We start from the raw sequence: 57,671 nt of genomic DNA on the forward strand, positions 1-57,671 counted from the left end.
GTGGTGGCGTATTTGAAATCGTCCTCACCGCACTGCTCCTCATGTTCACCGGCGGCATAGGCAACGTCGCCCAAGGCGCCAGCAAAATCCGCCACGCCGGAAAACTAAAAAGCCTTGGCTCGATATTTAGAAATTTAGGGAAATTATTGAAGCGCAAAAAATTGCGCAGAAAAGTTCGTGTTAATGTTGATACGAAAAAACCGGTTAATACGGAGTTGCCGGAAAACAAACCGTTATCAGCTAAACCCAAAGAAAAGCTGACTCCGAACACTCCTCAACACAAGAAGGATAGATGGGAAAGGTATCAGAAAAGAGGTGGGAAAAAATCTTACGAGGAGTGGAGTAAGCAATATGATACAAACATGAGAAATTATCAATATGGTGCCGCACGAGAGGCAGAGTACAGGGATGCCATGGACGCATCAGAGGGAACGGTTAAAACTGCATTTACAAATCGTCAAATTGACATTTTGAAACAGGAAGATATGTACGCCGGTCAATTGAAGACAGGGCCAGTCAGCCTCACAAAAGAAAACATCCTAGCAATAAAAAAAGATGCTGATCTAGTTCAGAATGGATATCAAGTCGAACATATATTGGAAAAAGGTGCATCGAAACCATATTTGGATGCACTTGAGAAAGCAGGAATAGATTATCACATTGGCCCTAAAATTCCGTAGAGGATAAATCACATGGTTTTTGATAGAAAACAAGCCGAAGAAAATTTTGATAATTTTTTAATGATAATGGATGATCAATTAGAAAATTTGAAAGACACCGCCGAAAAAAATCAAATAGCACTTGATTATTCATTAAGGGACCTCGAAAACCTTGAGAAATTATTTGACATAGTTTCTCAAGATTTACCCAAAGATGAACTATCTAAAATGGTGGTTTTTTTTGCTAGATATTTAGGCGAGCTGATGATAAATAGAAATGGAGGGAAATGGACAATTCCTTTAGATAATGAAAAAAATATAAATTTCAATACTCCTGTTATAACAGGACACTCACCGATTGAAGGACTAGAGTTTGCCCCCATTTCTACGATGAGAGCCTATGCATTAAGACGAAAGAAGGGTACGTTGAGACGCTCCTATGATGCAAACGTGAATCCGATTGCTGTAGACATAGATCACCTGATCGAAGAATAGTGAAAATTGGGAATGAAGATCGATTTGGTAGATTTTTTATCCCTCCACTACAAAGCGAGCATTTTTAGTTGGCACGCGCCACTATCTGAATCCGTACCGTGCGCGTTGCCAAATGCACCTCACGCAAAAAATATCCAAGCCCAACAATTAAGGTTAGCGTTGATGCAGTAAATAACGCGCTAATCACCCATTTGAATTCCACCTGCAACAATACCTGCAAAAAAATAAACGCCACCACCATACACACCAGCAGCGCAGAACAAGTGCAAGCCGTGATTGCCGAGCTGGCATAGTGGCGGCGGCGTTCAAGGCGATTTAATTCTTTGTGAAGTAAATCAGTATCGTGCAGATGTACGGGCAATTCCTCTTCTGTGAGGCTGCGCCCACGATCAATAATCCGCGCAAGGCGACTGGCCATTACATTCAGTAAACCGGCAATGCCGGTGAGCAAAAACACGGGCGCCAGCGCAAGCTGAATGGCGTGGGCGACATCGCCGAAACTCATTACCAGTTCTGGGGAGGGAGTCATTAGTTGTCTCTCAGAGAATGCGTTAAACCTAAAGTATACGGCGGGCTGGTTACGACGCAGATCTGCACCTGCCCACCCGCAGGTTGGCGCATGGTAGGCGAGCCCTTGTGCTATGTAAACGGATCATGGCTGGCTTTTTCAATAACTGAAAAAACACCTTGAAGGCATCAGTGCCTACATAAAAAACATGGGACAAAATACGTTATTTAAACATGTGAAAAAACAGACATATCAACTGAGGACAAGTTTAATCATTGTCGTTGGTTATGTATTTTTTCAGCCTCTCGCTTCAATGCATTATTCATTCCTATAAAGGAAGCTGTCAGCGAGTGCTCCATTTTATGCCAAAATAGCAGAGGCAACAGGCCATAGAAAGTTTCCCCATGAATAAATCGTGTACTAGTGCCAGATAACTCTTCAAAAATAAAATAGTGCCTTCCAGTAAATAGAATCCCTTTTTCGCAACAAAACAAGCCGACTCACCTAAAACAACCTTGTCCACTTTTGGTTCTGCATCCCTTAGGCTTCCATCATTGAACCTAGCTTTAATTTTTATGACACTCCCCTCAATAAGACTACCTTTAACTTCTAATAAAAAGGGGTTCCAATCTCCGTATTTTTCAAAGTTCGAGAACAAGCTCCATACTTCAGTTAATGGTGCTTCAATATCAATTTTCGTCCTTATTTCTTTCATGATTGATACCCGACAATTAAATACATAATGTTAAGCGCAGGGAGCGCGATTTTTTATGGCTGTTCCAAATCCAGTTTTGGATGGCACTTAAATAAGTCTAACAATCCCCCATCTGAATAAACAAGAATCTATGTTTTTGCTCTCATTATTGATCCTCACAAAGATTGAAAAGTAACGATAGGTTTACATAGCAGATATTGATTTTTTATCGAAGCTTTTCATTAGGAATTTAAATTCAATTGCAATTTATTCAAAATTTTAGAGGCACCACTTACAGTACTTTGACCTGTAGATATCAAATTAAAGCCACATTTCTCATAAAGTCTGCATGCCGAAACATTGTCAGACGAAACCTCAAGGAAAATAGAACTCTGGTTTAATTCTTTGGCATGCTTAATAACTCTATTAACGAGTAATTGAGCGACACCAAGCCCTCTTTGGCTAGGCGAAACCCACATTGATATTAATTCATATTGCCCAGTCTTATGAAAACCACCAATAACTCCAACTGACTGCGAGTCGATTTTTGCAATAAAAAAATTGCACCCTTCGCGACCAGATGCTCTGGCCCTCCATTCTGACTCACTAAAATTTAACGCAGCTTCATACGAAGCCGAAAACGCGTCAGGCGATTCTTTTAAAGAAGCTAAACGAATAGCTTTTAGCTCTTCCCAATTAGTTTCACCAACCGATATTATTTCCATACTGCTTCTCCCTAATACCGACGTAAGGCGCGCGTGATAGGAGCGTCACCTTTAATGCATTTTTAAATTTTTCTGTTAACAAGTGGATTTCTCATTTGAACAGTGAGCTTATCTCGATGCCCGACGTAAACTCCATACATCTAAAATCCCTACTGGAGATTGAGTGGTAGCATCCCCCCCATATATCACTTTAGTACAGGGGCCTGCAGAAAACTAACCAAACACTCACAATTGGGAAATAGCAGCAGCAAGGTTTTCTCTTGCCCGATGCTCTAACAGATCATAAAAATAGGCATGATGATAGATCCTATGCCTATCCAAAAATGCTTGCAGAATTTCTTTACGTTTGCTTTTAAAAATGAATGAGGGAACCCACTGGTATTCATTTCGTACATTAACTTCAAATACTTGATAAATATTTTCAGGCGCACCCAGTATTGCCAAATCAATATCGACTACTAATCTCTCATCATTGCCAACTAGTTCGGTCGAATGACAGGTTGCCATAATCAACTTATGAACTCGTTGAATAATCTCATCAGCAATACTATTGTCGGCAAGAAATTTCGCACACCAATTGGCACTATCCAATTCATTAGTAGATGACAATGGTTTATAAATCGCATCGTGAAACCACAAAGCCAGTTCAACTTCCGCAGGATATTCAGCAAAACATTGCACGGCATCAAAGTGTTGAAGACAGGCATTGATATGAGTATCACTGTGATAATGGCGATGTTTTTCGGTGTATGCGCGGATGAGTTCAGCATAGGTTGTTTGGTTATCCGTTAATCCAAACTGACGCATTAATCTAGTCCAGCGATGCAAGTCCATTATTGCAACCTCGGGGCATCATCTTTCCGCAATCCTAAAGCTTGGACCACATTTTTCCCTGCCAGAACCAAATATAGCCAGGCTTTTTTCCATCGACTCCCAAGCAAAACAATATGCACATGCCAACCTTTTTCTCGCCGTGAACTGTAACCGCTATACAACACAGTAAATGCCTCAGCATCACCCAATACATCAAATGCTAATTTTTGTGCGTAGCTGGTGCCAATATTTAACATTTCCGTGATTTCGGTAGCAATGGGTTGCCCTTGGGTTTTGGGAAACGCCAGTACGTAGTAATTAGGAATAAGATCGTTGTTAATTGGATGCAGCGTGCATTTATTGCCGGATGCAAGCTGAAATTCGCGCTCAGTATCCATAGATATCTTTCGCACTATGACAAATGAGTACAACAGAGTAACTTGAAGGAGATTGAAGATGAATTGCACGTATGGATGGTCATAGGCTACCTTGAACTCGTCATAAGCGGAATCTCTTCGCAAAGTATGCTCAGGACAAGACAACCTCGTCAATCAGTAAAACACTAACTTCCCAAGCCCAACCAACGGTTAATGCCGTCGATGCGACGCAGCAATAGAAACTCAAGGATTAATAATAGAACGAGGGAGATCGCCAATAACGGCAGAAAAATTGCCAAACCAAGTGTGATTGCCGCTACTGTAAAACCAACACGGGCGGGCATCGGTGGTGGTGCGCCCAATGCTGATTCGGGTTTGCGTTTGCGCCATAAAATAAAACCGCTAACGCTGATGAGTATTAAGCCTGCGCAGGTGAGTAAACCTAACACTAAATTAAACCAGCCAAATAAATAACCTTCATGCGCTGCCACGCCGATACCGATGGCGCGATCCAGTAATTTTTTCTGTGCAAAATCGCTGCGCTTTTCAATGCTGCCATCGCCATTGATCCATACATCCGCACGCTGGGGGCGATTGGGGGTTTGGGATGAAGCCTTCCAACTGATGTGATGCCCATTGTGGTTATGATTAGTGGCAATACTGAGTTCAACTGGTGCAGGTAGATTTAACTGCTGGGCTGCGTGCAAAACTTCCGGCGTTAAATTAAAAACATCGCTCGCTTGTGCGCGCCAGGTTTGATGCTCTTGATGACGACCTTGGCTCCAATCCTGCTGCTGTTCCTCTTGTGCAACTTGGGAGAAATCAATTGCGCGCACTTCTTTTAATGCGCTGCCCCAGACCAAGGCCCAGGGTAAACCGGTGATTAACAAAAATAGTGCCAGTGCAGAAATCCAAATACCGGTGACGGCGTGGATATCGCGCCAAAATGTTCTGCTACCCTCGCGCAGGCGCGGATAAATAACACCTGCCATGCCGCGTGTATTGCGCGGCCACCATAAATACAAACCGGTGACGATTAGTACAATCGCCCAACAGGCCGCCAGCTCTACCAATATTGAACCGACATTACCGAGCAACAATTCGCCGTGAATGGTTTTGACGATATTCATTAACTGATCGTCAGTCCGTTCTTTTGCAAGCACAGCACCGGTGTAGGGATTTACGAATACCATCCAGTTGGTATCCGCCTGCACTTTAACTAGCACGGCTTCATCGGCGGATTGTGGCAGGCGATAACTTAATAATTTTCCGTCTTCGACGACTGCCAGCGCCGCAGTGATTTGATCGTTAGGTGCGAGTGCCTCGCCCGTTACTTGCAGGCCACGATAGTCACGCTCTTGCCAGTGTTCGTAATAGGGTTTGAATAAATAAATCGCGCCGGTGAGCGATAATAAAATCACAAACGGAATAGCAAAAATTCCGGCATAAAAATGCCAGCGCCAAATGGTGCGATAGAGGGCTTTTTGATTATTGCTTGTTTGAATTAATGCATTCATATTTTGCGGCTCTTCGAATTCGTCTTCTGTGCCGGGTGCTCATTTCAAAAACGCATGCATACCTCCCTGTAGCTCCGTTACGGCATCCATACCTTTACGGTTTTGAAATAAAATCCCGGCACAGAAAACTCACAGCGGAGGAATTTTTACCACTATTTATAAGTTATAAGTCATAAGAAAGACTTAAATAAAGTGTGCGCCCTGGCCATGGGTGTGCCACATAACTTTGCTCATCGGTGAGGTTATCCACACCGAAACCGACTTCAATTTGCTCGCTGAAATCATATGTGGTTTTTACGCCCACACGGGTGTAGCCATCTTGTGCCCCCATCACGCCTTCGGCGATGTCGTCGTTTTGCAGGCGACCAAAACTTTTATCAGCATATTGCACATTACCACTGAGATCCCACTTGTCATTCACGTGATAGGTAAGCAATAAGTTGCTGCGCCAGCGTGGCATGCGTGGGTAGTCATTGCCTTCAATGCTGGTGGTTGGGTTAGGGCCTTCGGCGGTGCTGTTATCTTCAATCACTGATTTGGTATAGGTGACATTAAATCGCGCATCCAACTCGGGTACCAACAAGCCGGAATAATTAAGGATCAATTCAACACCATCGCTTTGCACTTCATCGACGGCAGAAAAAGTGGTTACCAGCGTGGAGAAATTGCTTTGCGATTCAATTGCATCCTCTATGGTTTCGCTAAATAAATTAATACGCGCGTAGCCACCATCAAATTGTTTTTCCAACATCACATTGTGATGTACACCATTTTCCGGTTTTAAATCCGGGCGCGACACAGTAGAACCGGAATAGGATTGGCTTTGGGAAAATAGCTCTTCCACAATTGGAAAGCGATAGGCGCGCGCGGCGAAATAACGCACCAGCCATTCATCGGCAGGAACGAAGCCGAGTGAAAATTTTGGTGAGAGTTGATTGCGTTTTGCATCTTCCACATCGACTAATTTAAAAGCGGAGCTGATGGGATTGTTGCGGCTGAAATAACCGTTTTTACTTTGCCATTGTTCGTAACGGCCACCCAAGGCTAAATCCCAACGCGCGCCAATATCCCAATTTAATTGCACAAACGCAGCATCGATACTGGTCTCACCACCACTGCGGCTGGTATAACCGGCGTTGTCGCCCTGCAGCCAATTGCTGGAATTGTATTGGTCCAGATTGAGGCGATAGCCTTCATGGCGCACGCCGCCCAGCCATTGCATGCCTTCCAATCCCACATCATCCAGCACCAATTTCACATCGAGTGTCTGCCAACCGGTATCGTCATAATCCGCCGTTAAGCCGGTGTTATTAAAGAGAGGATCTTGCGGGTTGCGACTGGAGCTAATGCTATTGTCTTTGAGAATACGGAAATCGCTGAGATTGGTTTCCACACGCAATTGATCATTCAATTTTCCTTTTACGCGCAGGCCGGTCGATAAACTTTTACGTTCCAACTCACTATTACCCAAGCGCCCGGCAGCGATACTCATGCCGATGCCGTCCTGCACAAAATTTCCCGCCCAGGCTGTGCTGCCATCGACATTGCGCAAATAGCTGTTGGCGGCATCGCGCAAGGTAGTGCGATCCTCATAGGCAAGGTTGAGCAATGCTGACCAGTCGTCGCTAAAGTCGTAACCTAATTTGATTTTAAAATTATCAGTTCGCGCTTGTTCAACGCCGGTATCGCCGTAGTAGTAAGCGGGCTTACCATAGACATCGCGCTGCACAATGGCGCCGGTGACCGTTGCGGCGCCGCTAGCGGGTGTTGCGCGATAGTCATAATAAAACGACTGGGGTTGGCTTTCGTTTTCGAGATGGTTGTAAGAAAAATAAACGCTCAAGTCGCCAATTTTGTCGCCGTAGGAGAAAAACGTTTTGGTGCCGGTTAAACGATCCGAAAAACCGTAGGCGGAGAAGTCTTGCGAGAAATAATCCAGGTCCACATGCACTTTGCGTGTTTGCGGCAAGGCGGTTTCAATCAGCACTACACCGCCCATGGAGTTACCGCTGTACTCGGCAGAAAAAGGCCCGTAGAGAATTTCCACCTGTGCAATTTCATTCGCACTCACCATGGTCCAACGCGGCGCGCCACTCCAACGGGTTTGCAGCAAATAATGCAGCGGCACGCCGTCGGCAAATACCATGGAGCGCGGAGTGGCAAACATATTGGAACCGCGCAGGCCAAGGGTGCCGTTGGAATCGCCAATATAGCGTTTGCGAATCACCAGGCTGGGTTCGTATTTCACCAAGTCCTCAGTGGTGGTCGCATTGATGCTGACCATATCTTCCTGCGTCAGCACACTGGTGGGATTGATATAACCGGCGTGACTCGCATCGCGTGCATCCCCCCAGACTTTTACCTCCTCAACCGGCTGCGGATTTTTAGTGTGCTTTTTTTTCAACACCTGTTCATGTGCCTGCGCAACGCTGGTCATACCCATACTCAGCACACCAGCACCCGCCAGCACAAGCGCCAACAACCGTCTCACTAGTCTCACCCACCCTACTTTTTAATGGTTTTTTCTGAGGAGCAGAGTAGGCAGTTTGCAGCGCGACGAACAGTGACAAATTGTCGCAGGGGCGAGACCAGGGAGGCGGGTAAAATAGGATTTTCGTCATACCTGCGAACGCAGGTATCCATAAAGATCAATAGCGAAGATCAGCGGCGCTTAATGAGGGATACCAGGCCATAAACCAACAGTGAAACCAGCAGCGCCGGTAAACCCAAATATAAATCGCCACCGATACCACACCAATGCAAAACCAGTACCGTGCCGCAGCCAAGACCCATCAGCCATAGCGCCATAGTTTGCGACAAGGTTTTACCAAGACAGAGCAATAAAATAAGCGGCACAAATGCTGCCGAGAGCATCGCCCAGGACAACACTACTAACGCAAAAACCGATTGTTGATTCAGCAGCGCCCACGCGAGTGCAGCACAGGTTGCCAAGAGTGTGGCGATTTTTATACCGATGATATTGGTGCTACTGCGCGACGCAAACAGACGCGGCGCCAAGTCTTGCGAGATAAATGATGAACAACTCAGCAGCAATGAATCCGCCGTAGAAATTGTGGCCGCAAATATTCCCGCGAGCACCAAGCCGACCAGCAGTGGCGGCAATAATTCCACCGCCATTTGCGGCAGCGCCAACTCGGCATCAAAGTTTGCTGACTCAGGTAAATAAATTCGTGCGAGCATCCCCACGGCGGTCGCCATGCAATAAAACACTACAAACCAGGCGTAATACCACAGGCGGGTTTGCACAAAATTCTGCGCGGCATTGAGCGTAATAAAACGCACCATAATGTGCGGTTGGGCGATAACCGAAAAACCGGCAAGCAGCCAGCCAATAAAAAATATACCCACTCCTGCCGCGCCGGGTAATACCACCGATGCAGGCGCGAACGAAAGAAAACCGGGAATATCATTCATGGCGGCAACGCTGGCCGATACGCCACCCAGCGCTTGCACCGCGGTAAATAACATTAACCCCATGGCAACAATCATCACAATTGATTGCGCCGCATCGGTCCAGATAGATGCGCGAATACCACCAGCAATGCAATAAAGCATCACCAAACACGCGCCGATTACCGCCCCCAACCACGCGGGCCAATTAAGCAAAACCTGTAATGCTTTACTGCCCGCGACCAGTTGCGCACCGGCATAGGACAATAAAAACACCAGCGCAATCAGTGCCGCAATTACCCGAAAACCGCGCCCCGAAAAACCAGCCCAGCGCGTCAGTGCACCAATATAACTGGTTTCGCCGTTATTAAATGCCTGCGCGCGCAAGCGCTGATGAACCCAGAGCGACGCGAGAAAATCCCCAAGAATCCAACCGATCATTAATAAACTGGCCGACAAACCAACGGCGTAGGTATAACCGATCACCCCGATAAACATATAGCCGCTGTTATTCGTGGCCACCGCCGACAAACCCACCAACCAGGGCGGCACACTGTGACTGGCGAGATAATAATCCTGCGCATTATTTTTACGCACGCGCGCTGAGGCTAAACCAATAACCAGAAAAAGTACGAGGCAAACAATAAAACTGATCAGCATAACAAGGCCCGGATTTTAGACGGTGCTATGGGCATCAAGCAGCAACTGCTCAAACGCGGGCAAATGGTGGAGTGGTTCTAACGCGGGGTCTTTGGCGAAATCATCCAAACGCGCATCGCCATTGACAAGCGCTTTGGTTAAGAAATTAATTGCATCATCAAAATGGGAAAGCGCCGCATGAGCGCAGGCCAACTGATAAAACGCATGTGCATTGGACGCATCCAGCTGCAGCGCGTTTTGACACAAATTAATCGCCCACTGGGGCTCATTGGATTCCAGTGCAGCATCGGCTTTATAAGTGAGCGCTTCACAATCGCGCGGGTTAAGTGCCAGGATTTGATCATAAACCGCAATTTTATTGGCGGGCGCCGACTCTTGTGCAGCGCGCAACCAGAGCGCGTGAATTTCTTTGGTGCGCTCAATGGCCTCGCGGTTTTCATCAATGTAGGTGGATTTTTCCCGCAGCTGCTGTTCAATTTCACGCAGCCGGTCTTCATAAGCACCAATTAATTTGCGCAGTTCTTTATCGGCAAGAGTGCCCATTTTTTCTTTCATTTCGCGGATGGATGTCCAACCCACAATCACCAATACCGAACTTACCGCGGCGATAATGTAGAAAAAATTGGAGACGGTATTGGTGGCATAACTCACGCTGCGGTCAACCGCTTCAATTTGGCGATCGGTAATTTGCTGGATAAATTCCACGCGCTGCGCGGCCATGTCGGTACGCAGGGATTTTAATTCATCCAAAATATAACGCTCGGTAAACGCACTGTAGAGCGGTGCGTCCAGCTGCTCTACAGTTTGTTGTGCCTGCTCTGCCGCTGCGCTGGCCTTTTTTTCCGGTAAACTTTGCGCCTGAATACCCGCCGCAAATAACAGCGGCAGGAGCACAATTAGCAGCAGAATAAAGGCGCGCTTAAACGCGGAGTCTTGCTTCATACAATCACTTCCGCCGCTAGCGCATAGGCACCTTCGGCATTGTGCACTTCGCGCCCCATCAGCGGCGGGTTAAACACACAGGCTAATTCCATTTCTTCAAACGCACGTAGAATATGTTTGTCGTGTTTATCCAGAATATAAATAGTGCCCGGTTCTATAGTGTGAATAGCGCCGCTGGCGACATCTTTTATTTCACCAAAACCACTGATGCAATACACAGATTCAATATGGTTTTGGTAGTGCATGGGCAGCACCGCGTCTTTAAAAATACGGGTGATATGAAATGAAAAACCGGCGCCATCACTTTTTAACAGTAGGCGATTACTTTCCCAACCCTCTGCATTAATGGTGCGCCCTTGCAGTTTTGCCTCGGATAATTTTCTAACAATCATAGATACCTCTCTATTTTTTAATCAGGCCAAAAGACTTATGCCGTTTTACGCGCGACATATTCACTCATGGTGGCCGCAAAACTTAGCTCAAGAATTTTCAAGCCTTTGCGCAGATCTTCCTCACCAATCGTGAGCGGACAAAACACTTTTACTACCTGCCCCTGATTACCGGCTGTTTCAATCACCAGACCGCGTTCAAATGCATGGCGACAAATCGAATCGGCAATAGCACCGCTGGCGCATTCAATACCCTGCATCAAACCGCGCCCTTTCACGCGCAGGGTGAGCGGCTGGAATGCATCGAGCATGGCTTTTAATTGCTGCTGTACGATGAGGGATTTCTGCGCAATTTCCTGCGCAAAATGTTGGTCGCGCCAATAGGTTTCGAGCGCCGCTGTCGCGGTGATAAAGGCATGGTTATTACCGCGAAAGGTGCCGTTGTGTTCGCCCGGCAACCAGCGATCCAGCGCGGGGTTTAACAACACAATCGACAAGGGCAAACCAAAACCGCTGAGGGATTTTGACAAAGTGACAATATCTGGCTTAATGCCGCTGCTTTCAAAACTAAAGAAGCTGCCGGTGCGGCCGCAGCCTGCTTGAATGTCGTCGACAATTAATAACATGTCGTGTTTGCGACACAATTTTTGCAAACCCTGCAACCAGGAATCGGCCGCAACATTTAAACCGCCTTCACCTTGCACCACTTCAATAATCACAGCGGCGGGAATATCCACACCACTGGAAGGGTCAGACAATAATTTGTCCATCATTTTGAGGGTGTCGGCATCGCGACCGTGATAACCACAAAAGGGCATGCGCTCAATATTGTTCAGCGGCACACCCGCACCACCGCGATGATGTTGATTGCCCGTGGCAGCGACCGCGCCAAGCGAGACACCGTGGAAACCATTGGTAAACGCAATCACACCGCTGCGGCCTTTGACTTTGCGCGCAATTTTTAATGCCGCTTCAACTGCATTGGCGCCCGTCGGCCCGGTAAATTGCACGCGATATTCCAAACCGCGCGGCGCCAAAATAATATCGCGCAGACTGTGCAGAAATTTTGCTTTCGCCTGGGTGTGCATATCCAAGCCATGAGCGATACCGTCTTGCTCGATATAATCCATTAGTGCTTTTTTAAGCAGCGGATTATTGTGACCATAATTCAGCGAGCCGGCACCGGCGAGAAAATCGAGATAGGCTTTGCCCTGATCATCAAATAAATAGCTGCCGCGCGCATGGTGAAATACCACGGGAAAAGCGCGAGAGTAAGAGCGAACTTCCGATTCCATTTGTTGAAAAATTTTCATTGTCGTCATCCTCTTGGTGAATATGATTTGTGCTAATGGGAATAGCTAAATTTTGGATAGCAGTTTCCCGTGGCGATACAGAGGTATCACCATTCGGGTAGGGCTTGGCCCTGCAAGGTTTAACGGTTTATGGGTGATGTTCGCAGCGCGGGCAACGAGTTGCACCGCGCGCGTTGCCCATCATCAATCCAGCCAGCGCCGGTTGGAGCAGCGCAAACCTGCACGCAAATCGTCCAGGTGATAGGCCATGGATTTGTCGGGGCGGTTGGGCAACGGGGCAATTTGCAGCAAGTATTCGTCGTCGTGCTCGCCACCAAAATGGCGATCGCGATCAAACATCATACTTTTCACGGGGATGGCGCCGCAGTCGCGGGCAAAACTTTCAAACAGCGCCCAGGAGGCGTGATTATCGGGGGTGATACTGGTCGTAAGGCGCTGAGCTTTTTCGGTGCCCGGCTGATCCACCAACCACGTGAGCATGCGCTTGGCCAAGCCGGAACCACGCATTGCCTCGCTCACCACAACCTGCCACACAAAGAGTGTCTCGCTGTCATTCGGCGGGCAATAAGCCGAGATAAAACCGACCAACTGCCCGTTGAGCAGGGCGGCAACCGAGGTATCGGCAAAGTGCTGGCATTGCAGCAAATTACAGTAGACGGAGTTGGTATCTAGCGGTGGGCTGGCAGCAACCAGTTGGTTGAGAGCATAACCATCGGTTGGTAGAGGGTGGCGCAGCTCCAGGGTGTCCCATAAAAGATCGTTTCTGGCGTTCATAAAAACCTCCATAGTGCGTCTTTGATAGCGGCAATATTATTACAACACTAATCAATTGGAAGCCTTTTTAATAGATTAAAAGGCTTTAAGAAAGGATTAAAATTTAGTAAACATCGAATTAACAGCAAAAAATCGTTTTTATTGGCACTTAATCAAACTTTTTGCCTTAAAATATACTTAGTACACAAAGTATATTTTTGATAGTACAAAATTTATCAGCACAGGTCTAGTGATAATTTTGTGACATAACCTGGCCTTTGCACTGAGGATGACAAGAAGCACTCTCACAGGCATGCTGCTATCTCCGCCCCCTAACCCTTACTGACGACACCCTAAATGAACCAGATCGACCAGGTACTCACTTCGCTGCGCCGTGTAATTCGCGCCATCGACCTCCACTCGCGCCAACTGGTGAAAACCGCCAGTGTCACCGGCCCGCAACTGCGCCTGTTGCAGCTGATCCGCAGCCAGCAGGGCGGCACAGTAAAAGAGCTGGCGGACGCCATGAGCCTGAGCCAAGCCACAGTCACCAGCATTATGGATCGCCTGGAAAGCCGTGGCCTGATTGCGCGGGTGCGCTCGCTGACCGATAAACGCAAAATTCATCCGCAGCTTACCGACAGCGGCAATGCCCTGCTGGATACCGCCCCCACCCCGCTGCAAGACAGCTTTGTGCGCAAGTTTGACCAGCTGCACAGCTGGGAGCAGCACATGATTATCGCTTCGCTGCAGCGCGTGGCAGAAATGATGGATGCCGAAGCAATTGATGCCTCGCCCTTTTTGGACATAGGCTCGCTGGACAGGGTGGAAGTAGAGGAAGCGACAATCGCCCAACAGGGCCCACAAAATTGACGCCCCCAGGGGATAGTCACAAAAACATCACCAAATAGTCCAAATCCCGCCACAGCTCCGTAACAAAGCCCACCTAAGCTGCGCCCCTGACACAGTTAATTGCCCATATCGGGCATTTGCCAAGGGAGCGCACACCATGAGTTCAGTAAAAGCGATTCACCTGTCGCTGGCCTGCTTGATTGCAAGCGCCAGCTTCCCCGCCGCCGCCACGCTGTATTTTTCTGAATACATAGAAGGCAGCAGCAACAATAAAGCATTGGAAATCTACAACAGCAGCCCCAATGACATCGCCCTGAGCGGCCATAAAGTAGAGATGTATTTCAACGGCAGCAATAGCGCTGGCCTGACCATCAACCTCACCGGCAACATCCCCGCAAACGGCGTCTTTGTACTCGCCCATGGCAGCGCCAATGCAAGCATTCTTGCCCTTGCCAACCAAACCAACAGTTCCGGCTGGTTTAATGGTGACGATGCGATTGTGCTGAAAAATGGCAACACAATTTTGGATAGCATCGGACAAGTCGGCGTTGACCCCGGCAGCGAATGGGGCACTGGTTTTACCAGCACCGCCGACAACACTCTGCGCCGCAAAACCTCCATCACCGCTGGCGATGCAATCATCAATAACAGTTTTGACCCCGCGCTGGAGTGGGAAGGTTTCGCACAAGATACTTTTGATCACCTCGGCACCTATCAAGGCAGCAGCAATGGCGGTGGCAATAATGGCGGCGACAACGGCGGAACAACCGGCAGTTGCGGCGACGCTGCCACCTTGATCAGCACTGTTCAGGGCGCCGGCGCGAGCAGCCCGCTACTGGGTAACAGTGTCAGTATTGAAGCCATCGTGGTTGCGGATTTCCAAAATACCAATCAGCTCGGTGGATTTTTTGTGCAGGAAGAAGATGCCGACAGCGATGGCAATGCAGACACATCCGAAGGCATTTATATCGCCAGTACTACACCTGTTGCAGTGGGTGATCGGGTACGCGTATATGGGAAAGTCGCAGAGACTTTTCAATTAACCCAACTCAGCGAAACAACGGTAGCCGTGTGCGCGAGCAATCAAGCCCTGCCGACGCCAGTCACTCTTTCACTGCCGGTTACCTCACTGGATACCTTTGAAAAAATTGAAGGTATGTCCGTGGCTATTGCACAAACACTCACCGTAAACGAAACCTATCAATTAGGTCGCTTCGGTCAAGTGCTGCTCGCCAATGGCCGTTTGCAACAGCCCACCAATGTGGTTGAACCCGGCGCAGCGGCTAATGCATTACAAGCGCAAAATAATTTAAATAAGTTGATGATGGATGACGCCAGCAATCTACAAAATCCTGATCCGGTTATTTTCCCCGCACCCGGTTTGTCTGCACAGAACACACTGCGCAGCGGCGATACAGTGGCGAATCTGCAAGGTGTGATCACTTACGATTTTGGTGTGTATCGCATACTACCCACCGCCACACCCAATTTTTTACACACTAATGCCCGCCCACTCGCACCGGTAACAGATTCAGCGGCGAATTTAAAAATCGCCAGTTTTAACGTCTTAAACTTTTTCAACGGCAACGGCACTGGTGGCGGTTTCCCCACTGCACGCGGCGCCAACAACGCCACGGAATTTGCACGGCAGAAAGCCAAAATTGTCAGCGCACTGGTGGGTTTGAACGCAGATGTGATTGGCCTGATTGAAATTGAAAACGATGGTTACAGCAGCACCAGCGCAATTGCCGAATTAGCGTCAGCACTGAATACCGCCAACGGAATCAACACTTGGAAATATATCAATCCAGGCGTAAATAAAATCGGCACCGATGAAATTGCGGTCGGGTTTATTTATCGCAGCGACAAAGCTACTGCGATTGGCACAACCGCAATTTTGGATTCAAGCATTGACCCGCAATTTATCGACACCAAAAATCGCCCCGCGCTCGCGCAAAGTTTTCGCGCCAACAGCAACCGTGCAATTGCGACAGTTGTCGTCAATCATCTTAAATCCAAAGGTTCAGATTGTAATGACCTGGGCGATACAGACATCGGTGATAGTCAGGGCAACTGCAATATCACTCGCACCCAAGCCGCCACCGCTCTGGTGAATTGGCTGAGCACCAATCCAACCGGCGTTAATGATCCGGATTATTTAATCATTGGTGATTTAAATGCGTACGCCAAAGAAGATCCCATCACCCAGATTATCAATGCGGGTTATACCGACCTGATTCATAAATTCGGCGGCAGCAGTGCTTACTCTTATGTGTTCGATGGGCAAGCCGGTTATTTGGATCACAGCTTGGCAAGCAGTTCATTAACACCACAAGTGTTATTCACTGCTGACTGGCATATCAATGCCGACGAACCTATCAGCCTCGACTACAACACTAAATTTAAATCGCCCACACAAATTGCCAACTTGTATAGCGCCGACGCATATCGCTCATCCGATCATGATCCGTTAGTAGTTTCATTGAAATTAATTGTGGACCTCGATGGCGACGGCGATGTGGATAAAAACGATGTGCAACTCGTCACCAGCGCACGTGGGGTAACGCCAACTGCATTTGATCAACGCGATGTAAACGGCGACGGTGTCATCAATGCACTGGATGCACGCGCACTCACCTTGCAATGCACTCGCCCGGGTTGCGCCACTCATTAATTGACAAAGCCTCCCGTAAAGGGAGGCGCTTATTCTTAACCGGAGTTTTTTATGAAAAAAGTACTAGCACTTTTAGTTACCCTTGGCTTGGCATTGTCGCTGAATGCAAATGCCATCAATATCGAATTAACAACCGATAAAAATGCCTTAACCCTGGGCGATACGCTTGCAATCGACGTACGCATTAGCGGGCTGAACCATGGCAGCTCACCATCACTCGGCGCTTACGACCTCGACTTTAATTACGACCCGAACCTGTTTGCTATTCACAGCATCATGTGGGGCGACGCCATACAAGGTAATCAATTGGACTTAATGAACTACGGCAGCTTTCAGGACAGCAACTCTGGCAACGGATGGTTAAATTTATTTGAATTATCTTTCGATAGCGTAGCAGATTTGAATTTACTGCAAGCAGGAGAGTTTATTTTATTCAGTGTACTGCTACACACCATCACCAATGGCAGCGGTATTTTTTCATTGACCGCCAACTCAGTGAGCGATGCCTATGGCGAGGAATTATTTATTGCACCCATTAACAATTTATCCGTGGTGGTCAACAGCGTTTCCGTACCGGAGCCATCCAGCGTGTTATTGCTACTGGGAATGATTGCATTTATCGCACTGCGCAACAAACTAGCGCAATCGCAGAAGTAAATACACAACAAAAAAGCCCAGGTCTGAGTTGCTACCTGGGCTTTTTAATGCGCGACACTATAGGATTAACGCGTTAGAAAATCTGATGCTGGCGAACATGCCGCCAGGTTTTTCCCTCATCAAGGGACTCATAAAAGTCGCCAGAGACCCCACCGCAGTACAACATGATCCTGTCAGATACCTCTGGAACCATATCAGTGCAATACTTGCCGGGATACTCGGCAGCAAGTTTCATCCAACTCTGTCCACCGTCAGATGTTATCGCCAAATAGGGTGTGCGCTCCCCCACCAACGTTGGACGCACCGACGCAAAACCTTTGAGTGGCGAGACAAATACCGGAGTGGAAATAAAATCGAAACCACTGGTGCGACGCATAGTTTTACCGTTGATCTTACAGCTCTTGACGCTCGCCTTAACGCCAGGGCAATTAGTCACCGATGTTTTTATATCTATCCATTGTTTTGATTCGGCATCATAACGATGGTAAGCATCCTTTCCTGTCCATGACCAAAAGCCCGCCACATCAACACCCAAACTGACATTGCCGGCAGGAATAATCCGGTCGATGTTGTTGGCAACGGCAGTGGTATAGGTCAGTTGCTGGTTGGCGGTGATGCTAAACAGTTTTTGATCGACAGTATCAAAGATATCAAATTGATTATCAAAACCTGCCCGTTGCACACCAATGCGAACATAGTCGGCACCGAGGAAATTCTCCAAACGCACATTCTTCACACGCGATTTACTTTTGCTATTAGTAGCCTGCACCTCACCAGTGGCTAACACCTGCCCATTGGCATCTCGCCAACCCTGATTGGCAATATAGGAAAGTTGTTTTGTCCAATTCACCTTTGCCAGCGCCGGATTGCCGCGCCAGACTGTCACCGCCTCATTTTGAATGCTGTATACCATAGCGTCATCGGATGATAGCCACTGCACAGCGCCAATCTCGGTATCTACACTTAGCGATAAATCCTGCCACTGCCCCGCTCGGGCTTTATAAAAGAGAGCCCCCTGTTCACCACCGACTAACAAATCACCTCTGGCATTTTGGGCGATGGTATTCAAGTCTGAATTCGTCTCCAACATTTCCTGATTCCAGTCACCTGTTGGTGTACGTTCCAATATTGAGCCCAATTTCCCCAATAAAAAGAGGGAGCCGCTCGCACTTAAATAACGTTTGGAAAATAACGTTGGGTTTTGCGCAAGTGCAACGTAGTTGGAAAAACGTTCGGTGTCCGAACCATCATCAACCCAAGTCTGTACCGCTGCAGTGTCGTATTTTAAAAAAGGACGATAGGTCTGAATAAACATACGGTTATCTGTTTGCGGAATACGAATTAAACGATCGGAATATTTATCGCCGTCTACTTTGCGATAGTAAATAAAAGTCCCCAGATCAGTGATTTTTCCCGGTACCACATTGAACACGCCCAGATCAACGCCACCTGATCCCCAAAGCGAATAAAAAGACTCTCCAATTACATAAAACGCTCGCACACTATCAACGGAGTATTCACCCGCAGGAACAGCAGAAATAAATAGCGAACTACTGCCACTGACTTCAGGCAAGGAGGTCAGACGCGGCGACTTGTTGGCAGCCGACTCATTGAGGCCTTTAGGCGTGATAGTAAATTGATTAAACGGTAATAGTGAACCACCAGCATTGATCACCCGAGCAACCACTATGCCGTCCGTTGTGAGTGGTGTTTGGCTGGTCACAGGCGGCATCATATTTACCGCTGAAGGTACGCAGGCCGTTAATAATAATGCTGCAAAGGCCAATGGCAGCACGAAAAACACCTTGCAAAACTGTGAATACTTGGACATAAAGACTCCCGTCATTTCGATGACAGCGCGTGTTATTAAATTTCCCAGACCTAACCCAATTAGTTGTTGGGCGCAGCACAATAGCCAACTTGGGTTAGCTAAGCAATCATGAGCATTTATGTTATTCAATACCGATAAAACTAAATTACCCCCTAAGCAAAAGCATTCCCGCACCACAAGTGTTTGGTTGTTTATCTGCCTCTTGGGAATGAGCCATTTGCTCCCGCCCACGACTCAAGCATCGGACCAAATAGAGATTTCTGCCCCAGCAAAAGGGCATGGATTTTTATTAATGAATTTGGACATCAAAGCCTCGGCCGCCATCATGACGCTGAAACAAATCGGCAGATCAAGCAAGGCTTTCGATATCAAACTGACCCCTACTCATGGCCGCTGGTTGCTGCGCCCACTGCCGCAGGGCGAATATCAAATCACCCAAATTAATGTTCCCTATTTTGATTTACCTCACGCCATGGATACCGCAAAAAATCCGCGCTGGCGCATTCGTATTCAAGCTAATCAAATAAACTATGCAGGGCGAATGGAAATAGAACGCGAACGTACCGAGCGCCAAGTCAGTGTTCGAAAACTCAATCGCGTTGCCACTGACCTGCCGCTTATTCAGCGAGAGCTGAGTTCAAGCCTCGCACTCTATCCTTTGGTCGCCGGAAATACCCTGCGCGATGATTTCGCCGAGGAGCACATACTCACCACAGAACCCGCACTGACAGGAGCGAGTGATGACTAAACAAGTAACTCTCGGATTGCATTTTTTTTATATAGTTGCGCTACTAATCTTTACCAACATATCCGCACACGCCGCAGTGGGTGTTGAAGCATTTTTCAAAACACCACAAATAAACTCAATGGCACTTAGACCGGATGGTAAAGCGGTATTAATTCTTAATGACCACGACCAAGGCCAGCAACTCACGCTCAGAGAGCTAGCCAGAACTGAAGAAAAACTCCTCTTTTCTCCCTCAATCTACGGAGGTGCCGATGCAAAAATTGGCAGCATGGGCTGGCTGGACAACCGCTACGTGGCTATCCAATTTATTCAGCCCAAAGCAGGCATTGCCGACCTTATCGATTCCAAAATTTCCCGCCGCCTGTTAATTCTGGACACACAGGTCCCGCTGGGTGCAGCCACACAAATTTTAAGTGTGAAAACACCCGGTTGGTTAGTGGGCACACAATCCAATACCAGCGGGGAATTGCTCTACGCACAGAGCGGACCGCAATCACGCGTTTATCGCATCAGGATTGATTTACTTCAACCGGATAAAGCACCACTGAGTAAATCCAATAAAATCGACGGTGGCCAGTTCGTTGCCAGCAACCAATTAATACAAGTTGACGGTTATGCCACGCGCTGGCTCCGCAACAACCAAGGCGAATTCAGTGCGGTATTGCACTTTACTCAAAGGGATACCTTGACCCTGAGCCAATTGCAACCGGACGCCAAAGTAACCGCTATTTTTTCCTGGAACTTATATAAACCTGAAAAAACTGACAGGCAAGATGCAGCGCAAAACTTAACGCGTTTTTTGCCTTTGGCGTTAGGGCCAAATACGGGCGAATTTTATTGTCTTGACCGCGATGAAGCTGAATCAAAATCGCTGTACTTGGTGAATTACGCTGCAAAAACTTATCGTTTAGTTTATGAAACAAACGCGTTCAAAATTGTTGATTTAACATTCTCACCAGACGGAAAGTTAATCGGCGTTCAAACACTTAATAATGAACGCATTGTGATGGAGCCAATTAGCGGTGAAGCCTCATCGCCACAACAAGACAACGGATTACGCTTAACTCTCGACGCCAGCGCCGACTCGCGGCAGCTATTAATTTATGAAGAAGCCCATAACCAGCCAGGTCAATTTTTACTGGAAACAAAAGCACCGATCACAAGAAAGTTAATCGGTGAAAAATACCCCTGGCTTTCAGGAAAATTAAGTAATCAGCAAATTGAAGCCGTAGTCAACGTGGAGGGACTGCAGATTCCCTACTTGTTAAACCTACCATCAACGATCCAAAAAGCACCGTTAATAGTTATGCCGCATGGCGGCCCCTTTGGTGTTTTTGATAGCCCCTATTACGATCAACTCACTCAGCTATTTGTTAGCCAGGGCTATGCTGTGCTGCGCGTGAATTTTCGCGGCTCAGGTGGACGCAGCCAGCAGTTGCGGGAAGCGGGGCAGAAGCAATGGGGGAAGTTGATGCTAACAGATATTCACACTGCGACTCTGGCTGCACTCGCCCGCAATGAGATCGACAATACGCGTGTGTGCTTGTTCGGCATTAGTTACGGCGGCTATGCGGCATCTATGCTGCTAATAAAGCATCCGGAAACCTATAGGTGCGGAGTTGCAATCGCCGGTGTTTACGATGTGAACCTGCATTTGCAATCGTCACACTTTTCGGAAAAAGAACACCAGTGGTTTAAGGAAAATGTGGGTGACTACCAGACAGAGTACGACTCACTAAAACAAATATCGCCGGTATTTAATGCAGCAAAATTGCAGAAACCACTACTGCTGATCCACGGGACAAAAGATGAGATAGTAGATCTGGAGCATAGCTCACGCTTCAAATTGGCGCTCGACCAAGCCGATAAATCTACGAAGTTAATTGCGGTAGAAGGCCTGGGCCACAGTTTCAACTCGACTGCTGACGCAATAAAAGTATTAACGCCAAGCCTGACGTTTTTGAAAGAAAATCTGTAGTGCACAGCGCCCGCATTAAGGGGCGCCTAAGCACAACTAGCCGACAACCAGATTATCGCGATGAATCAATTCGTTATCATCGCGATAACCTAAAACATCCGCGATTTGGCTGCTGGGTTTACCGATAATTTTACGCGCTTCATCGGCGTGGTAATTAATTAATCCGCGCGCGATTTCTTTGCCGTTTAAATCTTCGCAAATCACCATATCACCACGGGTGAAATCACCGCGCACTTCTTTGACGCCCACTGGCAAAATACTTTTACCTTTCTCGCGCACCATGCGCACTGCACCGTCGTCCAGAATAATGGTGCCGCGGGTTTGCAACTGGCCGGAGATCCAGCGTTTGCGTGCGGCTTGTGGCTGTTGTTCGGCCCACAAAAAAGTGCCTAGGTTTTCACCGTCCGCAATACGCAGCAATGCATTTTCAATGCGCCCTCCCACAATTACTGTGTCGGCACCGGAGCGCGCAGCAACTCGTGCGGCGCGCACTTTGGTAATCATGCCGCCGCGCCCCAAGGCACCACCAGTACCCCCAGCCATTTGCTCCAGGCGATTATCATCAGCGGCGATTTCACTCAGCAGTTGCGCATCGGGATTGGAGCGCGGGTCGCTGTCGTACATGCCTTTTTGGTCGGTGAGAATGACCAACAAATCCGCCTCAATTAAATTGGCCACCAGCGCACCGAGGGTGTCGTTATCGCCAAAGCGAATTTCGTCGGTAACCACTGTGTCGTTTTCGTTAATCACCGGCACCACATTTAACCCCACCAGGGTTTTTAAGGTGGAGCGCGCATTTAAATAGCGCTGGCGAGAGGATAAATCGTCGTGGTCGAGCAGCACTTGTGCGGTGAGCAAACCGTAGCGCTGGAATTCCACTTCATAAGTTTGAATCAAACTCATTTGACCAACAGCGGCCGCCGCTTGCAGCTGATGAATTTCAGTCGGGCGCGCAGCCCAACCTAAACGGCGCATGCCAGCGGCAACGGCGCCGGATGAGACCAATACCAGTTCAATGCCGCGCAGACGCAGCTCAGCCATTTGTTTGACCCAACCGGCAATGGCCTCAGCATCAAGACCTTTACCATCATTGGTAAGGAGAGCGCTGCCGATTTTTACTACCCAGCGCTTAGCTTGGGGAATGATGTTTCTTTTGCTCATGAAGAGATGCGCTCAAGAATAATTGTTAAATTTTTATGCAAACACCGGGCGCATAATGCAACACGCCCGGAACGAGACCCGGGCGTGAGATTACACTATTTTTTTTCGCTGACTAATCGCAAAATCAACGCGCATTTAATTAGTGACCAACGTAAATAACTTCTACGTCGTAATCATCTTCATTGAAGTTATCATCCTCCACATCGCCGCGTGCACGACGCGCTTCGCGCTCGATTTCGCGCAGCTCTTCAATGCGATCACGCGCTTCCTGCGCCATCTGATTTTGCAATTGCTCTTCGCGCTCGCGCGCTTCCGGATTGGTTTTTTCCTCTTCCCAGACTGCTTCAAGGTTATCCATGAGTTTGCCAATCAATGGCACTGTGCCTTCGCGATTGAGCGCCGAAATACGATAGACCGGGCCAGTCCAGTTCAATTGATCAACCACCGCCTGGCAGCGCGCCTCCACCTCATCGGGCGGAAGCAAATCGATTTTGTTGAGCAACAACCAGCGCTCGCGGGTGGCGAGGGTCGGACTGAACTTGGCCAGCTCCTCGGCGATGATACGTACATTGTCAGCGGGATTGGATTCATCCACCGGCGCCATATCCACCATGTGCATCAGGTAGCGGCAGCGGGTTAAATGTTTGAGGAAACGTACCCCCAAACCAGCACCTTCGGCGGCACCCTCGATCACACCGGGAATATCGGCGATCACAAAACTGCGGTGCTGCTGCACTTTTACCACCCCGAGATTGGGTACGAGTGTGGTGAAGGGATAATCCGCCACTTTGGGCTTGGCGGAACTGACCGCGCGGATAAAGCTGGATTTACCGGCATTGGGCAAGCCGAGCATGCCTACATCAGCCAATACTTTTAATTCAAGTTTCAGGTTGCGCATTTCGCCTTCCGTACCGGGCGATGTTTTGCGCGGTGTGCGGTTGGTACTGGTTTTAAAGCGGGTATTACCCAAACCGTGGAAACCACCCTGCGCCACTTTTAATTTCTGACCGTGTTCGGTCAAATCGCCAAAAACCTCTTCGGTATCGGTATCAATTACCGTGGTGCCTACGGGCACGGGCAGAAACAGATCGGCACCTTTGGCACCGGTACAATCTTTACTGCCGCCTTTCTGGCCATTTTCGGCGCGATACTTGGGCACAAAACGATAATCGATGAGGGTGTTCAGGTTTTCATCAGCCACCAGATAAACACTGCCGCCATCGCCGCCATCGCCGCCGTCCGGGCCGCCTTTGGAAATAAATTTTTCCCGGCGGAAGCTCATGAAACCGTTGCCACCATTACCGGCTTCGACATGAATAGGGGCTTCATCAACAAATTTCACAAATCACTCCACAGGAATAAAAATAAATACAATAAAATCATTAACGCAAATCGTCAGAACTGGATAGCAACCCTGCATATCGTCCTGAATATAAAAAAGCCCCATCGTGAACGATAGGGCTTTTTTATTGTTCTTCATTTGCCCACTGCAAGCAGTAAGCTTGGCTAGTTTTTTAGCGCAATATTAAGCAGCAGGAATGATGCTTACGTATTGACGGCCAAAAGCGCCTTTAATTTCGAACTTAACAGTACCGTCCACTTTCGCGAACAGAGTGTGGTCTTTACCCAGACCTACGTTTACACCAGCGTGAAACTTGGTGCCACGTTGACGAACAATAATGCTGCCGCCAGAAATCAACTCGCCGCCGTAAGCTTTAACACCAAGGCGTTTCGCTTCTGAATCGCGACCGTTACGAGAACTACCAACCCCTTTCTTGTGAGCCATTTTATAGCCTCCTCAATTAACCTTTGATAGCAGTGATTTTCACTTCGGTGAACCACTGACGATGACCTTGACGCTTCATGTGGTGCTTACGACGACGGAATTTGATGATCTTCACTTTGTCGGCACGGCCATGAGCAACTACTTCAGCAGTAACGGTTGCGCCTTCAACAACAGGAGCGCCAATTTTGACGTCTGCGCCGTTAGCAACCAGATACACTTTGTTGAATTCAACAACGCCGCCAGTAGCGAAATCGATTTTTTCGAGTTTGAGGGTTTCACCCACAACTACGCGATGTTGCTTACCACCGCTTTCAAATATTGCGTATGCACTCATTTACTTTGCTCCATACTTTTATCCAGACGAATCTGGACTTGGACGACACGAAGTAGCTTGGCGATATGCCTGGGCATTTGGGACTAGCGTCGTATACCGGTTTTCAGGGGCGGCGATTGTATGCCAAGCCGCCAGATTATCGCAAGCTAAAAAACCATCGCCATCGCAGTTTTTGCCTATTTAATGATCTGCAGAGCACTCAACCACAACTCCAGCGCTTGCGGCCAACTGGAGACAGTACCCTGCCCTTGAATCATGCCCACACCGTGGATAGTGGAGTTGTAGACATGCAGCTCCGACTGTTTACTGTATTTCTGCACCTCAGCAAAAAACATCAGGCTGTTACCGACAGGCACCGCTTGATCGCCCACACCATGCAGCATAAACACGGGCGGAACCCCTGCTTTGACTTGCTTCTGCAGTGAGTTATCACTCACTAATTGCGGCTCGGGATGGTCGCCCAACAATGCCTTGCGCGAGCCAGCGTGAGCATCAGAGCCCTCCAGGGTAATTACCGGATAACCGAGAATGGCAAAATCCGGGCGCGCACTAATGTCAGCCAGTGGATCAGTGTTGTCGCCCGCAAAGTCAAAACGGGTAGCGACACTGGCAGCTAAATGACCACCGGCGGAAAATCCTATCACCCCCACTTTAGCGGGATCTATCCCCCACTCCGCAGCATGCTGGCGCACCTGACGCACCGCACGCAAACCATCAAGCAAAGGCGCGGGAAAGCCGTGCTCCTGCATACGGTACTTGACCACAAACGCTGCCACACCGCGCGCGGCAAACCATTTGGCGATGTCGTGCCCCTCGTGGTTAATTGCCAAACGAACGTAGCCACCGCCAGGGAAGATCACAATCGCGGCGCCATTGGCCTTGCTCGCCTCCGGCCAATAGGGCGTCATGGAGGCGTTATCCACACTATAAACGCGCTGATCCTTTACATGTTCGCGGTCGGGACTGACCAAAGGCTTTTCATTCCACAAATAAAAAGCACCCACAGGGCGCGGGGTAGAGGGTTGTTCGGCAAACACTTGCGTAGTTACTCCAATACAAAACAAACAGCAGACAAACAGGAAAACGCGATTAATAACAGCCATAGGTAGATCTCGTCAGGGACGCCGGTTAATGATTATTGTGTTGACCGGTTTGACTATTGCCGAGCGACGGAAAACTGCCTGTTACTGGCGCCCCGCCTTTATCAATAAAATCGCCCGGTACATTGCCGGGCGAACTGATAATAACAGCTGCAATGGAAATTTCAGCAGTGCTTAGTGCAGATGGGTTTCGTCGTCGCCCCACCAGTGGTGCAACTGCCAATCCACGCGCGTTGGGTCAGCGGCGCGCAGTAGCCAATCACTGGTGATCAGCTCCCACTCATAAAGCCCAAGCTTCAAATCCGACCAGATGCTGTGTGCGTCTTCGCGAATATAAGCCTTGGCTAAATCCACCTCTTCACCCACCATCTGCTCGGCGGTAAGCTCGAGCTTGACCAGATCGTCAACCTCCTGTTTAAGCGCGCCCAGAGCCCCCGTTTCCTCGGGGCTGAAGGGCAAATCGAGCTGACTGACATGGTAGGGGTTGTCGGCAGCTTTATTGGTTGGATTATTCGTTGGCTTCATGGCAAATAACTCCCGCTAGCGCTTCAAGATATTTATACCCACATAGGCAGTACAGCCTCTATAATCACCGCCTTTCTCAACATTGAGTGCAAAACTCCACCTTCAGTATAGGCCTTAGATTCCAATGCAAGAGCGCCCCATGCAAGAACAATACACTCCCGCCGAAGTTGAAGCCCAAGCCCAGCAGTACTGGGAAGAACACCAAAGCTTCAAGGTTATTGAGGATCGCAGCAAAGAAAAGTTCTATTGCCTGGCGATGTTTCCCTACCCGAGCGGCAAGCTACACATGGGGCACGTGCGCAATTACACCATTACCGATGTGATCGCCCGCTACCAGCGCATGCAAGGCAAAAACGTATTGCATCCAATGGGTTGGGACGCCTTTGGCCTGCCCGCTGAAAATGCCGCGCTGCAGCGCCAGACCGCACCGGCAGCCTGGACATATTCCAATACCGACCATATGCGCAGCCAGTTAAAGCAACTCGGCTTTGGCTTTGATTGGTCGCGCGAACTGACCACCTGTAAGCCCGAATACTACAAATGGGAACAGTGGTTCTTTACCCGCTTGTACGAAAAAGGTCTGGTGTACAAGCGCATGGCAACGGTGAACTGGGACCCGGTTGACCACACTGTACTCGCGAACGAACAGGTGATCGACGGCCGCGGCTGGCGCTCAGGCGCATTGGTTGAGCGCAAAGAAATCCCGCAGTGGTTTATCAAAATCACCGCCTACGCTGAAGAATTATTAGCCGATCTGGACAAACTGCCCAACTGGCCCGAGCAAGTCAAAACCATGCAGCGCAACTGGATCGGCAAAAGTCGCGGTCTGGATATGCATTTTGATCTCGCTGCACCTGTTGGCGAATTTACCGGTTTTGATATCTACACCACCCGCCCCGATACCATTATGGGCGTGACCTATGTGAGCCTCGCCGCCGAGCATCCAATTGCCAAATTGTTAGCAGAGACTAATCCAGCGCTCGCGCAATTTATCGCTGAATGCAAAGTGCAATCCGTCGCGGAAGCCGATATGGCGACCATGGAAAAACGCGGGATCGATACCGGCGTTAAAGCGCTACACCCAATCACCGGTGAGCCGGTTTCAGTGTGGATCGCCAACTATGTATTGATGGATTACGGCTCAGGCGCGGTAATGGCCGTACCCGCGCACGACCAGCGCGATTATGAATTTGCGAAGAAATACAACCTGCCAATCTCTCCAGTGATTGCGCCGCAGAATGGCGAAGCCATCGACCTGAGCAAAGCCGCCTTCACTGAAAAAGGTGTATTGGTGAATTCAGGCGAGTACGACGGTTTGGATTTCAACGCCGCCTTTGATGCCATCGCCAGCACTCTGGAAATGGCCAACAAAGGTCAGGTAAAAACCAACTATCGCCTGCGCGACTGGGGTGTATCGCGTCAGCGTTACTGGGGCGCGCCTATCCCCATGTTCAATTTGCCCGACGGCGGCGAGATTCCGGTACCCGCACACAAACTTCCCGTGTTGCTGCCGGAAGATGTAGTGATGAATGGCGTTCACTCGCCGATCAAAGCCGATCCTGAATGGCGCAAAGCTGAGCTGGATGGCCAAGCGGTTGAGCGCGAAACCGATACCTTCGATACCTTTATGGAATCCAGCTGGTACTACGCACGCTACACCTGCCCCAATTTTGAAGGCGGCATGCTCGACAAAGCCGCCGCCGATTACTGGCTGCCGGTGGACCAATATGTCGGCGGCATCGAACACGCCATTCTCCACCTGCTCTACTCGCGCTTCTTCCACAAGTTGATGCGCGACGAAGGTCTGGTGAGCTGCGATGAACCCTTCGAGCGCTTGCTCTGCCAGGGCATGGTGTTGAAAGACGGCACCAAGATGAGTAAATCCAAGGGCAATACCGTTGACCCGGAAGAGCTGATCAACCAATACGGCGCCGATACCGTCCGCCTCTTCTCCATGTTTGCCGCACCACCAGAGCAAAGCATGGAATGGAGCGATTCAGGCGTGGAAGGTGCAAACCGTTTCTTGCGTCGTTTGTGGAAAGCCGTTGAAGGCCATATCAATGCGGGTACACCGGGCAAATTAATCGTTGCTGATTTACCGCAAGCACAGAAAGATTTGCGCCGCAAAACCCACGAGACCATCCAAAAAGTCAGCGATGACTACGGCCGCCGCCAAACCTTTAACACCGCGATAGCCGCAACCATGGAATTGCTCAACGAGACCAGCAAACTCGCCGACCGCGCTAATCCACTTGGACTCGCCGTTGAACGCGAAGCGCTGGAAGCGGCGATTTTGTTGCTCGCCCCCATAGTGCCGCACATCAGCCATTCACTCTGGCAAGCGCTCGGTCACCAGAGCATTCCACTCAATGAAAAGTGGCCGACCCTTGATGAAAGCGCATTGACCCGCTCAACCGTGGAAGTCGTTATTCAAGTGAATGGGAAACTGCGCGGCAAATTAGATGCAGCCATCGACTCACCCAAAGAACAATTGGAAGCGCTGGCGCTTGCACAGGAAAACGTACAAAAATTCCTGGAAGGCATTACCGTGCGCAAAGTCATTGTGGTCCCCAATAAACTTGTGAATATCGTTGCCAATTAAAACCCCTCCCTTTTACAAGGGAGAACTACATGAGAGTGTTATGAAAAAAATCATCGTCAGTTTATTAGTGCTCACCCTCACCGCTTGTGGCTGGCATTTACGCGGCTCTACAGCCGGCGGCGATAAGCTGGCGATGACAACCCCGCTGGATTTAGTAATCGACGCCGAGGATAACCACTCGCCCTTGATGGACGCCCTGCGACAATCACTGAATAGCTTCAACATCAATGAAGTTAACAGTGCTACCGCCAACTCCCTGACCCTGACCTTGGGAGCAGAGATAATGGATAAACGCACCGCAGGTGTGGGTAGTGATGCATTGACCAGCGCCTATGAAATTATTCTCAGCATGGATTATGTCGTTAGCAATACCGAAGGCGTCATCACTCCACTGAATACCCGTGCGCGTATTTCACGCACTTACAACTACGATGTGAACAATGCCAACAGTGCCGCACAAGAAGAAAAATTGGTGCTGCAGGAAATGCGCAGTGAATTAGCACAAACTATTTTGCGTCGCACCAAAACCCTGTCGGTCAAAACATTGCCCGTCAAAGCGCCCGCTGCTGACGCTAACTGATATGCCCAAACTGCGCCCTGAACAACTGTCCGCCGCACTGGGCAAACAACTGGGCGCTATTTATTTGGTGTCCGGCGACGAACCGCTGCTAATTCAGGAATGCTGCGATCAAATCCGCGCCGCCGCGCGTAAAAATGGTTTTAGCGAGCGCGAGCTGTACCACATAGATACCAGCTTTGATTGGGGGCAATTACTCGCCGCCGCAAACAGCCTGTCACTCTTTGCCGAGAAAAAAATTATTGAAGTACGCATGCCCTCCGGCAAGCCAGGCGATAAAGGCGGCAAGGTTTTACAAGAGTACGCCCAGTCACCCGCCCCTGATAATTTGCTCTTAATCGTCACCGAAAAACTCGATGGCGCCACGCAAAAAAGCAAATGGTTCAAGGCCATTGAAGATGCAGGACAACACATTCAAGTCTGGCCAGTAACACCCGCTCAGTTGCCGCGCTGGATTGGTGTGCGCCTGCAGCAATCCGGTTTACATGCCGATAGCGACGCCATAGATTTGCTCGCCTCGCGTATTGAAGGCAACTTGCTCGCCGCCGCGCAGGAAATTGAAAAATTAAAGCTGCTCGCGACCGATAATCGCATCAGTTATGAACTGATGGCCTCCGTAGTCGCTGATAGCGCGCGCTACGATGTTTTTGGCCTTACCGACAAAGCCCTGCACGGCGATGCCCGCGCTGCCGTGCGCACCCTGCAAGGTTTAAAAACCGAAGGTACCGAACCCATCAATGTGCTCTGGGCAGTGACCCGCGAAATTCGCGCCTTGATTCAAATCTCGCAAGCGGTTGCCCAAGGTAAACATTTTGAGTGGGCCGCCAAACAGGCGGGGGTATGGGATAAACGCCAGCCACTTATTCAAGCCGCACTGCGCCGCCTAAAGCCTGCACAATTACAGCAATTGCTGCGCAAAGCCAATGGCATCGACAAAGCCGTCAAAGGTATGCGCAATGCCGACCCATGGGATGAATTATTAGATTTAATTTTAAATATCGCTGGGGTGCAAAGTTTGAATATGCACAATGAGCGACTAAGCTTGAAAAGTTAAATACTACTGGCAGTGCGAATTCAAAAATTAATGACACGATTCGCAAAAACAGTATCAATAAGTATTAATAATAAAATGCGCCACAAGCGCGATTTTCAAAAAACACACAGCCTGCGTTACCTATGCCTTATCGCCCAGATGGCGATAATGGTTATTTTTAACTTTACTGCAGGAATTTTTGCCATGTATTTGTACTCCCGCTCTATTATTCGCGCAGCTTCGGTTATTGCCTTAAGCGCCCTCTGCCACATGAGCTATGCGCAGACTGCACAAGTCTCCGCTGGCACGACGCCCACTAAACGCTCCACTGAATACTCATGGATGTCCGTTGCCACCTGGGATCGTATGCACGCCGAAGATGTATTGGTCGCCGAACACGATCAGGTAGATGTTTTGTTTGTAGGTGATTCAATTACCGCCGGATGGGATTGGCAAATTTGGGAGAAAAATTTCAAGCCCCTTAACGCAGCCAATTTTGGTATTGGTGGCGACGGCACCGCTAATTTACTGTGGCGCCTGCAGCACGGCACTATAGGTCAGTTACAACCCAAATTAATTGTGCTGTTAATTGGCGTAAATAATTTCGGCCTTTATAACGAAACACCGGAGCAAGCCGCCGCCGGTGTCACTGCAGTTGTCAAGCAACTCCAATTAGCCTGGCCCCACAGCAAAATCTTATTAAACGCCGTACTGCCCTTTGAAGAAAAAGCCGACTCACCCAAGCGCGCCATGGTCACAAAACTTAATTCTATTATTGCCAAGCTCGGCGATGAAAAATATATTTTCTTTAAAAATTATGGCGCAGCGTTACTGCAAAAAGATGGCAGTATTTCACCTGAAATCATGGCAGATTTTCTGCACCCAACACCCAAGGGTTATCAAATCTGGGCCGACGCCATGTTGCCGGACATCAAACAACTGCTGCAATAAATTTGTAGTGTCTACTTAAAATAGTACCTATTAAGAAAGTGCCTGCCCAAGAGCAGGCACTAGTTCACTTCCACAAACACCAGAGCATTAGCCTCACACAGGTAACAATATGAAATATGCTTATTTTATATTTTGTTCGCTGACTGCACTTGCACTCAACGGCTGCACCCCAGTAACACCACAGGAACCCACCGTAATTAGTATGCAAGCTACCCAAGCACCGCTCAGCATTATGGGGCGCACCCACAGCACTGGCGATTACGCCTATGAATTTGGTTTTCCTGGCGTGAGTTTTCGCACCGAGGTAATAGGCAAGACACTCACCGCCGAACTGCAAAGTTCCGGTGGCAATTCCTGGATTGATGTTATTGTTGATGACAATCACATCACGCAAGTGAAACTGGAACAACAATTACAAACGATTGAATTATTTAATTTTGCCGACTCAGGACGACACTCAGTAGAAATTATTCATCGCTCGGAAAACTGGCACGGTAGCGTGACACTGAAAAAACTCACCTTAACCGAGGGGAAATTTTTACCCGCACCCGCACTGCCACAACGAAAACTATTAGTTATGGGCGACTCAGTGACCTGCGGCGAAGCAATTGATCGCGTAAAGGGCGAAGAGAAAAACACACGCTGGTGGAATGCGCGCGAATCCTACGGCATGCTCACCGCGAAAGCACTCAATGCACAGGTACAATTAGTGTGTTGGGGCGGGCGCGGCTTGGTGCGCAGCTGGAACGGAAAAACCGATGATAAAAATCTGGCCGAATTTTATGAGTTTACTGTTGGCGATCATAACCCCGCATTGAAATGGGATCACCGGAGCTATCAACCGGATTTAATTTTAATTGCGATAGGAACTAACGACTTCAGCCCGGGCATTCCCGCACGCGAAGACTACGTAACAGCCTATGTACAATTGATTAATAAACTTTTGCACAATCACCCGCAAGCGCACATTGCCCTGACTGATGGCGCAATCTTAAACGGCGAAAAAAAGGCGGCACTGATTGATTATTTACGCGAGACCATTTCACGGGTCAACAATACTCGCGTGCATCAACTGATTTCCAATCACTACCCGGGTGACGCACAGGATGCGCACCCCACCAAAGATCAACACACTGCAATGGCGAAAGATTTAACACCGCAACTTAAAGCCCTGATGCATTGGTAAAAAAAATTTTATATATCACACAAAAAGGCATCTTCGGATGCCTTTTTGCTTTCTGCAAATCGGTGGCGCATAAAAAAACATTGACACCTTATGGTCACAAAGAACATTTGCGTGCTATGTTGATGTAATGCAGATATACAAGTCTGCGTGGTCAGCACAAAACCAATAACAATAAAAGAAATTCAATAGTTCTGTTTTGAAAATTGTCTGTACAAACAATTCAACACTCACACTAACGTGCTACCCGTGTAACTGTTCTTGCGACAGTTATGCATCCAGGAGTTTTAAATGATAAAAAATATTTCACTAATCGTTTTTCTATCGGCATCATTGGTCGCGTGTGGCGGCAGCGACGACAAAAAAACTGACAGCAGTTCATCAGCTATAAGTTCAAGCACACCGGCTGTGTCCAGTGCTGCGACATCATCGGAAGCAACATCCGCTTCCGTTGTGGCTTTATCATCCGCCTCTCCCTCATCAGAGGCTGCCATGTCAGTGCCAGCATCATCACAAGCCGCAACATCAGACATGAGTTCATCGTCAGATATTTCTTCTGCAAGCAGCTCAATCATTGTAGTAACCAGCGCATCCAGTGTTGAAAGCAGTGTAGTAACATTGAGTTCTTCGGTAAGCAGTACAGTAGAGTCCAGTTCATCACTGAGTAGCGCAATAGCCTCCAGCACATCCAGCACTGATGTGTCGTCCAGCAGCGCAATCTCATCATCCAGTGTTGCATCGTCACAAGCGGGCAACAGCTACACCTTCACCAGTGTTGATGGTTGGTCAGTCAACGGGGGCGGCAGCCCTAATCAGCTGCAATTGGAACTCAATGCCGCAACGGGTTCTGGTATTAACATGGTTCCCATTGATTGGGCGGATAACGCTGCAACCAACTACAAATACGAAGCGCGCTACACCTTGCCAAGCCCAGTAAATATCGCCGTAGGTAGCAAAATCAGTTACACAGTTACTATTCCCCAGTCTTACATCACTGACGCAACAGCAGTACTGCAAATTAATTGGGGGATTGCGGGCGGGACCTACAAATACGGTGGTAGCGGTGGCGGTTATAGAACACTGTCGGCGGCAGGTGGCGTGAGCGCAGATGCTGATTTTGTGATTACTGAAACCGTGACTAGCGGAAATGAACTGGCAGGAACTACAACCCTGGGACTTCAGCTTTCTGTAGCACCCACCAACACCGCCATTAAAGATAAGATTTTAATTAAACGTATCACCATTGAATAATGGCGAATCCCTAAACGATAAAACAATACAGTAATAAAACAATAAAAAAGGGGCGCGAATTTCGCGCCCCTTTTTTGTGTAACCCTGCCTGCAAACCAATGGTGGTGAGAACTATTTACCGGGCCCAAAAGGTTTTAACAGCAGGATTAATTTTGGCAACAGTGTGAGCGAGCCAATCACAGCCATCAACATCGCAAACGCCGTTAGCAATCCAAAATAAATTGACGGGATAAATTCCGACAACATCAAAATGGAAAAGCCCACAATAATTGTCACCGAGGTGTAATACATTGCACGTCCAATTGAAGCATGGGAGCGGTGTATAGCTTCGACGTAATTTTGGTCATGGGCAAACTCCACGCGGAAACGATAGAAATATTGAATCGCCTGATCCACACCCACACCCACCACTATCGCCGCAATAGTAGTAGTCATCATATCCAGAGGAATTCCCACTAACCCCATTGCCCCTAAAACAGTGCCCGCCGCAATCATATTGGGCAGTATTGCAATCAATGCGATTTTGAATGAGCGGAACAACACCATCATCATTAACATGATGGCAACAAATACCACTCCGATGGTGGAAATTTGTGAGGCAAACAAACTCTGCAGCATGTTGTTATAAAGCACCAACATGCCGGTGAAATTCACTTGCTCCGGCTTAAAGCCGGCGTCGGTGGTGGCGTACTCACGAATACGCTCTACCAACTCCGCGCGCTTTAAATCCGGTGTAGTTTCAATCACGCGCAGAGTGATACGCGTCTGCTGGGCTTCATCCGCCAGATAGGGCTTGATCAGGAAACCTTTAATATCGTCCGACAACATATTGCGCAACACATTTAATTCAAAGTCATTAAGTTTGCCTTTGTTTATGTCGTGCGCCAGTTGGTACACAGTCGCAAGTGATTGCACCTTGCCCACTTCAGGTAGTGATTCCAAATAGTTGTGCAATTTTCTAATTTGATCCAAGCCCGCCACGCTGAACCAATAACTGGGAGGGGCGTTGGAGGTTGTGCCGCTATCGGCAAAGGCATCTTCATCCCCCATCCCGGCAAACGGATCTTCCTCATCAAATACTTCCGCTGCAGCAGCATCACTTGGAATTTCCGCAAACGGATCTTCTTCATCAGCGGTTTCTGACTCAACAATATCAAGCGTGTTTTTCTCGGCGTCGAGAATAATATCTAGCGTCACAGTGCCGCCCAGTTGACGATCGATTACACTCAAGCCCTGATGAATTTCGCTGTCGCTTTTGAAGTAATCGACGAAACGATTTTCCACTTCGAGTTTGCTGATGCCCCATATGCTCAAGAATACGGCGAGCATCGCTACCAGCAACACCTTGCCACCATGAAATTCCGCTAACTTGGAAAAACGCACCGTGAGCGCCGCCGAATTATCGCCGCGATCTTTAGGCTCACCTTTGGGGAGCATCATCAAACCGGCGGGCAGGACGACAAACACCAATATAAAACCCACCACCAAACCTATAGTCATCATCCAGCCAAAATCGATTACCGGGCGAATACCACTCATCACCAATGACATAAACGCGACTATGGTAGTGAGCGCGGAATAGAGGCATGGTATCGCCATGTCGCGCATGGTTTGCAGTACTAAATCCGCCTGCTCCAGATCTGGATCTATGGCATGTAATTCGCGATAGCGCACCACCACATAAATGGTGAAGGCAAACACCATGATTAATAACAGTGCAACAAAGTTGGATGAAATTACCGTGAGCCGCCAGTCAATCCAACTGAGCCAGCCGAGCATGAGCGTGACCGACATCAAGCAGGTGGTGAGCGGCAGAATGACAAAGCGCCATTGGCGAAATAAAAATGCCAGCATAAACACAATAAACAGCAATAGTGCCGCACCAAATACCACCAGATCACTCTTAATGTAAGCGATCATATCGGAGGTAATCATGGTGACACCGCCAAGGAAAATTTGTGCGCGATCCTGATATTTCTCCACAATACCGCGCACAATTTCGACACGCGCCGCATCCTGTGCCGCGGTTGCGGTGCGATAGGCAAGAAATTCCGCCGCCACTTTTTCCAGCTCGTGAGCCTCTGCCGGGGTCAGCCCTGCCGTTTTCGCTTTCAGCCGCAACGCGTCGCGATGCCTTGCCATTTCAATGTACTGATTGTTTACTTTGAGATTGAGCAGAATCGCCGAGGTAGTGCCGTCGGGGCTGAGCAACATATCGCGATAGATAGGGCTGGTTAAAAATTCCTGTTTCACCATGGCGCGATCTACACCCGGTGTGAGCAAGGTACGGGTGGATTCCTTTTGCTCGGCCAGTGAGCGCATGGGACTGTAGAGTAGCGGTACGTCGATCATTGAGATAACACTCGCGACCCCATCAACATTGGCCAATTCGTCGCGCAATTGCTTGAGGGTGTCAATCGACTCGTCGGAAAAAATATCCGCCTTGGGGGTATAGGTCAGCACCAGAAAATCGCCGCTCTGGTAACGCTTGGATATTTCACGCAAATAATCGATAGAGGTGTCATTCTCCAGCGTGAGCGAGTCGGCCGACGCATCCAGTTTGAAATTGGTCAACCCAAAGGCGGCCACTATGGTCAGAATCACCAAACCGGTGAATACATGATAGGGGCGATTGATAACCACTGCGCGATACACCCGGTTGAGTGTCCAGTAAAAGCGTAACAATGTGTGCATGAAATAATCCGGTGGAGTTGAGTCCTTCAGAGGGTGTGGCCAATGCTGTAGCCACGGGCGGCGCCATTATGCCAGCCGCCCCTGGCTAAAACAGTAAAAAGGCCATCAAGCCGCTTTTGGTGGTGGAGGTTTATTACAAAAGTCAGTCATTTTTTATGGCCGTCGCTATGCCCCAGGGAGCGATCCGGACAGAGTAGATCGCGCACCCGTTGCTTTAGTTCCTTGGCCTCGGGAAATCCGCCATCGCGCACCCTGTCCCACACCAACTCATTGTTGAGCCAGACATGAAAAATCCCGCCAGTGCCCGGGTGTAATGCCACTTCGTCCAGCTCGCCGTCAAAGGTACTGAGTAGTTCCTGCGCAAGCCAGGCGGAGCGCAACATCCAACGACACATGTTGCAGTAGTGGATTACTACCCGATTAGTCGCCGCAGGAATCGATGGCGCAGGCGCAGATGGCACAGCGATGTCGGTCATAAGTTTGCCCTTTAGGTATTGAGTTAATAGAATTCGATGGTAATGTCATTCAGATCAGTAAAACGGCGCCCGAATAAACAATACCTTCACACTTACCCATCAAAAAGATGAATAAGGCGACAAAACGGAACCTTCGATGCTCAAACTCCATTTCAAGGACAATCGCCAGCCCCCGATATGGGTCGTCGAGAAATTATTTTCCATCGGCAGCGCGAGCGACAACCATCTAGCCATAGATGACCCCGAGGTGGCCAAACACCACGCCAAGATTCTGCAGGAAAACAACAAACACATCCTCAAAGATAACAACAGCCAAAGCGGCTGCTTTGTAAACGGTCAGCGCATTACCCAGCGCGAAATTTTACCCGGCGATATTATCAAACTTGGCCACTGCGAGATTATTGTGCTCGACCCCCGCAGCCTTGCCGATCGCCCCAAAGATGCCTATGCACTGCCCTGGCGCCTGGTATCCGATAGCAGCTGGCTGGCTGGCAAACAATTTATCCTGCTGCCCGAGCGCAGCATGGTGATTGGGCGCGGCAACCAATGCGATATCGTTGTCCCCGGCACGCACCTCTCCCGTCGCCACACCGAGATCAGCATTGAAGGCAATCACCTGCGCATCAAGGATCTCGGCTCCGCCAACGGCACCTTCCTCAATGAATTGCGCATCGACAACGCCACCGCCAACAATGGCGACCGCCTGCGTCTGGATGTTTATACCTTTCGCATAGTGGCACCAGATCTGGATGACACCAAAACGCGCATGCGCAAACCTCTGGATGAGATCAGTAAACCGATTGAGCGCAAACTGCCCAGCAGCGAACCCAAGCGCTGGAAAACCCGCCCCACCTCACCCGGCAACCGCATTGAGCCTATTCGCCGCAAAGGCCAACGGCAGGCCTGGCTGGCACTCGCCGCCGCAGGCATAGTGGCGGCGGCTATCGTGGTTTTTTTGTTGTGGTAGAATCCGCGGCCGCTTAGGTAAAGTACCGGCCAGACTTTTGATCCCGGCACCAGAACCACGTTTAGATTCACTAGTCTTTTATCAACACATAACCAACACGTCAGGAACCCGCCATGAGTTTTGAACTTGTCCCTGCAGGCAAAAGCCTGCCCGATGACTTTAACGTAGTTATCGAAATCCCCATGAATTCCGGCATTAAGTACGAGATCGACAAAGACAGCAACTCGCTGTTTGTTGACCGTTTGGTTAGCACCGCCATGTACTACCCCTGTAACTACGGCTACATTCCTCACACCCTATGTGGCGATGGCGACGCCGCTGACGTACTCGTAGTATTCCCACAACCGGTACAAGCAGGCTCCGTGATTCGCTGCCGCCCACTGGGTGTACTGAAGATGACCGACGAAGCCGGTGAAGATGCAAAAATCGTTGCCGTACCCCACGACAAACTCACCACGCTGTACAGCAATGTCAAAACCTTGCAAGACCTGCCTGAAATTACCCTGAAGCAAATCGAACACTTCTTTGAACACTACAAAGATCTGGAAAAAGGCAAGTGGGTAAAAGTGGCTGGCTGGGGCGATGTAGAAGAAGCGCGCGCCGAGATTTTAAAAGCCGCAGAAATCTATAAAGCAGGCAAATAAGGGCACGCCTTTATGTCATGCCTGTGAACACAAGCATCCATAGAAAGTACCTATAAAAAATCTTCCCAAGAAGAATGCAACACCCAAGTAGTATCAACCGCTTGATCAGGTGAGAGAGATCGCCGGGGCCGCCCCAAGCAGCGGCCCCGGTTTCAAAAGCAGTTAAAAAACCAATATGGCAGAACTACTGCCATCGCACGGAAGCGCATCAGAATAAAAGCCAATCAACCATCATAAGAAGATTCTGAGCAGCACAACAATCACGAGGTTTTGAGACTATGCAACAATCCACCCACAGGCTATCGCTCCGCGAGAAAATTGGTTACTCGATGGGCGATGCAGCGGCGAACTTTGTTTGGCGCAGCGGTTTTTTTATCCCGGTGTTTTACACCGACACTTTCGGCCTTGCCGCCGCACACGCCACGATTTTGATTCTGCTGGTGCGTTTATCGGACGGTATTACCGATATCATGATGGGCTCCATCGCCGATCGCACCAATACCAAACAAGGTAAATTTCGCCCGTGGATTTTATGGTCCACACCTTTCCTTGCGCTGTTTCTCGCACTGATTTTTACCACCCCCGATTTCAGTTATACCGGCAAAGTGATTTACGCCTTTGTCATTTATTTCTGCTTAACACTCGCCTACACCGCCAATAATGTGCCCTACGGTGCACTCATGGGGGTAATGACCGATAGCGTAAAAGAACGGGCCAGCCTCTCCAGCTTCCGTTTCATTGGCGCCTTCGCAGGCGGTTTGCTCGTAATGAGCACCCTGCCCTTTTTGGTGGAACGCCTGGGCGACGGCAGCGAAGCACAGGGCTACCAGCGCACCATGCTGATTTTCGCCGCACTGCTGATTGTGTTCCTACTTATTACCTACAAAACCACCAAAGAACGTATTAAACCGCCCGTGCAGTTAAACAAACCCTTCTGGGAAGAAATGAAGGATTTATTTTGTAACCTGCCGGTGATTTTAATTCCGGTCTTCGGCATCAGCGTCTTTATTATCAGCCTCGCGATGGAAAACTGGACTGCAGTGCATAAAACGATTGCTGCCATAGTCATGCTTGGCAGCTTTGCTTACACCATGCAGCTGCGTAAAACCTTGATTAATCGACCCAGCGAAACCCTCACCAACACCCAAAAAGATATGGCGGATCTGCTCACCAACAAGCCGTGGCTCATCCTCCTCGCTGTGGGCATTATGTTTGGCTTGTTCACCGTAGTGCGCCCCAGTGCGGCCAGCTATTACTTCAAATACTTCCTCAATCGCCCGGATCTAATTGGCTACTATTTTGCCATCACTCTGGTGGCCTCCCTGGCAGCAGCGGTGGCCACGGGTTGGCTCTCCCGTCATTTTAATAAACGCACCCTGATGATTGCCGCCTTTACCCTGGGCGCGCTATTTAACGGCGCGATTTATTTTATTAACCCACAACAAATTACCGCGATGATGATTTTGGCCACCATCGGCGAATTTTTTGCGGGCATGATGCCAGTATTATTTTTCAGCATGCTGGGCGACACAGTGGATTATTCCGAATGGAAAAATGGCCGTCGCGCCACCGGCCTGATCTATTCCGCCGGCACCTTTATCAACAAAACCGGCCATGGGTTTGCAGGCGCCATGGTGCTGATTGTGCTCACACTCTACGGCTATCAAGCAACAAACCCGGAGGCTATTACCGGCTCTATCCAAGGCATGATTTTATTAATGAGCGCCATTCCTGCCGCCATCGGTGTGCTCGGCACCATTTTTGTACTCTGGTATCCGCTGGATGATAAAACCATGAAAGGTATCGAAAGTGATCTTATTACCCGCCGCGAGGCCAATGCCGGGTAAAACTAGCGCGAGATGAACTTGCTGCAAGGCAAAAAACTTGCCTAAGAAAAGCCCCGCTCTAATCAGCGGGGCTTTTTTTGGAGAAGATTTTTATTCCACCGGATTTCGATTAGACAAAGAGAGCAGTTAATGCGGAGCGTGTTGATCAAACCCGGCGGAGTAACGGGCAATCCATTCCAACGCAGCCTCTTCGCTCGTTAAGTTGCGCCCCTTAAGCGCCAAACGCTGACGGTAATCCTCAATCTGGCAGACCTGCTCAACCATGCGCGTGCGAAAAAATTCATCGTCGCTGGTAAACCTGACACCCACTTCATAACTGTCGGGCGCCTGCTCACGCCGCCACACAATCACACCACTGCCATGGTAATCGGGGTTGGTTATTGGAATATCAAACTCTACTCGCGTACCCACTTTCACGGGCTTATCGGTAATAAAACACAGCCCGCCGGCGCTGAGATTGCGCACCCGCACGCGGGCATCATCATCGCCACCGGCGCAAACTTGAATGGGAATGGAGGTAGGGTGCCGAATAAATGTGCGCATAGAAACTCACCACTTTTGAACAGGAGTTCTTAAAGTGTAATGCAGCAACTCCAGGCGTTAGGACGAGATTTTCATCAAAACCCCAGTGCTTTAGAACTAAAAAAACTGTGCTAGGAATGACGCAAAAAAACGGATGCTCGCTGATAAACAAAACGACGCCACAGCCATTCCAGTGGCCCGCTATAAAAGTAACGCAACCACAACACCGCAAATACACACTGCAATATCCACACGCTGAATATCACCAGCAGCAGTTGCGACAGCGCTAACTGGCCGTACCATCCAAGGCCATAACCGTAAAAAATGCTGGTGAAAATGAGCGTCTGCATAATGTAAATAGTCAGCGCCATGCGCCCCACCGCCATCAACACCGCACGACAAACAGGCCACACCAAGGTTCGGGCCCAACGGGCAATCAACAGCGCATAGGCTATAGCCAATACACCGCTGGCAAACATTTGTAACTCCATGCCCAGCGTCAAGGCATACTGGGAGGTAAAACCACTGGCGCGATTAGCCAACAGCGTCAATAACATTAGCAGCGCGCCCAACAACAAAGTTACCACCAGCAAACGCGATGAATTAGCAGGCGCTTGCGCCGAGAAATAACCGCGCCGCGCAAGTACCACTCCCACCAACATCATCGAACAGGGAAACCAACCGCCAAATACTGCGATGAGCTGCATACTCAAGGCATCAGCAAATCGACGCGACGCTTGCTGCCACCAACCTTGTTGGTAATGCGCCACCTCTTCCGCAAGCGCCGCCTCATCAAACATGTAACTCAACTCTTGCCAAACATCGGCAGGCAACCAAAACATGCCACCATAAAGCAACGCCTGAATCGCAAACAGAATGAGCGCGGTGAACATTAATTTTCTGTCACCCCAATATCGCCAACGCCACACCACAAAGCTAAATAGCGCGTAAGTCACCAACACGTCACCATCCCACAACAAATAACCGTGTGCAGCGCCGAAGACCAGCAGCGAAATGCTTCGACGCCACTGCAAATTATTGAGTTCAGAATCGGTGAGTGCCTGCTTATCGGCAGCAAAAAGCCAGAGGCTCGCACCAAAGGCCAGACTCAACAGGGCGATAAATTTTGTATCGGCAAAAAAATAAATGAGGTACCAACACCACTGCTCAAAGTTGCTGTAGTGCTGCATTAACGACGCATCAAGGCGCACCACTTCCGGCAGTGCGAAAGAATAAATATTAACGAGCAAAATGCCCAAGACTGCAATGCCGCGCAACAAATCCAGTGTAGGCACCCGCACTTGCACGGGGCAGGCTATAGGTGCATCGGGTAATTGCGCTGCAGCATTGGCAGTTCCAGATTCATGAATAGACACAACATCCTCCTGTTATTCCCGCCATCCGGGCGGATTCCATTAACAGCACGAATCAGTTGCTGCTTTCACTCGCATCAATTGCCGTGCCGCGCAATTTAGACTGCAGGCCTTTTAAAAAATTACGCAGTACTTGGGACTGGCACTCACGATAATTGTTGTGGCCGGGCTTGCGGAAAAACGCACTTAATTCATGCTTGCTCAAAGGAAAGCCGGCAACCTCCAGGGTTTCCAGGATTTGCTCGTCTTTATAATCCAGTGCGATTTTTAGTTTGCGGAAAATAATATTGTTATTTAATTTTTTTTCTGGCTCAGGCTGTACACCCTCGCGCTGGCCACGCTTTTTGTTAATCAAGCCATTTAAAAAAATCGCCAGATGCACATCGTGCAGCGCTTTAAATTCCGGTTTGTCGTCGCTCTTTAACCAATCACTCACCAGCTCGCGCGATGCATTGAATCCACCAGAGGCAAATAACGCCATCATTTGGGAATCACTGAAATCAAAAATAAAACGCAGGCGACGGAGAATATCGTTGTTGGTCATGGCATTAACCTGAAAGTTGAACGCACAAAACGACACAAAAAAACAAAACATAATAAAAAGCCCGAAGCTCTTGCGAACTTCGGGCTCTTAAATATGGTGCCCAGACCCGGAATCGAACCAGGGACACGAGGATTTTCAATCCACTGCTCTACCAACTGAGCTATCTGGGCGTGTCGCTTGCGCTGTGCTGCAAGAGGCGCACATTAAACCCGCTCGGGCGAATTGAGTCAATAGTCATTATTAAAAATAATTTGCTTTTGGCCTGTGGTGATTATTTTTCAATCAGCCCTGTAGCGCAGGGCGTTTTGCTGCTCACTGAACTCCATATTTGATGTCGTGCAATCACCAAAATTGGGGACGATTAGCTGGTCCTGCCAAGAAAATTCCCAAGAGCCACACAACAGCGCTCCCGACGATCATCAGGCAAAAAATGAACACTATTTGCGCATAACACTTATTACAGGAAACAAACTAGTGCACACCGGTGCAGCCAAATGGTCAGGATTTACAATTTCCTGCCCATTTGGTCAGTAAATTAAAGGGTTGACGTAGAACGGGAACAGAATTTGCTGTACTACAAGTAACAACAGGTAAGTACGAGTAACTTTGAATGATTGCAGCCTTTCTGCAGTGGAGCCCGCTATGCAAACCTTTATTGAAAACATGCCTAAGGCCGAACTACATGTGCACCTTGAAGGAACGCTGGAGCCAGAGCTAAGTTTTGCGCTGGCGCGTAAAAACAACATTGAGCTGGGTTATGAAACACCGGAAGAATTAATTGCCGCCTATGATTTTTATGACCTGCCATCCTTTTTAAATATTTACTATGGGGCGATGAAAGTACTGCAGGATGAAGCGGATTTTTATCAACTCACCTGGAGTTACCTAAGCAAGGCTTACAGCCAGAATACGATATACGCCGAATTATTTTTTGACCCGCAAGCCCATACCAGCCGCGGCGTGGATTTTGGGGTAGTGATTCGCGGCATTCGCGCTGCGCAGGAAGATGCCGAGGCAAAACTTGGTGTTAAAAGCCAACTTATTATGTGCTTTCTGCGCGATATGAGCGCCGAGTCAGCGATGGAACACTTGCTCATGGCCGAACCCTATCGGGCATGGCTAGTGGGAGTGGGTTTGGATTCCGACGAAAAAAATAATCCCCCAATCAAGTTTGCCGAAGTCTTCAAAAAAGCGCGGGAGATGGGGTTGAAGCTCACCATGCACTGCGATGTAAACCAGCAAAACACATTGCTGCATATTGGCCAATGTTTGGATGAAATCCAAGTTGATCGTATCGACCACGGGGTTAATTCACTGGAGAGTGAAGCGCTGTGTGAGGCAATCAAAGCGCGCGGATTGGGTTTAACGGTATGCCCGGTCTCCAACCGTTTTGTGGTGCAATCGCTAACTTCTCGCGAAATTCGTCGCATGCTGGATAAGGGTATGCTTGCCACCATTAATTCCGATGACCCGGCCTATTTTCGTGCTTACTTAAATGAAAATTTAATTGAGTTACAGCGTGAAGGCAATTTCAGTGACGATGAGATTGCAACGCTGGTAGGAAATGCGTTTCGCGTAGCCTGGCTGCCAAAAGCAGAAAAAGATGCCTATCTCAGCCGGTTAAACAATTATCTGCACAACGCGACTTGTACGAGCTAATTTTTTTAAACTTTTATATTGTTTTACTTTTTTGTTGTTTTTTCATGCTGTTCTCCTCCGTAGTAGTAGCTTGCCCGCTTTCGCGGGCTTTTTTATGACTATTTTTCCATACAGGTTTTTTATGTTTTCTCTTAATTACCCTCGCCCATTTATTGCCAAGTATTTGTTGATTAGTGCAGCTTTATTGGCAGTGAATAGCCACGCAAAAGCACCAACCGATACCCATATCAAAAGCAAAACGAGTTATCAACAAGCGGTAGCGCAATTGGGTTATCGCGAATTAGCAGAGACGTTTAGCCGTAGCAAAGCCTTGGCCATTAGCACGCTAGCCGATGAAGAAAAACTGTCACTGCAAGAATTACAAGCCGCAGCTACACTGGAATTAATCGGCGCGCCCATAGCAGAGGGCGAGCAGGCGCTGCAGGATTTTGTAGCGCAATATCCACGCACAGATTCGGCTTATCTCGGCCAATTAAATGAGCCATCACTTTATCAACGTGTTGCTATCAATTGGCATAATAGTACGGCTGTTGAACCATCCGCTTTTGCACTGGAATTGCGTCAACTAATCGCACAGGGTATTGCAACCGGCTATAACCTGGTCACCACTCCCTGGCCATTCTTTGCGCCTGAGCGCCATGTTATTTATGGGCACAGCGATATACAACACGCACAACAATTACTCGCACTGCTTGCCAGTGAAGGATTGCAAGCGCGGGTTGGCCTCTCGCGCAAAACTTCCGCATTTCTCTATCGCGATGACTGGGGCACGCTGAGCCAATCGCTCATTGATGTCGGCAATAACCGTCGTTTGGTTGAAGCGAGCGAATACGATTTGCATTTTGAATTTCCCACTGCCGCCGATAAAACCCGTTTTGTCGCCGCCATTGATCGCTATGCAAAAAAAGAAAGCGCTGAACAAACGGGTTTAATTCTAGGTGCGTGGTGGCAACCGTTTTATCGCAGCCGAACTGCTGCCGAAGGTTTTTCTAGCGCCACGCAAATCGCGGTGAGCAACGGCAGTGAAACCGCACTGTTGTTAGCGCTACCGGAACAAGCACCGGCATTGGTTAAAGCGATTCAACAACTCAATCCCTCCTGGTCGATAGCACCCGAGGCGATTTGGGTAAACCAGGCCTTTCACCGCTATTTGCGTGGCGGATACAAATAACTCGCCGCCATCATTTGCGACAAACGCTTATTTATTTTTTACCTGTCCAGTTGGTCAGTAATTTGCATTCCTAAAAACTATCTGTGCGCGGAAACAGCCAAACAGTGCGCGCAGTTATTTTTGGATGCTTATTTATTGAGGTTATTTATGTTTGATTTACCAAGGCGAGTATTAAATTTATCAGCGCGAGTTTTTTTAATTTTCGCCACTCTTGCTTGTGCAACCAGCGTCAGTGCAGCAACCACAGTGAAAACTAGCGCAATTCCCGTAAAAGTAGTTGTGGTAAGCATGTTTGAACACGGAGAAGTAAGCGGCGATGAAGCTGGTGAATATCAATTGTGGATCGAACGCCAAAAGCTCGATAAAAAATTCGCTTTTCCGCTCGGCGCCTACGACTTGCACATGAATGAGGCAGGCGTGCTCGCCATTTGCACCGGTGGGGGCGTCACTAATGCCACCGCATCAATTATGGCGCTGGGCACCGACCCACGTTTTGATTTATCTAAAGCCTATTGGGTGATTGCCGGTATCGGCGGTGGTGATCCACTGGACGTATCGCTTGGCACCGGCGTGTGGGCCAAACACGTTGTTGATGGTGATTTACTCTATGAAATTGATGGCCGTGAAATTCCCAAAGACTGGGAATACGGTTTAATTCCACTGGGCGCCAAAGAACCTAATCAAGAAGCGACGGGCTGGACAGTCGATACCATTGTGTACCACCTGAATCCAACACTCGTGGACTGGGCTTATCAACTCACTAAAAATTTCCCCCTTGCCGATACGCCGGCAATGAAAAAATTTCGCGCGCAATACAACGGCTTCCCCAATGCGCTGCGCTCACCGTTTGTCACCATTGGCGACACGATTGGTTCAAGCACTTACTGGCACGGCGAACTATTAAATAATTGGGCGAATGATTGGATGCATTTACATGCCGGTAAAGACAGTAATTTTATGACCACCAATATGGAAGATAACGGCAGCCTCACGGCGCTGCACCGTTTAGCCAAAGCAAAATTGGTGGATACCAATCGCGTATTAGTATTGCGTACGGTGAGTAACTTCAGCTTTCCACCACCGGGAAAAACTGCTGCCTGGAGCACCACCGCGCCCTATCCGGACAAAGGCCTACCCGCCATTGAAGCCGCTTATGGTTTAGGCAACCATGTCGTGCAAGAACTACTTAGCGGCTGGGATAAATATGAGCACACCACCCCTTCTGTAAAATAATTTTTCTTACCGCTGCACTCGCGCGGCGAGTGCAGCCTTGCGTTTACGGATTTATGATGATGAAAAAATATTTACTTGCGATATTTTTATATTGCACCAGCATGAATGGCCACAGCAAATCAATCATCTTTGATAACGATATGGCGATTGATGATTGGGCCGCGCTATTGTTTCTACTGCATCACCCTAAAGCCGATGTTATTGCTGTGACTATTTCCGCAAGCGGTGAATCGCGCTGCAAACCCGGCCTTGATAACACCAATGCGCTAATCGATTTGTCGGGCAAAGTCAGCAAAACTATTCCCGTTGCCTGTGGCGATGATTACCCACTCGATGGTTATTTTGTATTTCCGGAAGACTGGCGCAAAGATTCCGATACCCTCTCCGGTGTGCCAATTAAACCCAGCGCGCGCACTGCCAGTGACCAACACGCCGCAGCAATAATTCACACCGCACTCGCTGGCGCAAAAGAATCCGTAACACTTATCGCCACCGGCCCACTAACTAATATTGCGCAATGGCTGGAGCGCTACCCGCAGGACAAAAACAAAATAGATCAGCTGGTAATTATGGGCGGCACGGTGGATGCGCCCGGCAATATTATTGTGCCGCTATTTACCAAAGGGCATCCGAATACCACAGCCGAGTGGAATATATTTATCGACCCACTCGCCGCTGATAAAGTTTTTGCAGCGGGCTTGCCGATTGTTTTGGTCGGTTTGGACATCACTAATTCCGTACGCGTAACCACTCAAGTCGCCGCCGATTTTAAGCAGGCAGTAACCACGGATTCTGCAAAATTTTGGGATGCAGTGCTGGATAAAAACGATTGGTTTATTGCAAGCAATGAATATTATTTTTGGGATACCTTGGCAGTGATGATCGCCATGGAACCGGAGCTATGCCAAGGTGATGAGCAATCGCTGCGGGTGGATTACCAAACCACCACCAAACCTTGGTTACAAACTACGGATAACAGTATGCCAGATACGCGCTGGGACGGAAAAAAACGTAATCATCTTGAGGCTAAAACAGCAGGGACTTTAGTGAAGGATAAAAACTATCCGGCAATTAAGGTGTGCCGCAAAACCGAGCCTGCGCGTATTTTTAAGGAGTTTCGCGCTACCCTGAACCAATAAGCCCATAAGTTGACGCAAACCTGGGGGGAAATAATAACAAGTCCAATTTGTTATTAGCCGTCATAGAGTCTGAAGCGTATATTAGGTGGGTTATTTTTTTGGAGACCTCACCATGAACCGCCGCTTGGAAGACGACCCCAGTGTTTACAAAACCCTGCTGGAATCCACCAAAGCCATTCCCTGGAAAATCGACTGGAACAGCCTGACGTTTTCATATATTGGCCCACAAATAGAAGCGCTGCTCGGTTGGGAGCCGGATACTTGGGTGACAGTGCAAGACTGGGCGGCGCGTATGCACGAGGAGGATCGCGAACGTGTGGTCAACTTTTGTGTGAGCCAATCACAAGCGGGAGTGGACCATGAAGCGGACTACCGCGCCCTTACCAAGGACGGCCGTTATGTGTGGATTCGCGATGTGGTGCATGTAGTGCGTAACCCGGAGGGTGAAGTGGAAGCGCTGATTGGTTTTATGTTTGATATCAGCGAGCGCAAACAAACCGAACAAAAACTGATTGACCTGCAAAAAGAATTGGAAAAATTATCCTTTAAAGATGGCCTTACCGGCGTAGCCAACCGGCGCATGTTTGACTCAGTAATGGAAGTGGAATGGCTCAATGCCAAACGCAATCGTCAACCACTGTCGTTAATCATGATTGATATAGATTATTTCAAACAATACAACGATCACTACGGCCATTTGCAGGGCGATGACTGCTTGAAACGCGTAAGCCAGGTATTGAGCGAATCGGCTACCCGCGCTAAAGATTTTGTCGCACGTTTTGGCGGCGAAGAATTTGTATTGGTATTGCCTGAGAGCAATGAAGAGGCCGCCGCCGCAGTGGCAGAGCGCTGTCGCAAAGCGATTTTTAAATTGCAAATCGCCCACGAAAAATCTGACATCAGTCAGTTGCTGAGCATTAGCCTTGGTGTGGGTACTGTTACACCCGGGCCAAATGATCAGCTGCTTGAATTTATTAATTGCGTGGATCAACGCCTTTATCTTGCCAAACAAAATGGTCGCAATTGCATAGTCACACACAACAATTAATAACAACTAAAAATCCGTTACTCTTTAAAGCGCCCCACATCGGTTGCACGTGCAATAGTGTCGGCAATCTCACTGCCCTTGCCTTGCAGAATTTCCTGCGGGGTTAGGCCGCATAATTCGTGCGGGAACACCAACCAACGGTCGGTGGCATGTACGTAAAAATCCGGTTTTAAATCCGTCACGTTACGCGAAGGTTTATACCAGGGGCACGCCACCTTAATCACATTGGGCGTATTGCGCCGGGACTTGCGTTTTATCTCATCAATAATCGCTTTGATGGAACGCCCGGAATCAAATACGTCGTCCACAATTAATAATTCCTGATCCGCATCCACATTTTTTACAATGTAATCCAAACCATGCACGCGAATATCTTTACTTTGCTTGTCGATACCGTAATAGGACGAAGTGCGAATCGCGATGTGATCGGTAGGTACGCCAACACACTCCAAATATTCCTGTACCGCAATACCCACCGGTGAGCCACCGCGCCATACACCGACAATAAAATGCGGGCGAAAACCGCGCTGATAAATTTGCTCACCCAGTTTAAATGAATCCAGCAAGAGTTCATTGGCGGTAATAAAATGTTTATCCATTATTTTTACCTCTAACAGTTATCCAATATTTTTTATTCACAGCACTTTCATGGAGATAGATTTTATTGCGCAAGTTTCTGTAGTGTATTGCCAAGCGCCTCAATTGCCAGCGCAACATCTTCCACTGTAACTGATTCATCCGGGTGATGACTAACACCGCCTTTGCAGCGCACAAAGTACATGGCCACATCGCAGATATCGGCCATCGCCATGGCATCGTGACCGGCGCCGCTCATTAACTTATAGGGGTTTAAATTCATATCGCACAACACTGACGCTTGCAATGCTTGTATCCAATCCGCACAGACTACGGCTGGCGCATTGTGAATTTCGTTCCAGCTGGCAGCGAGGTTTCTGTTGATACAAATCATATCCAATTCATGCTGGATTTTTGCAAATGCCTGATCGCGTAATTGATCATCACCCGAGCGAATATCGATAGTAAATTTTGCATGACCGGGAATCACATTCACCGCGCCGGGGCCACATTCTATTTTTCCAACAGTAGCGACCACATTAAATTCGTTGGCGATATTTTCCACCAGCACTACGCCCAGTGCCGCACCGACCAGTGCATCTTTTCGCATGGGCATGGGCACTGTTCCGGCGTGTCCGGCATAGCCTTCGATTTCGATCGCGAAGCGACGTGCGCCAGCGATGGCGCTAACAATTCCAAGCGCGAGGTTTTCATCTTCCAATACCGGGCCTTGTTCGATATGGACTTCAAGGTAGGCGAGCAAGTCGTCGGGGTTGCGTGCGGCGCTGTGAATATTGTCCGGTTCCAAACCAAAATCGATAAAGGCTTGTTTTAAGCTGATTCCATTGCGATCTTTTAATTCCCACCAATCGGGGTTCCAGGTGCCCGCAACGGCGCGGCTGCCTAATAATGTGCTGCCAAAACGTGTGCCTTCTTCATCGCCAAAACCAATAATGTCGATGGCATAGGGCAATGTAATATCGCTTTGATAAAGTTGTTCGACTACGGCAATGGCAATTAACACCCCGAGAATACCGTCGTAAGCACCAGCGTTGGGGATTGAATCCAAATGCGAGGCGAGCACCAGTGTTTTTGCGCAGGAATTTTTTGCATCATAACGGCCACAGATATTTCCTGCGGCATCAACCCAGGTTTCCATTCCCGCTTCTTGCATCCATTGCGCAACTAATTCATTGCAACGTTTGTGTTCTGGCGTGAGATAAAAACGGCTGATGTTTTCCGGGTTCGAGCTGATGGCGGCGAGTTGATCGCACCAGTGCATGACTTTGTTGGCTAGTGCTTCGGTGCTAATTTCGTTCAAGGTGTTTTTCTCAATCGGGATTGTGGCGCTGCGACTGGTTTTATGCACTCGGAGACTCGCCGTAAACCCTTCCCTGGGGGCTAGTCGTCGCCATCCATGGCTCCGGCGGTCTCCGAGCACATAACACCACCCTTGCTTAAAGTTGAACTTCTTTTTTCTTAATGAAATTTGTTTGCATAGCTTTTTAGCTGATCGATAAACTCTTGTTTTTCAGTATCGCCAATAAAACTCGACGTGAAACTATTGTGTGCGAGCAACAACGCCTGCTTGCGTGTTAACGGAAACGCGTCGGCCAATGCAAAATAATTGTCGTTGAGGTAACCACCAAAATAGGTGGGATCGTCGGAATTAATCATTACGCGCAGGCCAGCGTCCATTAGTGAGAATAAATTATGCTCAGCCATTTTTTCGTAAACGCATAAACGCACATTGGAGAGTGGGCATACGGTAAGTGGGATTTGGGTTTCGCGTAGGTATTCCATGAGTTTTGGATCTTCATCGGCGCGCACACCGTGGTCGATGCGTTCCACTTTTAATAGCTCAATCGCCTCCCAAATATAACTCGGCGGGCCTTCTTCACCGGCGTGGGCGACAACGCGATAACCTTCAGCGCGGGCGCGGGCAAACACTTCGGTAAATTTGCTCGGGGGATGGCCGAGTTCGGAGCTGTCCAAACCGACGGCGATAATTTTGTCTTTCCAGGGTAGCGATTCTTCCAAGGTTTTCATCGCGCTTTCGGCGCTTAAGTGCCGCAAAAAATCCATGACCAGTTTTGAGCTGATACCCAGTTTTATTTTGGCATCATCCATCGCGCGCAAAATGCCGCTAATAACCGTATCAAACGCGATACCGCGATCAGTATGGGTTTGCGGGTCAAACGACAATTCGGTGTGCAGAATATTATCGGCCTTGCACTTGGTAAAATAATCCCACGCAAGGTCGTAAAAATCTTGCTCGTGTTTAAGTACCGAGGCGCCCTGGTATAACAAATCCAAAAAGCTTTGCAGATTGGTGAACTGATAGGCAGCTTCAATGTCTTCCACGCTGTTGTAGGGCAACTTCACCTGATTGCGCTGGGCGAGGTTAAACATCATCGCCGGAGATAAAGCACCGTCGAGATGCATATGCAATTCAGCCTTGGGCAAGCCAGCCAAAAACTCACGCGACGCAAGTTCTTCAAGTTTAGGTAGCCCGGAAAAATTCGGGGCGATTACCGATGGAATCATTGTTGCTCTCCTTCATAAATAGTCATCGCCGTATCCACACCCGCATTGGCGGTTTGCGAATGGCCCGCACGACGCAACACCGCCTCAAGTGCAGTGAGTGTTTGCAACACCGCATCTTTACGCGCGTTGTACCCCATAGTGCCGATGCGCCAGATCTTGCCGTGCAGCGGGCCAAATGATGTGCCGATTTCAATTCCAAAATCGTTAAGCATACTGCTGCGTACGGCTTCACCGGCCACACCTTCGGGAATATAAACGCCGACCACGTTGTGCATTTTGTTGGTTTGATCGCCGAACAATTTTAAATTCATCGCCGCCAAACCCTGTGCCATTGCCTTACCGTGAATACGATGGCGCTCGATGGCATTTTCAACACCCTCCTCCAACAAAATGCGTGCGCATTCACGGGCGCCATACAACATAGTGGTCGCTTCGGTGTGATGGTTAAGGCGCTCCTCGCCCCAGTAATCCATAATCATGCCGAGATCAAAATAATTGGAGGCGATGCGCCGACCGCTGCCTTCGACATGATTTTCGGTGCGAATACCGGCCTCGATATGACGGCGCTTGCGAATCGCTGCAACCGCTTTTTCGCTCAAGGTAATTGGCGCACTGCCTGAAGGGCCGCATAAACATTTTTGTAAACCAACGGAAACCGCATCCAGTTGCCACTTATCCGTTTCAAACGGATTGCCACCGATAGAGGCAGTGCCATCGGAATAAAATAATACGCCGTGGCGCGCACAAATTTCGCCGAGATAATCCAGCGGTTGCAGCATGGTGGTGGAAGTATCGCCCTGCACTATCGCGAGCATTTTGGGCTGCACATTTTTAATCGCTGTTTCGATTTCATCGGGCGTAAATACTTCGCCCCACTCTTTGTGAATTTTGTGTACCTCGGCGCCGCAGCGCTCGGCAATTTCACACAGCAAATGCCCAAAGCGACCAAATACCGGCACCAAAATTTTATCGCCCGGCTCCAGCAGTGAAATTAATACGGATTCAATACCGGCGCGCGAGGTGCCATCCACCAATAGTGTCCATTGGTTTTTAGTTTTAAATACACCGCGATACAGCGCCATGGTTTCATTCATGCATTGCGTCATAGCTGGATCATATTGGCCGACAAGTTGCGCTGACATAGCGCGCAGTACCCGCGGATCAACAGTGATTGGCCCCGGCCCCATTAATAACCGCGGCGGTGGTGAAAAAGGTCGCAGAAGCGATGGACTAACACTGTACAGATCGGACATTTAACAACTCCTGACGGCTTCTAACAACGACAAAAAAAACACGAACTCATTGCGAATAAAACACATTGGAAATTTTTGTTTGATCAAGCAAACACCTGCATCAACATACGCCCGCCGCTGATGCATAAAAAAATCGCGAACACACGCTTCAACATCACGGCATCCAGCTTGGAACCAATCCAGGCACCGACCGGTGCGAGCAATACGGTGAGCGGCACAATCAATAAAAATCCTGGCAAATTCACCATGCCAATCATGCCTTGTGGTGCGTCTGCTGGAGTCTCAGCAAGCAACATCGCAGCTGCGCCAGGAATTGAAATTAACAAACCGAAACAGGATGCGGTGCCCACCGCGCGGTGCGGCGGATAATTACAGGAGGTGAGCAGTGGTACACCGATGGTGCCGCCACCGACCCCCATCATCACCGAAAAAAATCCGGTGGTACTTGCCATGAAACCTTGCCCCGCCATGCCGGGTAATTGCTGGGTGATGGGCGCGGCTTTTGCGCGGAACAACATATTGGCAGCAACCAATAAAGCGACCACGCCAAAAATTGCGCTGGTCACTTCGCCTTTTACTTTGAGTGCAAAAGCGCTGCCGGCGATAACACCGGCAACCATAAATGGCCACCAACGTTTGAGTAGCGCCCAATCCACATTGCCGCGTTTGTGATGCGCGCGCAGTGAGGAAATGCTGGTGGGCACAATCACTAACAGCGACGTGGCCGTTGCAACCAACATGGCTGTTGCCGGGCTAATACCGAGCGACTGCAATACAAAAAACAACACCGGCACAATCACAATACCGCCGCCCACACCGAGCAGACCGGCGAGAATTCCTGCAAAAGCACCGGTCAGCACCATCGCGATCATGGTGGGCAGCCATTGGCTTAAAAATTCATTCATTGTGCACGCTCCTGCATGGTGGCAACGACATTGCCAACCACACCCACGCCGTCGCTGCGCGGGTCGCTGGCCGCAATGGCATTGCCATCGCCGAGACTGACAACAGCACCGGCGTGCCCCATGATTTCACTGCGCGCGGGAACGGCTTTGAGCGCGTGGCCGCGTTCACGCAAATTGTTACCGAGTAAATCCACTAAATCCTGCTCCATTTTTAAATCGTGATTGTTGTCGCCCCAGGTGCGCCCCAGTAACCAGCGGCCGCGACTGATGGCATCGTCGAGTGCGCGCCCATCGTACAGATAGCGACTCAATAATGCCGCTTGTGTTTGAGGCTGGCCTTCGCCACCCATGGTGCCGTAGCTAATACGGCGGCCATCGTTTAACAGTGCAAATGCGGGGTTGAGCGTGTGAAAAGGTTTGTAGCCAGGCGCGAGCGCATTGCGATGCCCCGCCTCCAAACTAAAACCCACGCCGCGATTGTTCCACACCAACCCGGTACCGGGCACAACTACACCCGAACCAAATTCCCAATAAATACTTTGGATAAAACTGACCATGGTGCCGCTGCTATCCACGCAGCCCATCCACACGGTATCACCCGGTTCGGCCACTTGCGGCCAAGGCAAGGCGCACTCGGTGATGACCGCCGCGAGTTGGTCGATATGTGCATCATCCAGCAAAACATTCCAGCGTTCGCTCAAGCGGCGCGGGTCGGCGACTTCGCGGTCGCGCACTAAAAATGCGAGTTTGGTGGCTTCAATCAAACCGTGTACCCGTGCCGCTTCGTCCCATTCGGGTTTAAACAGGCGATCGTAAATTGCCAGAATTAGCAGCGAAGCCACACCCTGGGTCGGCGCGGGCAGGTTAAAACATTCGCCAAAGCGGGTTTGTACCGAGAGCGGTTTTACCTCTTGCGCGCAATAGTGTTGTAAGTCAGATAACCGCAGCGGGCTACCAAGTTGTTCAAGTTGTGTGGCGATATGCGCAGCCAGTTCACCGCGATAAGCCGCATCCAAACCCTGGGTGGCGAGGGTATTTAGCGTGGTCGCCAAGTCGGGATTAGTAAGAGTTTCACCTTCAACCAGCGGGCGGCCATTGGGCATAAATACGCGCTGGTATTCCGCCTGCTCGGCCAACTCCGCCTGCACTTTACGGCTGGCGGCCGCCAGACTGTGAGTAACCACAACGCCGTCGCGAGCGAGTTGAATCGCTGGCGCTAGCAAACGACTTAACGGCAATTGGGTAGATGATTCAGCGGCAATGTCGCGCGCCTTTTGCCAACCGGCAAGCGTACCGCCCATGGTCACGGTGGCGAGTGCACCACGGCTGGGAATTTGCTTAAAACCCTTGCTGTGGAACCAATCGATACTCGCCAACTGCGCTGCGCAGCCGCAGGCATCTATGGCGCGCGGCGCGGCGCCGGGTTTGTGGATCAACCAAAAACCGTCGCCCGCCAAACTATTCATATGCGGGTAAAGCACAGTGATCGCAGCAGCGGCTGCGATCATCGCATCCACCGCACTGCCACCTTCCCGCAATACCGCCAAGCCGATGTCGGCGGCCTGTTTATGTGGGGCGCTAAAGGCGATGGCGTGCGGCACCTTGGAATCCGGGATCATGAGCTGGCTCCACACAAATCAAGCGCCAGCTGCAGCAGGGCTTTGTCGTCGCCGCGTCGGCCTAACAGCGATACACCGTAGGGCGCCCCCTGCTCATCGCGCAAAACGGGCAAATGCACTTGCGGCAATCCAGCCAAACCGGCAGGTGCGGTCAGGCCCATTAATTGGCTGCGATAGCTGTCCATCCATTGGCTATCAGCACCCAACAGCGGCGCTGGGCCGGGGGTGGTGGGCAGCAGGATGAGATCAACATCGGTAAACCAGCCTTCAATGTCCGCCTGTAAACTCGCGCGCTCTGTTTCTGCTGCGGTTTGATCGGCGTCCGTGAGCGTCGCGCACCACTGAAAACGGGTGTGAATATCGGGCGCAAAAGTGGGCTGATTGGCAGTGATCCACTCACCGTGGGTTTGCCAAATCGCTCGGCCTTGCAGGGTGCGAAAACACTGACTGGCGCGCGTCAGCCAATCGCTATTAAGCAGTATGGGTTTGACCGCAGGTAACAGCGTTTGCTGTTTTAACCAGGCTTGGTGCTCAGGGCTCCAGAGCACACCGTTTTGCAGCGGCAGCAACAGCGCCGCACGCAGGGATCTATGGGGGAAGCGCGGCGCAAGCTCGGCAGGCAGCAATACCTCGCCCACTTGCGCCAGGGTTTCAGCATCGCGAGTGAGCCAGCCCACTGTGTCGAACAGCGGCGCGAGCGGCACCATCTGCTCACTGCTAATCAAACCATGACTGGTGCGAATACCAAACAAGCCGTTGTAGCTGGCGGGCACCCGAATGGAGCCGCCGGTATCGGTACCTAACCCTATATCGATATCGCCCGCGGCAACCGCCACCGCCGAACCACTGGATGAACCACCGGGCAGGCGCTCGGGACAGGCGGGATTTAACGGCGCGCCGTAATGGATATTCAAACCGTTGAGGCTGTAAGCAAGCTCATCGGTTTGGGTTTTGC

Annotated in this window: 54 protein-coding genes and 1 tRNA gene (2 of these 55 cut by a window edge); 21 read left to right on the forward strand and 34 right to left on the reverse strand. The window is 49.3% G+C overall.

Going from position 1 to position 57,671, the window contains the following annotated elements; all coding sequences use genetic code 11:
* Positions 1-680: the 3' portion of a hypothetical protein gene (locus tag D0B88_RS19065; RefSeq protein WP_225318477.1), read on the forward strand. It extends 715 nt beyond the left edge of the window; 680 of the gene's 1,395 nt are visible here — the last part of the coding sequence; the start codon falls outside the window, past its left edge; the stop codon is at positions 678-680.
* Between the two features lie 12 nt (positions 681-692).
* The gene (locus D0B88_RS01340; protein WP_151054454.1) at positions 693-1,154 is read left to right on the forward strand and encodes a hypothetical protein; all 462 of its coding nucleotides are present in this window, start codon (positions 693-695) and stop codon (positions 1,152-1,154) included.
* A gap of 64 nt (positions 1,155-1,218) precedes the next feature.
* Here D0B88_RS01340 and D0B88_RS01345 read toward each other — a convergent pair whose 3' ends face one another.
* From D0B88_RS01345 to ectA, 12 genes are all read right to left on the reverse strand, one after another.
* Positions 1,219-1,683 carry a DUF2721 domain-containing protein gene (locus D0B88_RS01345; protein ID WP_225318478.1) on the reverse strand — a complete coding sequence of 155 codons (465 nt, stop codon included), beginning with the start codon at positions 1,681-1,683 and terminating at the stop codon, positions 1,219-1,221.
* 322 nt (positions 1,684-2,005) lie between these two features.
* Positions 2,006-2,377, reverse strand: a complete 372-nt coding sequence (locus D0B88_RS01350; protein WP_151054456.1) for an SRPBCC family protein — start codon at positions 2,375-2,377, stop codon at positions 2,006-2,008.
* Between the two features lie 221 nt (positions 2,378-2,598).
* On the reverse strand, positions 2,599-3,081 hold the full coding sequence (locus D0B88_RS01355) for a GNAT family N-acetyltransferase (protein ID WP_151054458.1): 483 nt from the start codon (positions 3,079-3,081) through the stop codon (positions 2,599-2,601).
* 225 nt (positions 3,082-3,306) lie between these two features.
* On the reverse strand, positions 3,307-3,915 hold the full coding sequence (locus D0B88_RS01360; RefSeq protein WP_151054460.1) for a hypothetical protein: 609 nt from the start codon (positions 3,913-3,915) through the stop codon (positions 3,307-3,309).
* Complete coding sequence (locus D0B88_RS01365; RefSeq protein WP_151054461.1) at positions 3,915-4,292, reverse strand: hypothetical protein; 378 nt, start codon at positions 4,290-4,292, stop codon at positions 3,915-3,917. The genes D0B88_RS01360 and D0B88_RS01365 overlap by 1 nt, the downstream gene beginning before the upstream one ends.
* A gap of 164 nt (positions 4,293-4,456) precedes the next feature.
* Positions 4,457-5,788, reverse strand: a complete 1,332-nt coding sequence (locus D0B88_RS01370) for a PepSY domain-containing protein (protein ID WP_151054463.1) — start codon at positions 5,786-5,788, stop codon at positions 4,457-4,459.
* Between the two features lie 163 nt (positions 5,789-5,951).
* The gene (locus tag D0B88_RS01375; RefSeq protein ID WP_225318479.1) at positions 5,952-8,279 is read right to left on the reverse strand and encodes a TonB-dependent receptor; all 2,328 of its coding nucleotides are present in this window, start codon (positions 8,277-8,279) and stop codon (positions 5,952-5,954) included.
* Between the two features lie 170 nt (positions 8,280-8,449).
* A complete protein-coding gene (locus D0B88_RS01380) occupies positions 8,450-9,859 on the reverse strand; it encodes a sodium/proline symporter (protein ID WP_151054465.1) in 1,410 nt (469 codons plus the stop codon).
* 15 nt (positions 9,860-9,874) lie between these two features.
* Positions 9,875-10,801, reverse strand: a complete 927-nt coding sequence (locus tag D0B88_RS01385; RefSeq protein ID WP_151054467.1) for a CDC27 family protein — start codon at positions 10,799-10,801, stop codon at positions 9,875-9,877.
* Positions 10,798-11,193 carry an ectoine synthase gene (locus tag D0B88_RS01390; RefSeq protein WP_007640072.1) on the reverse strand — a complete coding sequence of 132 codons (396 nt, stop codon included), beginning with the start codon at positions 11,191-11,193 and terminating at the stop codon, positions 10,798-10,800. The genes D0B88_RS01385 and D0B88_RS01390 overlap by 4 nt, the downstream gene beginning before the upstream one ends.
* Positions 11,194-11,228: 35 nt before the next feature.
* Entirely contained in the window at positions 11,229-12,503 is a 1,275-nt protein-coding gene (ectB, locus tag D0B88_RS01395; RefSeq protein WP_151054469.1) for a diaminobutyrate--2-oxoglutarate transaminase, read from the reverse strand.
* Positions 12,504-12,686: 183 nt separating this feature from the next.
* Positions 12,687-13,277, reverse strand: a complete 591-nt coding sequence (gene ectA / locus D0B88_RS01400) for a diaminobutyrate acetyltransferase (RefSeq protein ID WP_040391182.1) — start codon at positions 13,275-13,277, stop codon at positions 12,687-12,689.
* 336 nt (positions 13,278-13,613) lie between these two features.
* Here ectA and D0B88_RS01405 point away from each other — a divergent pair, with 336 nt between their 5' ends.
* From D0B88_RS01405 to D0B88_RS01415, 3 genes are all read left to right on the forward strand, one after another.
* Positions 13,614-14,129, forward strand: a complete 516-nt coding sequence (locus D0B88_RS01405; RefSeq protein ID WP_151054471.1) for a MarR family winged helix-turn-helix transcriptional regulator — start codon at positions 13,614-13,616, stop codon at positions 14,127-14,129.
* 136 nt (positions 14,130-14,265) lie between these two features.
* A complete protein-coding gene (locus D0B88_RS01410; protein WP_151054473.1) occupies positions 14,266-16,782 on the forward strand; it encodes an ExeM/NucH family extracellular endonuclease in 2,517 nt (838 codons plus the stop codon).
* A 51-nt stretch (positions 16,783-16,833) separates the two neighbouring features.
* A complete protein-coding gene (locus D0B88_RS01415; protein ID WP_151054475.1) occupies positions 16,834-17,439 on the forward strand; it encodes a PEP-CTERM sorting domain-containing protein in 606 nt (201 codons plus the stop codon).
* A 73-nt stretch (positions 17,440-17,512) separates the two neighbouring features.
* On the opposite strand, the gene D0B88_RS01420 is transcribed toward D0B88_RS01415, so the two are convergent.
* Positions 17,513-19,270: a hypothetical protein gene (locus D0B88_RS01420; RefSeq protein WP_151054477.1), complete on the reverse strand. Its 1,758-nt coding sequence runs from the start codon at positions 19,268-19,270 to the stop codon at positions 17,513-17,515.
* Positions 19,271-19,562: 292 nt separating this feature from the next.
* Here D0B88_RS01420 and D0B88_RS01425 point away from each other — a divergent pair, with 292 nt between their 5' ends.
* Entirely contained in the window at positions 19,563-20,018 is a 456-nt protein-coding gene (locus tag D0B88_RS01425) for a hypothetical protein (RefSeq protein ID WP_151054479.1), read from the forward strand.
* Positions 20,011-21,996: a S9 family peptidase gene (locus D0B88_RS01430; protein WP_151054481.1), complete on the forward strand. Its 1,986-nt coding sequence runs from the start codon at positions 20,011-20,013 to the stop codon at positions 21,994-21,996. The genes D0B88_RS01425 and D0B88_RS01430 overlap by 8 nt, the downstream gene beginning before the upstream one ends.
* A 36-nt stretch (positions 21,997-22,032) precedes the next feature.
* On the opposite strand, the gene proB is transcribed toward D0B88_RS01430, so the two are convergent.
* From proB to D0B88_RS01460, 6 genes are all read right to left on the reverse strand, one after another.
* The gene (proB, locus tag D0B88_RS01435) at positions 22,033-23,157 is read right to left on the reverse strand and encodes a glutamate 5-kinase (RefSeq protein WP_151054483.1); all 1,125 of its coding nucleotides are present in this window, start codon (positions 23,155-23,157) and stop codon (positions 22,033-22,035) included.
* Between the two features lie 139 nt (positions 23,158-23,296).
* Complete coding sequence (cgtA, locus tag D0B88_RS01440; protein ID WP_151054486.1) at positions 23,297-24,499, reverse strand: Obg family GTPase CgtA; 1,203 nt, start codon at positions 24,497-24,499, stop codon at positions 23,297-23,299.
* A 183-nt stretch (positions 24,500-24,682) separates the two neighbouring features.
* Positions 24,683-24,943, reverse strand: coding sequence for a 50S ribosomal protein L27 (gene rpmA, locus D0B88_RS01445; protein ID WP_007640051.1), 261 nt, complete (start codon positions 24,941-24,943; stop codon positions 24,683-24,685).
* A gap of 16 nt (positions 24,944-24,959) precedes the next feature.
* A complete protein-coding gene (gene rplU, locus D0B88_RS01450; protein ID WP_007640048.1) occupies positions 24,960-25,277 on the reverse strand; it encodes a 50S ribosomal protein L21 in 318 nt (105 codons plus the stop codon).
* Positions 25,278-25,453: 176 nt separating this feature from the next.
* Positions 25,454-26,380 carry an alpha/beta hydrolase gene (locus tag D0B88_RS01455; protein WP_007640046.1) on the reverse strand — a complete coding sequence of 309 codons (927 nt, stop codon included), beginning with the start codon at positions 26,378-26,380 and terminating at the stop codon, positions 25,454-25,456.
* A 171-nt stretch (positions 26,381-26,551) separates the two neighbouring features.
* A complete protein-coding gene (locus D0B88_RS01460) occupies positions 26,552-26,902 on the reverse strand; it encodes a hypothetical protein (protein ID WP_007640042.1) in 351 nt (116 codons plus the stop codon).
* Positions 26,903-27,041: 139 nt separating this feature from the next.
* Here D0B88_RS01460 and leuS point away from each other — a divergent pair, with 139 nt between their 5' ends.
* The 5 genes from leuS (at position 27,042) to axe2C (ending at position 33,251) form a co-directional block, all read left to right on the forward strand.
* Positions 27,042-29,504 (forward strand): leucine--tRNA ligase, encoded by a 2,463-nt coding sequence (leuS, locus tag D0B88_RS01465; protein WP_151054488.1) that lies wholly within the window; start codon positions 27,042-27,044, stop codon positions 29,502-29,504.
* Between the two features lie 40 nt (positions 29,505-29,544).
* Positions 29,545-30,084: an LPS assembly lipoprotein LptE gene (gene lptE / locus D0B88_RS01470; RefSeq protein WP_151054490.1), complete on the forward strand. Its 540-nt coding sequence runs from the start codon at positions 29,545-29,547 to the stop codon at positions 30,082-30,084.
* 1 nt (position 30,085) lies between these two features.
* On the forward strand, positions 30,086-31,135 hold the full coding sequence (gene holA / locus D0B88_RS01475; protein WP_151054492.1) for a DNA polymerase III subunit delta: 1,050 nt from the start codon (positions 30,086-30,088) through the stop codon (positions 31,133-31,135).
* 147 nt (positions 31,136-31,282) lie between these two features.
* On the forward strand, positions 31,283-32,065 hold the full coding sequence (locus tag D0B88_RS01480; protein WP_225318480.1) for a GDSL-type esterase/lipase family protein: 783 nt from the start codon (positions 31,283-31,285) through the stop codon (positions 32,063-32,065).
* A gap of 109 nt (positions 32,066-32,174) precedes the next feature.
* A complete protein-coding gene (gene axe2C / locus D0B88_RS01485; protein WP_151054494.1) occupies positions 32,175-33,251 on the forward strand; it encodes a bifunctional acetylxylan esterase/glucomannan deacetylase AxeC2 in 1,077 nt (358 codons plus the stop codon).
* A gap of 284 nt (positions 33,252-33,535) precedes the next feature.
* On the opposite strand, the gene D0B88_RS01490 is transcribed toward axe2C, so the two are convergent.
* Complete coding sequence (locus tag D0B88_RS01490; RefSeq protein WP_151054496.1) at positions 33,536-34,003, reverse strand: hypothetical protein; 468 nt, start codon at positions 34,001-34,003, stop codon at positions 33,536-33,538.
* On the opposite strand from D0B88_RS01490, the gene D0B88_RS01495 reads away from it, so the two are divergent.
* Complete coding sequence (locus tag D0B88_RS01495; RefSeq protein ID WP_151054498.1) at positions 33,948-34,499, forward strand: hypothetical protein; 552 nt, start codon at positions 33,948-33,950, stop codon at positions 34,497-34,499. The two genes, D0B88_RS01490 and D0B88_RS01495, sit on opposite strands and share 56 nt — an antisense overlap.
* 111 nt (positions 34,500-34,610) lie before the next feature.
* Here the strand turns inward: D0B88_RS01495 and D0B88_RS01500 are convergent, their stop codons facing one another.
* Entirely contained in the window at positions 34,611-37,193 is a 2,583-nt protein-coding gene (locus D0B88_RS01500) for an RND family transporter (RefSeq protein WP_151054500.1), read from the reverse strand.
* Between the two features lie 146 nt (positions 37,194-37,339).
* Complete coding sequence (locus D0B88_RS01505; protein WP_050976944.1) at positions 37,340-37,669, reverse strand: SelT/SelW/SelH family protein; 330 nt, start codon at positions 37,667-37,669, stop codon at positions 37,340-37,342.
* A gap of 136 nt (positions 37,670-37,805) precedes the next feature.
* Between D0B88_RS01505 and D0B88_RS01510 the strand changes: the two genes are divergently transcribed.
* The 3 genes from D0B88_RS01510 (at position 37,806) to D0B88_RS01520 (ending at position 41,127) form a co-directional block, all read left to right on the forward strand.
* Positions 37,806-38,636 (forward strand): FHA domain-containing protein, encoded by an 831-nt coding sequence (locus D0B88_RS01510; protein WP_191966486.1) that lies wholly within the window; start codon positions 37,806-37,808, stop codon positions 38,634-38,636.
* A 113-nt stretch (positions 38,637-38,749) separates the two neighbouring features.
* A complete protein-coding gene (gene ppa, locus D0B88_RS01515; protein ID WP_151054502.1) occupies positions 38,750-39,280 on the forward strand; it encodes an inorganic diphosphatase in 531 nt (176 codons plus the stop codon).
* Between the two features lie 278 nt (positions 39,281-39,558).
* Complete coding sequence (locus D0B88_RS01520) at positions 39,559-41,127, forward strand: MFS transporter (RefSeq protein ID WP_007640022.1); 1,569 nt, start codon at positions 39,559-39,561, stop codon at positions 41,125-41,127.
* A 126-nt stretch (positions 41,128-41,253) separates the two neighbouring features.
* Here the strand turns inward: D0B88_RS01520 and D0B88_RS01525 are convergent, their stop codons facing one another.
* The 4 genes from D0B88_RS01525 to D0B88_RS01540 all read right to left on the reverse strand — a co-directional run bounded on the left by D0B88_RS01525 (position 41,254) and on the right by D0B88_RS01540 (position 43,736).
* Entirely contained in the window at positions 41,254-41,670 is a 417-nt protein-coding gene (locus D0B88_RS01525) for a PilZ domain-containing protein (RefSeq protein WP_007640020.1), read from the reverse strand.
* A 110-nt stretch (positions 41,671-41,780) separates the two neighbouring features.
* Positions 41,781-43,025, reverse strand: coding sequence for a DUF418 domain-containing protein (locus tag D0B88_RS01530; RefSeq protein WP_151054504.1), 1,245 nt, complete (start codon positions 43,023-43,025; stop codon positions 41,781-41,783).
* Between the two features lie 52 nt (positions 43,026-43,077).
* The gene (locus D0B88_RS01535; RefSeq protein WP_191966487.1) at positions 43,078-43,566 is read right to left on the reverse strand and encodes a DUF1456 family protein; all 489 of its coding nucleotides are present in this window, start codon (positions 43,564-43,566) and stop codon (positions 43,078-43,080) included.
* A gap of 94 nt (positions 43,567-43,660) precedes the next feature.
* A tRNA-Phe gene (locus D0B88_RS01540) sits at positions 43,661-43,736 on the reverse strand.
* Between the two features lie 472 nt (positions 43,737-44,208).
* Between D0B88_RS01540 and add the strand changes: the two genes are divergently transcribed.
* Both add and D0B88_RS01550 read left to right on the forward strand, forming a co-directional pair.
* Positions 44,209-45,225 carry an adenosine deaminase gene (gene add / locus D0B88_RS01545; RefSeq protein WP_151054509.1) on the forward strand — a complete coding sequence of 339 codons (1,017 nt, stop codon included), beginning with the start codon at positions 44,209-44,211 and terminating at the stop codon, positions 45,223-45,225.
* Positions 45,226-45,346: 121 nt separating this feature from the next.
* Entirely contained in the window at positions 45,347-46,396 is a 1,050-nt protein-coding gene (locus D0B88_RS01550) for a hypothetical protein (protein WP_151054511.1), read from the forward strand.
* 128 nt (positions 46,397-46,524) lie between these two features.
* Here D0B88_RS01550 and D0B88_RS19070 read toward each other — a convergent pair whose 3' ends face one another.
* Positions 46,525-46,686: a hypothetical protein gene (locus D0B88_RS19070; protein WP_225318657.1), complete on the reverse strand. Its 162-nt coding sequence runs from the start codon at positions 46,684-46,686 to the stop codon at positions 46,525-46,527.
* Between D0B88_RS19070 and D0B88_RS01555 the strand changes: the two genes are divergently transcribed.
* The 3 genes from D0B88_RS01555 to D0B88_RS01565 all read left to right on the forward strand — a co-directional run bounded on the left by D0B88_RS01555 (position 46,685) and on the right by D0B88_RS01565 (position 49,816).
* Positions 46,685-47,629 carry a purine nucleoside permease gene (locus D0B88_RS01555; protein ID WP_255477825.1) on the forward strand — a complete coding sequence of 315 codons (945 nt, stop codon included), beginning with the start codon at positions 46,685-46,687 and terminating at the stop codon, positions 47,627-47,629. The genes D0B88_RS19070 and D0B88_RS01555 overlap by 2 nt on opposite strands.
* 53 nt (positions 47,630-47,682) lie before the next feature.
* The gene (locus D0B88_RS01560) at positions 47,683-48,768 is read left to right on the forward strand and encodes a nucleoside hydrolase (protein ID WP_151054515.1); all 1,086 of its coding nucleotides are present in this window, start codon (positions 47,683-47,685) and stop codon (positions 48,766-48,768) included.
* 112 nt (positions 48,769-48,880) lie between these two features.
* A complete protein-coding gene (locus tag D0B88_RS01565; RefSeq protein WP_151054517.1) occupies positions 48,881-49,816 on the forward strand; it encodes a diguanylate cyclase in 936 nt (311 codons plus the stop codon).
* 17 nt (positions 49,817-49,833) lie between these two features.
* On the opposite strand, the gene D0B88_RS01570 is transcribed toward D0B88_RS01565, so the two are convergent.
* The 7 genes from D0B88_RS01570 to D0B88_RS01600 all read right to left on the reverse strand — a co-directional run.
* On the reverse strand, positions 49,834-50,415 hold the full coding sequence (locus D0B88_RS01570) for a phosphoribosyltransferase (RefSeq protein ID WP_007640005.1): 582 nt from the start codon (positions 50,413-50,415) through the stop codon (positions 49,834-49,836).
* Positions 50,416-50,477: 62 nt separating this feature from the next.
* Entirely contained in the window at positions 50,478-51,761 is a 1,284-nt protein-coding gene (locus D0B88_RS01575) for an allantoate amidohydrolase (RefSeq protein ID WP_225318482.1), read from the reverse strand.
* Between the two features lie 110 nt (positions 51,762-51,871).
* Positions 51,872-52,939 carry an adenosine deaminase gene (locus D0B88_RS01580; RefSeq protein WP_151054519.1) on the reverse strand — a complete coding sequence of 356 codons (1,068 nt, stop codon included), beginning with the start codon at positions 52,937-52,939 and terminating at the stop codon, positions 51,872-51,874.
* The gene (locus tag D0B88_RS01585; RefSeq protein WP_151054521.1) at positions 52,936-54,192 is read right to left on the reverse strand and encodes an alanine--glyoxylate aminotransferase family protein; all 1,257 of its coding nucleotides are present in this window, start codon (positions 54,190-54,192) and stop codon (positions 52,936-52,938) included. The genes D0B88_RS01580 and D0B88_RS01585 overlap by 4 nt, the downstream gene beginning before the upstream one ends.
* Before the next feature lie 83 nt (positions 54,193-54,275).
* The gene (locus tag D0B88_RS01590; RefSeq protein ID WP_151054523.1) at positions 54,276-55,097 is read right to left on the reverse strand and encodes a sulfite exporter TauE/SafE family protein; all 822 of its coding nucleotides are present in this window, start codon (positions 55,095-55,097) and stop codon (positions 54,276-54,278) included.
* Positions 55,094-56,716 (reverse strand): gamma-glutamyltransferase family protein, encoded by a 1,623-nt coding sequence (locus tag D0B88_RS01595; RefSeq protein WP_151054525.1) that lies wholly within the window; start codon positions 56,714-56,716, stop codon positions 55,094-55,096. The genes D0B88_RS01590 and D0B88_RS01595 overlap by 4 nt, the downstream gene beginning before the upstream one ends.
* Positions 56,713-57,671, reverse strand: the 3' portion of a protein-coding gene (locus tag D0B88_RS01600; RefSeq protein ID WP_151054527.1) for an amidase. The gene runs 235 nt beyond the window's last position; only the last 959 of its 1,194 coding nucleotides appear in the window; its start codon lies beyond the right edge, outside the window — the gene reads right to left on this strand; it ends in the stop codon at positions 56,713-56,715. Before D0B88_RS01600 ends, D0B88_RS01595 begins: the two co-directional genes overlap by 4 nt.

Source organism: Cellvibrio sp. KY-YJ-3, assembly GCF_008806955.1.
GTDB lineage: Bacteria > Pseudomonadota > Gammaproteobacteria > Pseudomonadales > Cellvibrionaceae > Cellvibrio.

Coding starts and splice junctions, on each gene's coding strand:
- D0B88_RS01550 (WP_151054511.1), top strand. CDS start 45,347: ATGTTTTCTCTTAATTACCCTCGCCCATTTATTGCCAAGTATTTGTTG.
- D0B88_RS01350 (WP_151054456.1), bottom strand. CDS start 2,377: ATGAAAGAAATAAGGACGAAAATTGATATTGAAGCACCATTAACTGAA.
- D0B88_RS01405 (WP_151054471.1), top strand. CDS start 13,614: ATGAACCAGATCGACCAGGTACTCACTTCGCTGCGCCGTGTAATTCGC.
- ppa (WP_151054502.1), top strand. CDS start 38,750: ATGAGTTTTGAACTTGTCCCTGCAGGCAAAAGCCTGCCCGATGACTTT.
- rpmA (WP_007640051.1), bottom strand. CDS start 24,943: ATGGCTCACAAGAAAGGGGTTGGTAGTTCTCGTAACGGTCGCGATTCA.
- D0B88_RS01570 (WP_007640005.1), bottom strand. CDS start 50,415: ATGGATAAACATTTTATTACCGCCAATGAACTCTTGCTGGATTCATTT.
- D0B88_RS01340 (WP_151054454.1), top strand. CDS start 693: ATGGTTTTTGATAGAAAACAAGCCGAAGAAAATTTTGATAATTTTTTA.
- D0B88_RS01565 (WP_151054517.1), top strand. CDS start 48,881: ATGAACCGCCGCTTGGAAGACGACCCCAGTGTTTACAAAACCCTGCTG.
- ectB (WP_151054469.1), bottom strand. CDS start 12,503: ATGAAAATTTTTCAACAAATGGAATCGGAAGTTCGCTCTTACTCTCGC.
- D0B88_RS01460 (WP_007640042.1), bottom strand. CDS start 26,902: ATGAAGCCAACGAATAATCCAACCAATAAAGCTGCCGACAACCCCTAC.
- D0B88_RS01355 (WP_151054458.1), bottom strand. CDS start 3,081: ATGGAAATAATATCGGTTGGTGAAACTAATTGGGAAGAGCTAAAAGCT.
- D0B88_RS01455 (WP_007640046.1), bottom strand. CDS start 26,380: ATGGCTGTTATTAATCGCGTTTTCCTGTTTGTCTGCTGTTTGTTTTGT.
- rplU (WP_007640048.1), bottom strand. CDS start 25,277: ATGAGTGCATACGCAATATTTGAAAGCGGTGGTAAGCAACATCGCGTA.
- D0B88_RS01415 (WP_151054475.1), top strand. CDS start 16,834: ATGAAAAAAGTACTAGCACTTTTAGTTACCCTTGGCTTGGCATTGTCG.
- D0B88_RS01500 (WP_151054500.1), bottom strand. CDS start 37,193: ATGCACACATTGTTACGCTTTTACTGGACACTCAACCGGGTGTATCGC.
- D0B88_RS01365 (WP_151054461.1), bottom strand. CDS start 4,292: ATGGATACTGAGCGCGAATTTCAGCTTGCATCCGGCAATAAATGCACG.
- leuS (WP_151054488.1), top strand. CDS start 27,042: ATGCAAGAACAATACACTCCCGCCGAAGTTGAAGCCCAAGCCCAGCAG.
- D0B88_RS01480 (WP_225318480.1), top strand. CDS start 31,283: ATGGTTATTTTTAACTTTACTGCAGGAATTTTTGCCATGTATTTGTAC.
- D0B88_RS01590 (WP_151054523.1), bottom strand. CDS start 55,097: ATGAATGAATTTTTAAGCCAATGGCTGCCCACCATGATCGCGATGGTG.
- axe2C (WP_151054494.1), top strand. CDS start 32,175: ATGAAATATGCTTATTTTATATTTTGTTCGCTGACTGCACTTGCACTC.
- D0B88_RS01430 (WP_151054481.1), top strand. CDS start 20,011: ATGACTAAACAAGTAACTCTCGGATTGCATTTTTTTTATATAGTTGCG.
- D0B88_RS01390 (WP_007640072.1), bottom strand. CDS start 11,193: ATGATTGTTAGAAAATTATCCGAGGCAAAACTGCAAGGGCGCACCATT.
- lptE (WP_151054490.1), top strand. CDS start 29,545: ATGAAAAAAATCATCGTCAGTTTATTAGTGCTCACCCTCACCGCTTGT.
- D0B88_RS01580 (WP_151054519.1), bottom strand. CDS start 52,939: ATGATTCCATCGGTAATCGCCCCGAATTTTTCCGGGCTACCTAAACTT.
- D0B88_RS01555 (WP_255477825.1), top strand. CDS start 46,685: ATGTTTGAACACGGAGAAGTAAGCGGCGATGAAGCTGGTGAATATCAA.
- D0B88_RS01380 (WP_151054465.1), bottom strand. CDS start 9,859: ATGCTGATCAGTTTTATTGTTTGCCTCGTACTTTTTCTGGTTATTGGT.
- D0B88_RS01595 (WP_151054525.1), bottom strand. CDS start 56,716: ATGATCCCGGATTCCAAGGTGCCGCACGCCATCGCCTTTAGCGCCCCA.
- D0B88_RS19070 (WP_225318657.1), bottom strand. CDS start 46,686: ATGCTTACCACAACTACTTTTACGGGAATTGCGCTAGTTTTCACTGTG.
- D0B88_RS01425 (WP_151054479.1), top strand. CDS start 19,563: ATGAATTTGGACATCAAAGCCTCGGCCGCCATCATGACGCTGAAACAA.
- D0B88_RS01560 (WP_151054515.1), top strand. CDS start 47,683: ATGATGATGAAAAAATATTTACTTGCGATATTTTTATATTGCACCAGC.
- D0B88_RS01385 (WP_151054467.1), bottom strand. CDS start 10,801: ATGAAGCAAGACTCCGCGTTTAAGCGCGCCTTTATTCTGCTGCTAATT.
- D0B88_RS01585 (WP_151054521.1), bottom strand. CDS start 54,192: ATGTCCGATCTGTACAGTGTTAGTCCATCGCTTCTGCGACCTTTTTCA.
- D0B88_RS01370 (WP_151054463.1), bottom strand. CDS start 5,788: ATGAATGCATTAATTCAAACAAGCAATAATCAAAAAGCCCTCTATCGC.
- ectA (WP_040391182.1), bottom strand. CDS start 13,277: ATGAACGCCAGAAACGATCTTTTATGGGACACCCTGGAGCTGCGCCAC.
- D0B88_RS01525 (WP_007640020.1), bottom strand. CDS start 41,670: ATGCGCACATTTATTCGGCACCCTACCTCCATTCCCATTCAAGTTTGC.
- D0B88_RS01535 (WP_191966487.1), bottom strand. CDS start 43,566: ATGACCAACAACGATATTCTCCGTCGCCTGCGTTTTATTTTTGATTTC.
- D0B88_RS01510 (WP_191966486.1), top strand. CDS start 37,806: ATGCTCAAACTCCATTTCAAGGACAATCGCCAGCCCCCGATATGGGTC.
- D0B88_RS01520 (WP_007640022.1), top strand. CDS start 39,559: ATGCAACAATCCACCCACAGGCTATCGCTCCGCGAGAAAATTGGTTAC.
- D0B88_RS01360 (WP_151054460.1), bottom strand. CDS start 3,915: ATGGACTTGCATCGCTGGACTAGATTAATGCGTCAGTTTGGATTAACG.
- D0B88_RS01420 (WP_151054477.1), bottom strand. CDS start 19,270: ATGTCCAAGTATTCACAGTTTTGCAAGGTGTTTTTCGTGCTGCCATTG.
- D0B88_RS01410 (WP_151054473.1), top strand. CDS start 14,266: ATGAGTTCAGTAAAAGCGATTCACCTGTCGCTGGCCTGCTTGATTGCA.
- proB (WP_151054483.1), bottom strand. CDS start 23,157: ATGAGCAAAAGAAACATCATTCCCCAAGCTAAGCGCTGGGTAGTAAAA.
- D0B88_RS01345 (WP_225318478.1), bottom strand. CDS start 1,683: ATGACTCCCTCCCCAGAACTGGTAATGAGTTTCGGCGATGTCGCCCAC.
- D0B88_RS01505 (WP_050976944.1), bottom strand. CDS start 37,669: ATGACCGACATCGCTGTGCCATCTGCGCCTGCGCCATCGATTCCTGCG.
- add (WP_151054509.1), top strand. CDS start 44,209: ATGCAAACCTTTATTGAAAACATGCCTAAGGCCGAACTACATGTGCAC.
- holA (WP_151054492.1), top strand. CDS start 30,086: ATGCCCAAACTGCGCCCTGAACAACTGTCCGCCGCACTGGGCAAACAA.